Below are 56,880 nucleotides of genomic sequence, written 5' to 3'. Positions count from 1 at the left end.
TGCCGACGCCCTTGACGATCTTCACCACCCAGTCATTGTCGAGACCGAGATCGGTACCGATCTTCGTGTCTGCTTCCACACCGAGAAGACGCTTGATATCCGGATTGTCGGACTTCTTCATCTCTTCGACATTGGCCTGCGTAATGCCGTATTCCTCAGCGTTGAGCAGCGCATTATGGGTCCAGCGAACGACATCCGCCCACTTGGAATCGCCCTGACGAACGGTCAGACCGAATGGCTCCTTGGAGATGATTTCCGGCAAGATGACGTGATCATCCGGATTGGCAAGCGCCAGACGAACCCCGTAGAGGCTGGACTGGTCGGTCGTATAGGCGTCGCAACGACCGGAATCGTAAGCGGCGTTGGCTTCTTCGATCTTCTCGAAGACAACCGGGTTATATTCCATCTTGTTGGCGCGGAAATAGTCGGCCATGTTCAGCTCGGTCGTCGTACCGGCCTGAACGCAGATGGAAGCGCCGGAAAGCTGCAATGCGGAATTGATGCCCGACAGCTTCTTTGAATTGATCATGAAGCCCTGGCCGTCAAAGTAGTTGATGCCAGCAAAATCAAGGCCAAGCGCAGTGTCGCGGCTGATCGTCCAGGTCGTGTTACGGATCAGGACGTCCACTTCACCCGACTGCAGGGCTGTAAAACGCTCCTTGGCGTTCAGCGGCGTGAACTTCACCTTGGTTGGATCGCCGAAAATCGCAGAAGCCACAGCGCGGCAATAGTCTACGTCAAAGCCGGACCACTCACCCTTGTCGTTGGGCGAAGCAAAGCCAAGCAGACCCGTATTAACGCCGCACTGCAGAAAACCGTTCGCCTTCACATCGGAAAGCGTATCCGCGGATGCTCCCGAAGCTACGCTAAACAGCGCCGCCGCACCCAATACACCCGTCATAAGAGTTTTTTTCATCTGGCCTGCAACCTTTTGTTCCCTGGAGAGCGCTGAACCCTTGGCTCAAGCGTCTCTTGTTGCTTTATTTTTGCATAAACCCGTCGGAAAAGCCGTGTGACCTCCCAAGCCCATGCCATACAGCAGGCTGCCCCTCGCCCGAGACCGCTTTCCGGTCTTCGATTCTTGTTTTTGAGCGCAGTGACAAACCTGCCGCCTTCACGGGTCTTATCGAAGGCGAAAAATTGCCTTTGGTCAAGGCAATAACGCAGCCCGGCGAGCTGGCCTCCAAAAAAGATGAGGGGGAAATATTTGAAAATTTACACGATTTCCCGATTTCTGGGTAGAAACCTTCTCCAGAGAAGATCATGCCGCAACCAGTTGGAATACGGCATTATAACTCAATTAATTCAATTGGTTAAATTTGACTACCACCCTAGATGGGCAATGCCGAGAGCAACTCCTGATAGAAATCAGACGCGCGGCATCGCGCTTTCACCATCCAAAGAAAAAATAATATTTCGCGTCGCCATATAGCGGGCAACCCACCATGTCGCCACGAATCCGATCGTCAGACCGGCCACGATGTCGGTCGGATAGTGCGCGCCCGCGGCAAGCCTGCTGATCCCGAAGAGAAAACATGCCGGGGCTGTAAGGACGCGCCAGCGCGGCAGGAATATCCAAAGCGAGACCATCATGATGCCAGCCATCATGGAATGGCCTGACGGGAAGCTTTCATAAAGAAACTGGCCTTTGAACGGTGAGAAATAGGCTGCGCCCACGTCATCGAGCAGGAACGGGCGCGCCCGACCGATGGCGAGTTTACCGATTTCAGTCGGGATGCTCCCCACAACAATCGACGTCAGCACCAGCGTTGCCCAGCTATGGAGTTTCACGAACCATGGTCTGGCACTATCACGCAGTTTTGGCGAAAGCAGTATCGCTGTGACGAGCCAGACGACAATGCCGATTGCCAGCCAGACGATAGTGCGAATCGCATCCGTAACCGCACGCAGGAATTCCATGATAAAATTGGTGCTCTGCACCGTGACGCGAACGATGTCAGCATCCCACAGATGCAGCACGAGGATAATGAACGGCAGAAGCACCACAATTGCGGTCATCTCAAGCGTCCATGAGGATGGCGCCCCCTTGTAAGCCGGGCGCAGAAGAGCTCGAAGGAGTTCCAGCGCCGCGCGAAAGGGATATAGAAAAATGCTTCCCGTGCCTGACGCCATCATAATAGAAATACCCTTTCAAAAGCTTCTTACGCAATAAATTGCACGCGAGGTTGCATCCGGAACGCGCGCATCCTATCCAAGTATTCAAAGTTTCCGCCGCAAACGGAATCGCAGATCTTTTTGCCGCAGCCGACCTTGATGCGACCCGGCAGAATCCTCTTGTTCGAGAATCGGTGGGCGAGAATCAGTGGGATAGCATGCAACATGGTCTGGAGGCATTTTCGTGACTAAGCAGCAGGGCAAGACAGAGAAGCTGGGTATAAACACACGGCTGGCTCACGATGGTTATCAGCCGCGCGATTATCATGGCTTCGTCAATCCGCCCGTTGTCCGCGCCTCGACCGTGCTTTTCCCGGACGCAGAGACGATGGCAACCGGTGGCCAGAAATACACTTATGGCACGCGTGGCACACCGACCAGCGATGCGCTTTGCGCTGCCATTGATGCGCTGGAAGGTTCGGCAGGTACGGTCTGCGTCCCGTCCGGTCTTGCCGCTGTTACCGTTCCGCTTCTCGCCTTCCTCTCGCCCGGCGATCACGTGCTGTTTGTCGATTCGATCTACAATCCGACCCGGCATTTTGCCGATACGATCCTGAAGCGCATGGGCGTGGAAGTCGAATATTACGATCCGGAGATCGGTTCCGGCATTGCAAAGCTGATGCGCCCGAACACCAAGGTCGTGTTCACGGAATCACCCGCGTCGAACACGTTTGAAATGCAGGATATTCCGGCCATCGTTGAAGAAGCGCACAAGGGCGGCGCCATCGTCATGATGGACAATACCTGGGCCACCCCGCTTTACTTCAAGGCGCTCGATTTCGGCGTGGACATTACCATCCATGCCTCGACCAAATATCCGTCCGGCCACTCCGATATTCTGTTTGGCACGATTTCGGCCAATGAAAAATGCTGGCCGCAGCTTCTGGAAACGCACGGAACGCTTGGACTGTGCACATCAGCTGACGACACCTACCAGATCCTGCGCGGCATGCGCACGATGGGCGTGCGGCTGGAACATCACCGCAAGAGCGCACTGGACGTCGCCCGTTGGCTTGAAAGCCACCCGGCTGTCGACCGGGTTCTGCATCCGGCACTGGAAAGCCATCCGGGTCATGAAATCTGGAAGCGGGACTTCTCCGGTTCTGCCGGTATTTTCTCCATCGTGCTCGCCAGCGGCGGGCAGAAGGAAGCCCATGCTTTCCTCGATGCGCTGGAGATTTTCGGCCTCGGTTATTCCTGGGGCGGCTATGAAAGCCTCGCAGTTCATGTCCGCCTTGATGACCGGACCGTGGCCAAGGGCGACTATCCGGGCCCGGTGATCCGCCTGCAGATTGGTCTGGAAGACGTGCCGGACCTCATTGCAGACCTCGAAAAGGGGTTTGCGGCGATCTAAGCCGGTTTTGCAGCGGCCATCTTGCGTGACCGCGCGCGGACCGTTTTCTTTGCCGCCTTTAAGGGCTTCGGTTCGATTTCAGAGAGGCCTTCCACGACGGCCTCTATCATGGTGCAGGCGACGAAATCCGCCTGCATTTCTTCCCGCAACGCCTCCCGGTCAACGGATCGTGCTTCGATCGGATCGTGCCACAGCACCACGCCAATGCGCAGAGAGGGCCGCAGCCGTCGCAGACGACGTACGGCAAACCGGGCGTGACGCGCCGCCTGCTGATCCAGAAAGCAGATTATCAGCGTATCCCTGCCGGAAAGATCCAGCGCCCTGAGATTGGCGGGCTTGAGCGCATCATGCACGACGGCTTCTGCCGACGCGCCCTGCACGGCAAGCACCTGCGCCAGCATGATCGCAGCCGTGTCGTCGAGCCCCTTTCGTCCCCCGAATGTCAGCAGCGACCGGCCTTCGCCGGAAGGAAGTTCCAGATCGGATGCGCTACCATCGCCATCGGGATTCTCAATCGCGATCTCTTCGTCGTCACCCTCCTCCTCGCTCGCAATCTGTTCCAGATTGGCCACCAGCGTCTTCGTGCTTTCGTCAACGATCTGCAATTGCGGCTCGGTCAGAACACCGCGCAGACGGTCCCGCTCCGCCATCAGGAGTGCCGGGATCGCGACCGAACCGTAAAACTCGACCAGATATTTCCGTTCCAGCATTTCCTCGGCATTATCCGTGGCCTCATCCGGGTCTCCGGCCAGGAGGCGCTGATAGAGACGTTCCTTCGGATCGAGCACGGGCTCATTGCCGAACAGGATTTCCAGAAACTCGAATTGCGGCACATGACGCCCCAGCACCACGAGACAGACCGTCAGAGGCGTCGACAAGACCAGCCCGACCGGGCCCCAGAGCCAAGTCCAGAAAATGGCCGAAACGATGATTGCAAGCGGCGAAAGGCCGGTGCGCGAACCATAGAGCCAAGGTTCGATCACATTGTTTATAAGAAGCTCGATGATGACGAAGAGCCCGATTGTCCAGAGGAGCAGGCTCCAGCCGGGTGCAACGGCAAAGGCAAGGAACAGCGGCAGGATCGCCGCGATAACCGGGCCAATATAGGGAACGAACCGCAAAACGATTGCCAGCATTCCCCATAGAGCTGCATTCGGAATACCCAAAATCCAAAGTCCGAAAGCGAGTGGCACTCCATAGGTAATATTCACCACAAGCTGCGTCAGCAGATATTGTCCAACCCGCTTTCCCGCATCCTGCAACGCTTCGGTCGTGCGGTGAAGATCGCCATAGCCGACCAGCCTTATGAAGCGATCCCGCAGCTCCTCCCGTTCGAGCAGCATGAAAATCACCACAACCACGACGAGACCTGTCGTCGCCAGCGGACCGACGAGCGGTTCGATTATGCTCCGGAGCGTTTCAACCGGATGGCGCGGCGCGAATATCTGGACGAGTAACGGCTTTTCCTCCGGCTGATCCGAAGGCAGCGCCTGTGTTTTCTGTTCCGGCCTGTTGATTTCCGTGCCTATGCGCTCGGCAAAGCGGTTGAGCCTGTCAAAGAAACTGTTGTCTGAGCTCGCTTCCTTGAGTGTCCTGATCTTCTCGATGATGTTGTACTGATAGATTGAAATATTCTGCCCGACCTCAGAAACCTGAAAGGCAACGACCGCGCTGAAGACTGCGACGATCAGAAAGCCACCGGCCACACTTGTAATCACCGCGAACAGGCGTGGAAGCCCGGCCCTGCGCAGAAAGGCGACAATCGGCGCAAGCGCAAATGTCAGCAGCACCGCTATGGCAAGAGGCAGGAAAACATCTTTTGCAAAATAGAGAATGGCAACGGCGACAGCCATTGCCGCCAGGGTCGGCAGACGTGGCGGCGCCGACGTGATCGGACGCACCGCAGAATCCGGATTGTCGATAATCTCCATAAACCCCTCTTTAGCCGTGTTGTGACCTTCGGCTTGTTAGCCGCAATAACTGAACAGGAGGGCGTTCGGTTCCATATTCCACCGGACCAGAGAACAAATTAAATTAGTAAGTACTAATAATAATATTGCTCGGAATATAATGGTTTCTATTGAAGTAAATATTAATATAATTAAAATATCGATCTTATCCAGACTACCGCAAGTACTGGAAATTTTGGGGACGTGCCTTGTCGTTGACGCCAATGAATAGCTTCTTCAACCGCAGTTTATACAAATATCTTCTAATTCTACTCTTGGTGGCATTCTCGTCAGCGTCTTATGCGCAGCAAGCACCCAAGCCGGTACAGGTTGGCGTTTATGTGAGTGAGCCTTTCGTCAACAAGCAGGGCAATGCCTATTCCGGCATGGCTATCGATATATGGCAGGATATTGCCGCACGCATGAACCTTGCTTCGCAATATGTGGAGTATCCGAACTACACCGAACTCGTAAAAGCCGTGTCAGAAGGTAAAGTCGAAGCCGCCGTAACCAATCTGACAATCACGGAACAGCGTGCCGAGATCGTGGATTTCACCCATCCATGGTTCGATGCTGGCTTGCGCATCATGGTGCATACCCAAGCAGGAAGCGGCTGGGACGATCTCATCAGCCGCCTTGATGATGCGGGGCATCTGGCGACCTATGCCTGGATCCTCGGCATTCTCGTTGCGGCCACGGTATTGCTGACGATCTTCGACAGGCGTTTTGATGAAGGCTTTCCGAAACGCTGGCGCGAGGGACTGGCAGAGAGTTTCTATCACGTGGTTTCCATTGCGACGTCTGGCAAAACTTCACGCAAAAACCTGTTCGGTTGGATGGGACGCATCTGGCAGACATTCTGGATGGTGTTTGGCATAGCGATAATCGCCTACATGACCTCGTCGATTACGAGTGTCATGACCGTCGCCCATATCGACAATAATATTTCCAGCCTTTCTGATCTGCAGGGGAAATCCGTTGGTGTGCGAGCAGGCAGCGTCGCAGAACAGTTTCTGAGGTCGCGTTCTATCGCGACCGTTCCTTTCGATCACATGCCCGAAGCGGTAAACGCACTGGTCAGCGATGAAATTGCGGCAATCGTCGGTGACGGGCCGGTTCTGGAATATTACGCCCACCAGCACGCCGACCAGCCTGTCGATCTGGTAGGCACTGTATTCAGCCCGGACAAATATGGTTTTGCCTTTCCGCGCCATAGTGAACTCGTCAAACCCGCCAGCGTGGCAATCATCAGTGCTCACGAGAGTGAAGAGGTCGCCAAGCTGAAAGCCAAATATTTTGGCCCCGAGAACTGACATTGCAGACATGGAAAAGGCGGCCAATGGCCGCCTTTCTTGTGCAGATTATTTACCGGCCCGCCACGATGGACGAAATGATACCGGTTGCGATGCTGATCAACATATAATCGTTGTTGACCTTGACCCAGTGATAGCCGCGTGGCGGCTTGCGCAGCTTGTAGCCAGAATAGTTGTTCACGACGTGGCCGCGGTAGTTTGGCGGCAGACGGTTGCCCTTCTTCCAGCTCTGGTGACGGCGATTGTCATATTTGCGCGCATCATATTTCGGACCGCCTTTGTACGTCTGGCTATGAGACGGCTTCCCCTGTTGCGACGGATAAGGCTGAGCCATCGCAGCGGGAGCTGCAAGAAAGGAAAAGGCAGTAAGAGCAATAACGATCGGCTTCATATCGGCTTCCTTTGTTTATTCGATGTAAGGAAAATGCGCTCGCCAACGTGAACGCCAAGTGAATACTCCCATTAAATAAATTTAATGATTTCATACGATTAGTTTTTATCAAAGCGCACCATGTCCAATCGAAACAGGATCAGAAATCAGTCCAGCGAACTGATTTCCTTGTGTAGGCGCGTCGCACTTTTCGGGATGCGCTCCAGCTCAAAGCCATTATCTTGCGTTTCCCATCCAACTAAAATGCGCTAGGTAGAACCCAAATTCGTACGCACCTCTCAATGAGGTAAGTGTCAAAGGACTACATCATGATGAACTGGGTTTTCATTCTGCAAGGCGTTATCGCGTTCGGACTGGCTGGGTTGGCGATTGCGGTCATCCTTCGCCATCGTCGCCACTGACGCTGTTTCGATCTGCGATATTTTTCGGCCGGGCCTGCAGGTTCGAACGCAACCGATCATGAAATCAATCGTTTAAGCTTAGTCTGGTATTTCTCAGGAGGAGACAGTGATGCGGAAAGTGGCGCTTGGTTTGGTGGCCCTGCTCGCAATAACGGGCTGCACAACTACGGAAAAAGATATTTCCATCGGCACCGGCGCAGGTGCCATCATTGGCGGCATTGCTGGCGGCGGACGTGGCGCATTGATCGGTGCCGGCGCAGGCGCATTGGGCGGTCTTCTGGTGCGTGAACTGCGTAACGGCAACTGCCAATATCGCGACCGTCATGGCCGCATGTATGTGGCTCGCTGCAGACGATAGTTCCAGCAATCCGCAAAGATCCTCGAAAGCGCCGGTTTTCCGGCGCTTTTTGTTATTCTGCACGCCCGACCTGTCTGCCCTGATTGGAACCTTCGCCCATCGATGTCGTTTTATAGACAATAGAGACAGTTCAGGGAGAACTCCGATGAAGCTTGCTCTCAAAGCCGCCCTTGTTGCCTTGGGCGTATTTGCGGCGGGCGCAGCGCAGGCGGCGAACGCCATATCCACCACCAATCTCAATATTCGAACAGGCCCCGGCACGCGCTATGCGACGCTGGGTTCCATACCCAGTGGAGCGCCTTTGACCGTGCGTGGCTGCACATCCGGTTATGGCTGGTGTCAGGTCAGCTATGGCCCGACCTATGGCTGGGCATCATCGCGCTATCTGGCATTTCGCGAGGGAACATCAGGTGGTTACTCCGATGATTTCGGTCGAACAGCTGCGCTCATCGGCATTCCGCTTATCGCTGGTGTTGCCATAGGCTCTGCTCTCAATGACCGGGATGACTATTGGTATCGTGATCGTCGCTACTATCGCGACAGACATTGGGATCGCCGTGGATGGCGTGATCGTCCAGGCTGGCACGGGAATGACCGGCCACGTGTCTATATGAGGCACCGCGTTCCAGACGGTCCGCACGGACAATAACGGACATCCGAACAGAAATTGAAACGCCGCGAAGTGCTCGCGGCGTTCTGTCTTTGCTGGAAGCCTCGTACCGCGCCCTATTGTGTTTTCAGGTAAACTTCGTGCCAGAGAGTGACAAGGTCAGCTTCATCGAATTTCAAAAGCAGCATCGCTTCGAAGCGATCTATGGTTTCATCGAGACGCACGACTGTGGCAGCCATTGCCAGCACGGCTGAGTTTCCCTCCGCCACAACGTCTTGCATATCGTAGTCGATGGAATGGATGGTGCTGCGGAAACCATTCAAAAAGGCCAGATAATTGGCATGATTGGCAGGATGGACGCGTCCATTGGCCTTGACGACGAACTGGTCTGCGAATTTCTCCGCTATGATTACCTCGGTAAGCGCTCCGCCTTGAACCAGATGCTTTCGATTCCAATCCAAAAGGCCCAAGGCCAGTTGTGCAGTGGTTTGCTTGTGCAAGATGGCCTCCATGTCGGTTGCAATAACGCGCTCCTCTGTCAGGCCTTTGCACTATGCTCAAGACCGAGCCTGTGCTTTTGGCCTTCTTGCAGCTTAAATTGGCCCGATATCGATATTCATTGCCTTTGTCGCTTCGTGAAGATCGTCAGTGCCAGGCCGATTAAAACAAGTGTGACACCGGCAGCGAAATACCACCCCATCGTATCGCCAAACATGATCGACGAAGCCATGACCCCGAAGACAGGCTGCAGATACTGAACACTGGCAGCCGTTCTGGCCGGAACCGTCCGCAGGAGATGAAGCCAGAGGAAAAAACCAGCAACGCTCACAATGAAGCCGAGATAGATCGCTGAAACGATTGCAACATAATTGAGCTGAAAATCGACGGTCGAGATTTCCCATCCGGCAAACGGCAAGAGTGCCAGCAAGCCGAACAAAGTGCTCCATGCGACAACTGTGGCTGTCCCGTACTGAACCGTGAGCTGAACGCTCCACACATAATAGAAGGCGATAGCGACTGCCGACAGCAGCAGGAAGCTTGCACCGACGAGACTGTTTTGCGTTCCAACCGCAGACGGATCGCCCTTTTCCAGAGCGACCAGACCGATTCCCACAAAGGCGGCAAACAGTCCGAGCATCTGCACGCCTGAAACGGCCTGCTTCAGGCGAAGGGCTGCAAAAACGACGACAAACAGCGGAATGGTAGCGGAAATAATCGTTCCGACTGATGCCGATGTGCCGGCAACACCCAATGTCTGTGAAACCTGACCAATGCCGATGCCCAGAACACCCAACCCTGCCAGTCTGGGAAAAGCCTTGAGTGGAAGTCTTTGTTTGCCCAGAACGAAGAGCAGCAGAAGCGGAACAGCTATGCCAAACCGCAATGCGGTCAGCGTCAGCGGCGGCATTGTCTGGAGTCCGAGCTTGGTCACCGGAATGGACAAGCCCCACATCACCGCGAGGCCGAGCATGGCGGAAAGGCTTTTGAACGAGGAGGCAACACCCGGTTGCATTGTGGCTTCTGATTGCATCGCTGTTTCAGTCTAGACGAGGAAGGGAACCGTTGCGCCAATGGCAGATGAAGGACCTTTCGCAAATGGCATGGGGCATCCTGACCAGCCTTTCAGCACGCCATGCGTGATCTTTGCGACTCCATTCAGACCGAATACCAAAGGCATGTCGATTGATGTCTTAGGGAATAAGAACCACGTTTTGAGTCGCATTCCCCTGCTTTTCAATGTGCGCAGGCTTCAATTATCGGCTTTCATAATCTGACGACAATCGATTTGTTTTCACTCGATGCGTGATTTATCTTCACATATATGTTGCAGCAATTACCGCCTCTACAAACACTCAAAGCTTTTGAAGCCACAGCGCGCAGATTAAGCATGACGCTGGCTGCGGAAGAACTATGCCTCACTCACGGAGCCGTCAGCCGTCAGATCAAAACACTGGAAGACGATCTCGGCATCCGTCTGTTCCACCGGATGACCCGAAAGATCGAGCTGACCGAAGAGGGTTCCTTGTTCTTCAGCGCGGTAACCCGCCTGCTGGCTGAATTATCGAGAGAAGCCGAAACCCTGAGACAGAAATCCGACGACACACAGCTGGTGGTAAGCACGGGCGTATCATTTGCCAGCAAGTGGCTTACCCAGCGGCTTCATCGTCTGGTTGCGCGCTATCCGGAATTCGATATCCAGCTGGAGGTGACCGACGCCGACCTCGACTTCACGCGCGGGAAAGTTGATGCCGCCATACGCTACGGGACCGGGCATTATGCGGGCGCCTCCTCCGAACGGATCATGAATGAGACCGTATCGCCGGTATGCTCGCCCTTGTATCTGGAACGTGTCGCCGTCATATCCTCGCCTCGCGACCTGTTGCAGTGCCAGCTTCTTCACGAAAACGGTTTGAAAGCGAATTGGCAGAACTGGTTCGCTTTGGCGGGAATGCCTGCGATCCAGACACGAGGGCAAGGTTTCAGCCATGGGAGCATGGCCATTGATGCCGCCATCAGGGGAGAAGGCATAGCCCTTGGCCGGAGCGTCCTGATTTCCGAGGACCTCGCAGCGAGCCGCTTGGTTGAGCTCTTCCCGGAATACCAGCTCGACGTCGAGTATGGCTACGATCTCGTATTCGCCCCAAGCAAAGAAGCGCACCCCAAAGTGCAGGCAGTCCGCGCCTGGTTGGCGGATGAAATGCGTTGATACAGCTAGCGCCAGAACAGCAATCTGGCGAAATAATCGATAAGCGTGGGGGGGTGGCGATCCCGACAGGATTCGAACCTGTGACATTCAGCTTAGAAGGCTGACGCTCTATCCAACTGAGCTACGGGACCTCGCCTTTCGAAAAAGATCGAAGATATTTCAATGTGCACAGGGCTTTGCCAGCAAAGCCCTGCCGAATTATCGCATTGCCCGGCCTGAAACAAGTGTCAGGCTAAACAGGCAAGCAATGCGTCTCAATGCGTCCAGGGCATCGTCCGGTCGAAGCGGAAATTGTCCGAGTAGGAAACCTTGCGGCGCTTCGGCTCATTCGGTTCCGTAATGCGATAGGCGATGCCATTGCGCTTTGCATAATCGACTGCTTCTTCCTGCGTGGCGAAGAACAGACGAATCTGGCTCTTCATATCACCTGAAGAAGTGTAGCCCATCAAAGGCTCGACCATACGCGGGCTTTCCGGTTCATATTCCAGAAGCCATTGGTCTGTCTTAGCCTGACCGGACTGCATTGCAGTCTTAGCTGGACGGTAAATACGTGCAACCATTTGAAGAACCCTGAACTACTCTCTTGCCCCGCTGGGGGAGCTGAAAATCCACCAAGCCAATAGTTTACACGGGAATGCATGTCAACGCGATAAAGACGCACGCCACAGCCTGTGCCGGGGCGTTCATATATCGACCATTTCAAATCTTGGGGAAGATGGTCGGAGCGGCAGGATTCGAACCTGCGACCCCCTGATCCCAAATCATGGGTAAATATAATAATATCAATATGTTATAGCAACACCTGCTACCAATGTCGCACAACAGCGCACGATACGCAACTCAACGTCGGTTGCGCCAGATTTCGAGAATTTCCCGCGCTGCTTTCGTCGGGTCGCCCGTGGCGCGAACGAAATAGGCCGCCCAATTTCTGCCGGTCATGGCCAAGACAGCAGACAATGCGTCACTCCAACTGGCATCGAGAGATAGCAACAATCTGACTGGCTCCGCGAAAACGACAGCGGCCGCGATACCTATCGAAAAAGTAATCATTCTTCCCGTCCACGTCATATCACGTTGCATGATCGCACCCACTAGGCTGAACACCAGGATAATCGACCACTTGGCAATCGGCATCTTCGTCACCAGGTCGTGCAAATCGATCATTTCCCCCACCGTGCCTGAAAGAAGCTCTTTGCAGTGTTGCCGCCCATATGCAGGCCCATGTAGACCGTCGTGATCCATGCGAGATCAGAGAGCGGCACGAGCTCGACATTTGCATTCAGTGCACCGTTTACTGTCGGTGCCAGCACAATGCGCCAGAACCAGGCAAACAAGAGGAACCACTGCCATGCTGGCAACCATGCCCACGTCCAGGTTGGTTGCTTTGCTTCCAATGGCGCCAGCAGCAGGCGCGAGGTTTCGCGCTGGCTTTCCAGATTAATACGGAGAACATCGGCATTGTCCTGCTCGACTTCTTTGATCGCATTACCGAGCTCATCCGGATCCTGTTTGGGGAGATCATCGACATCAACGCCAAGCTTGCCAGCGATCATATCAATGACACTCCCCGCGACATCGCCAGCCGCGCCGCCAAGCTGGCGCTGCAGCACTTCTTTGACAAGCGGCGCTCCCACCTTGGCAGCAATACCGATCAGCATTCCCGTCAATGCGCTCACAGGGCCTGCGCCTCCCGCGCGTAGGCGCTAGCCCGTTGCTTGTTTATGATGGCTCGTACCAACAGGAAAGCGAGCAGTGCAAAGCCAGCCACAACAACACCGCCGAGGATCCAGTTTGCGATCTGGTCAGCCTGCTCTGGTGTCATTGCCGCGCCACTACCCGCAGCTGCGCCGCCGGTCGCGCCTCCCGCCTGCCGGTTTGATACTGCTTTTGCCTTGATGGCCTCGTCCGTGAGAACTTCTTTGACGGGCGTCGATGTATAGGTTTTCGCAGCGAGCGCCCAAGCCACGCCCTTGGCCTCGATCGCAGCAATGCGTCGCGTCCAGCCTTTGCCAAACTCTTTCCAGTGCTTGAAAAGCTGATAGCTCGACAACCGGCGCGCACAGAGCTTTTTGACGGTTTCATGATCAGGACCGCCTAAAACCTTCTCCAACGCTTTCCACGCCGTTCCTGGGCCGGAATTGACGGAATAGTCAAAGGTTGCGAGATCCACGCCGGGAGCGAGCGTATCACCTCTTACAGGGACCCAATAATCAGCCCGGTAGATATTCTGCAGCATTTCGTCTGAAATGGCTCGAAGGTCGGCTTTCGAGGCTTTAGGCTTCCAGCGCCGGAACGTCGCCAGCGTGATACCCTTCATGGTCGCGCCGCCCGGGTCCTTCGGATTGTCGGCCCATCCACCTTCATGACGCAGTGTCTCGTTCAAGCAATTGAGGAAATTGTTCTGCGCCATTGTCATCCATCCTGTTGAGATGAAACAGAGTATGACAGTCGAAGAACGGTTAATTGTGCAGAGCGCCGTTCGGCGATCAGGCGGGAAGTTGGCACTTGCCGATAGTTCGTACTGAATGGTAGTGCATGATCAGAAAATAGATCTGCGAGATAACAAGATTGAGAAATTGTTTGAAACATCGGGTTCTACGATTCGCAATCGTAGGAGTGGGAGCGACAATTGTTCATTTGGTGGCCGCATCAGCTCTTATCTACATCAATCCAAAGATATCAATATTCAATGCCAACGCTTTGGCATTTTCCATTGCTGTCGTTGTTTCATTCTTTGGACATTCTGCATATACGTTCCGCACTCAAGGAAACTTACTGAAGTTCTCTACTGTCGCGCTTATTGGATTGGCGAGCAATAACATTGTTGCATACACTATTCTCTGGGTCTCCGGGATAAAGCTTTTGTCAATTGCCATAGGAACGTTGATCGCCCCTGTGATTGTTTACCTGCTATCATCGCTCTGGGTATTTACACACAAGAAGACAGGTTCATGACCGACAACACCCGAATTACCATCATTGTTCCCGTTATGAATGAAGAAGAAAGTATTCTTCATTTCTTGTCTGAATTTTCCGCACGAACACGAAATGCTCACGCCGAGTTTGACTTTCTATTTGTCGACGATGGATCCACAGACAAGACAATAGAGATATTACAGAAATTACACCAAACCGATCCCCGCGTTCAGTACATAAAACTATCCCGAAATTTTGGGAAAGAGGCGGCTATGACAGCGGGCATCGATCATGTGAACAGCGGGGCCGCAATTATAATGGACGTTGATCTCCAGGATCCGCCGGAAATTATCGCGGAGATGGTGCGTCTATGGCAAACTGGATATGACACAGTTTACGGAATGCGCGTTTCGCGGCTGGAAGATACAAAAGCAAAGCGCATGACCGCTGGAATGTTCTACCAATTGTTCAACGCCTCTTCGCACGTTTCTATCCCGGCGGACGTTGGCGACTTTCGCCTAGTAAGCCGTCGAGTAATTGATGCCTTGAAACTTCTTCCTGAACGTAACCGCTTTATGAAAGGCCTCTTTGCGTGGCCGGGATTCTCATCTGTTGGCGTCCCATATGAGCGGCCATCTAGAGCTAAAGGTACAACCAAGTTTAACTTCTGGAAGCTTTGGAATTTTGCACTTGATGGAATAACAAGTTTTTCAACATGGCCGCTGCGTATCTGGACCTATATCGGCGTTGGCATAGCCGCCATTAGCTTACTTTATATGATTTTCATCATCGTGAAGACGATATTATTCGGTTCCGATTGGCCCGGCTACGCCTCGATAATGTCCGCTGTACTGTTTTTCGGATCGTTGCAGCTCATTTCGATGGGGGTTTTGGGCGAGTACATTGGACGAATGTATATGGAAACCAAGAACCGCCCAATCTATGTAATTGATGAAAATACCCAAGAAGCCGAATCATGAAATTTGACGCGCAAACTTTTAAATTCACCGCGATACTTTGCTCTCTTTATGCTGCACCGATCATTTTAAATGACCTTGTCTATTTGGATGACAACTTTCGAACCGTGGCCGGATATAAAAACTGGACACACGATGGTCGGGTTCTAGCTGATGTTTTCTATTATTTGTTTTCCTTTGGCGGTACATTGGTCGATGTATACCCACTTCCGCTAATATTATCACTCGCCGCATTTAGTAGTGTCGTAGCCCTGCTAAATGGGGTTCTGAAGGTTAACGCCGGGATTTTTTCACTGGCGTCCCTTTGTATACTAGCTAACCCACTAATGCTTTCGAACCTGTATTTTCGGTACGACAGTGCCTTTATGGTTCTTTCCATCAGCTTAGCTTTATTACCATACTGCGGCGTCCGCAGATCAATCTTCCTCTGGATTATTGGAACGTTCGCTATTCTCGCATCGGTTTCAATGTACCAAGCGTCTGCTGCAATCTTCATTGGGTTCGCGGGGATTGAGTTGTTGATTAAGGAGGGCCAGGCCAGAAATTGGAAGGATGGGGCAAAAAACCTTATTTACCGCATTGCGCAGTTGGTTTCTGCACTCGTGGTGTATAAAATTGCTGTGCTTCCAAACATTACGCTGAACAATTACACTGTTAAATACAGCCATACTTTACCTGTTAGCCCAAGTTCAGCACCGATCCTTTATGAAAATGCAAAAACCTCAATTCGCACGATCCTGAACGTTTTTTCTGGCCCGGGGATTTTGATCCTCTGTTGTGCGGTGATTATCGTCGCTCTGGCGCTTCATCATGCAATTAGGACCAAGCAATTTCTGCTTACATTGCCGCTGTCTTTTTCAGCATGTTTTTTGGCAGCTGTCGGACTGCACACGATGAGCGCGAACTATTTTTCTCTTCCGCGTATGTATGTGGGCGTGGGCCTACTTTTGATGTGGGTGGTTCTGCTGTCTACGACGATCAAGATCAGATCGATCAGGTATCTGCTGACTATTCCAATAGCATTCTCGCTCTTTTATATAAATTTTCTTGCATCGAATATGTTGCGTGACGATGACAGGAACGCCCGTGCATTCGCGGCACGCCTGATAACAAAACTTGATACGCTGAATATTGACCCACAAGGAAAGATTATGTTCGTGGGGCATTTGCAGCCTTCACCAAGTTCCGGCCGCGCATCCTACGTTTACCCACCGCTCAATGCCATTCGCCAAAATCTATTCAATAGCGGTTATGACGGGGGGCGTTTTTTGTTTATGCAATTGGGTATGCCAAAGTTAGAATACCCAAATGAAACAGACCGAGCAGACATAGCCGCGAAGCTGGACACCGCTAATCCGGTATCTCGAAATGAGATTTATGAATTGTATCTAGTCAACAACACCGTTGTGGTGAAGTTTCTTTAACTACCCACAACGGTGGTCGGCGATATTAACTAACGCACTCATAAGTGAAACTTGCATAAATCTTATCGCCTGATGCAAACGTAATCGGAGCCGCCGGACCAACCACCCCCCCTGCATCAGCTCTAAGGCTGACATAGTTATCTCCCGGCGCACAGACGGCCGTCATCTGCATAAACACAGCATCGGCGCTTGCATCATAACATCCGGCCTTTCCGATATGTGATACTCCCGCAGCAACATTGAACGGGAGACGGAAGCCATAACCAACAGCGCCATATGTTGACGTTGAGCCGGTCGTAAGGGTGACCACACATGTCACCGTGTTGCCAGATCGCTTGTATTTGAAAACAAGCGATCCATTCCCAACTGATGGCTGGGTGCCACTGCTAATCCAAGTGGATGCGAACGTTAGCCAAACACTTTCGTTCTCGTATTGCTTTCGTGGCGTGCCAGAGCCAAAAACGAAAGAGCCATTAATAAAGGTGTTTACTCCGATGCTATAGCTTCCAGTTGCATCCTCAATGTAACATGATGAGTTGAACTGGAATGAATTGCCAGAAACGGTAAGCCCGCGAGCATTAATGAAATTGCAGCCACCTTCAAACACCGAATTGCCCACAAAGGAAATACTTTGGACGAGGTTGTTCGCTCCGCCATTCACGGTAATGTTCGATTCAGTGTTGAACTCGAAATAGCAAGTGTCCACCGTCAGCCCACGAGCAGCGTTTACAAAGATGCCGAGAGTGTTGTACTCGAAGGAGCAATTATCAATGCGCATACCGTAATGGGAATCGGTGCCGGAGCCAGCAATTGTTAGGCCTGTTTTGTTAGCACCCTTAAAGCCATTAACCCGCACATGGCTCATTAAGCCCTGATTGCCACTAGCTCGTGTCAAGCGGATACCGCCAGCCGCTACGCCATCGGAATTTCCTACGGCCTGACCACCAACCATCGAGAAGCAATAGCAGTCAGCCACATCAACGCACCAACCAACAAAATTAAACATGAAGACGTCGTAGAGCTTCAAGTTTGACAGATACTGGCCTGTAATGCAGTTTCTACCCGTTGCTCCGTTGCCCCAAATCACCACGCCCCGAAGGATGTTAATGCTCTGGCTGTATACGCCGCTACCCATCTTGATAAAGTCTGATGCTACGTCCGGGGCGGGAGGCTGAAAACGCACACGAGGCATGCCGATGCCGTACAGTTCAATGACGCAATCAAGCGGGAATGTCAGCGTCTTTTTGACGATATAATCTCGGCCATTATTCGGAACACCAAGACCGCCACCAAGCCCGTCGCCCTGTAACTTGATGAAGTTCAACGCTTCCTGCCAGCGGTCAGAAACGTCCGTCGTACCGTCAGCAATTGCACCGAACATCGTAATGAGTGGATTAGATTCCGCCAACTCCCACCAAGCGCCATCTGACGATTGGATTTTCCCGGCATGATTTGGCTGCGTTGCGACCCGTTTATATATTGCCCCGCCGCCGGTACCTGCCGCATAATATCCGGCTGTCCTGAGAAACAGAACCCCCTCTCCAATCGATGCCGCTTGAACATCAGCAACGCTTCCGTAGGTGTTCACGTTAGAAAGATCACCAAGCTGCGATTTGGGAATCATCCCATTTTCATCAAGTGTAGCAACGCCGCCCGCTACACCGCGCTCGCTTTCCATGAGCGTCCTGTAACCACCTGGTTTTACCCCATCATGGACCCGGAGATTATTTGCGGTCGTTTCATGCGTAATTTCGCTCATCGCGCCGATGAAGGCGTTATGCTCTACTTTGGTGCCTCGACGCCAACGTACCTCAGTTGCCATTTGGGCGCTCCATTAGTTGATCACCGGATCGGCGATGCTGCCGAAATCCCGGTCGAAATAGGTCAAAGTCTGGGTGATAAATCCGAAGTCGTAGCCGAGGCCGTCTTCAAAGCCGACAAAACCAGCTGTTGCCTCTTGGACTAGTTCATGGGCTTCCTGCGCAGAATTTTCGGCACTTGTTGCAGCGGCTTCGGCGCGTGCCACCTTGCTGTCGAACTGGTCGAGTTCGGTATTGATGTTGTCGATCTGCACTTGCAAACGTTGATCGTCAGCGATCCGTGCGGAACGTTCCTGACTATCAGCGGTAATACGAGCGGCAGCTTCAGCCTCATCGCCCTCGATGCGTTCGACACGCTCTTTCGCATCAGCTGCGATACGCTCAGCTTTCTCGACAAGGATCGACGCGCTGCTTTCGGATACGTCGCGACGAACTTCCTGCAGAACCACGCCGCCCTTTGAAGTCTCTTTCTCAACCTCTAGACTTTTGAGCGTGCCGCCCCGAAACAGATCAGACGTGCGTTCATGAAGTCGTACGCCCCGAACCTGATATTCCCAGTCACTGTTGATCGGAAACGGAAATGTGACGGTGAAAGTATCGAATGGAGCACCAGAGGTTTTTGTGACGGTTACGGTAGCGATCTCGAAAATATCGTCACCAACCCCACGCAGACGCACCTGCACATCTTCAAGGTCAAAGATCTTGAAATCAAATGTGCCATAGGTCGAACGTCCGTCGCCTCTCAACCATTCGGTTTCTCGAATAGATCTGGGAAGTGGATAAGGTGTCGTCATGAGAGCAGCCCAACAATCGTCTGCTCATGATCGCCCGTATTTTTGAGAGTTAATTGCCGAACGTTGCTAGCGACCGAACGCCTGATCCGGGAAAACTCTCTGCTGGCCGTAATCTTCCATTCGCCGTTTTGTCTGACGCTTGAGATAACCAGGCGACAGAGATTCCCGGATTGAATTGAGGAAAAGATAGTCCAGGGCCGGCCGAACATAAAAGAGGTTCGCCATCGGCGTGTTGTTCACCGCCTGGCTAAACATCTGTGCCCATGGTGCTTTCGCCTCGCTTCCTGTTAGTTTTCCGGCAGCAGCATCACGTAAGCTCAGCAGGTTCTCTGTCAGCTGCGCCGCCTCCCCGATCGTCGGCCCGGCAATCGATTCAAGCACACCGCCGCCAAACCGGTTTTTCTGAGCGAAAAGGAAATCACCGTACAGGCCGGCCGCGCCGCCCTGCGCCAGCGCTGCAAGAATTGTCTTGTAATCGAACGGATCGCGCGGCGGCCAATATCCGCGCGCCGCGTCCTTCATCGCAATGACCATATAACCGGCCATGGTCATGCCGGCGAGCAGTGAGCCGATATGAGCGCCCTTTTCCAGAAACGAGGCATCCTTGCGCTGTCCATAGAGCGCACGACCGATAATGCGTTGCGTGAAGGAAACCGGGAAGCCCTTGAACTGGCCGATAAAGCGCATTGCTTCGCCGCCGAACGTTCCAGGCCGATAGCCTTGTGTCATCGTGCGGCGAGTGCGGGGATCGACTTCGACGACACTGTAGCTGGTCTCATCAGCGACGAAGCGCAGAACCGACAGCTCAAGATCCCGGCGGGCATCTGAAATGATATCCGCGCGCCGCTCGTCGAACTCCGCCTGGCGTTGTTTCCTGGTCGAATCTGTTTTTGCTTCGTCCAACTTCGAAGCAAGACGCGCGGCCGCAATGCGATCGGCCGCGAGGGGTTCGATGGCAGCGTCATCAAGCAGACGAATACGATCAGGCGTTACATATACGCTGCCGTTGCTCTCCCGGAAATTCGCCTGGCGAATGGCGTCCCATTTCGCCTGGTCGATCCCGTGAAGACCAAGAACGTGGCGATATCGATCCGGAAGATCTGCGAAAGCGCTTTTTGCACGCATACCCATCTCGGCCGCGATAACACGGCCGGCGGTTGCGCGGTTCACGTCTGTCCACCAGGACAGGCCATTCCACCGGAAATATTTCTCCTGCAGAGCGGACAGCTTGCCAACTGGACTATCGTTTGCGGCTGCCGGCGAAACGATATGGCCGATCATACCGTCGAAGCCCTCGCCAAGCAGATAAGAGATCTCTGCCTGCTCGCCCTTCGGCCGACCTTTGAGGATACCGTCTACCTGCCGAAAGAGCCCCTGCCAGAAACCAGAACCGCGAAACATCGATGAGACGGCCGACACCGGAAGATCCGACAGTGACGAGATTGTCGCGCCGCCAAGCTTTGCCATGGAAAGGCCCGCGCGAATGTCGGCGCTGATTTTCGCGGCCGTCACATTGACCGGACGAGACGCAAGCCCGGTTGATATCTCGATCGCCTGGCGAAGCGGGCCAGCCTCGGCATTGAGGCTGTTGATCTGCTTTACCTTGTCAGCATCGGAAATCTTCGGATCGTCTTTAATTTTCCGCTTCATGCCGTCTGCAAGGCTCGCGAACATTACTTCCGGGTTTGGCCCCAAAGCATCCATGTTTGCCGCTGTACGGGCCGCGCTGCGCAAATGAGCGAACATTCCGGAGACAGTGTTCCCCATGCCGAATTCGTCACGATACGCCAATGCAGCGTCAGCATCACGAAAATGCAGCACGCGAGACTTGCCGAGAGACTTGGCAAGGTTCGCCGGATTGACGCGCTGACCCTTTTCAGCTGCAGTCGTCTTATTTGAAAATCCGGTAATAATGGTGTCGTAAATGTCACCGAGCGCATCGATGACTTCTATTTCGCTGGCAGCATCCGGGAACGTGCGATCGAGATCGAGCTTGCCACGAACCGAAGAAACCCAAGCATCCTTGCCGGCGGCGATCATCTTCACATCATCATGCGTTTGAGCACCGGCCCAACCTTCCAGTTTGCCGATCGATGCACCAAGCTTGTTCAGATCCGTACGCGCCATTTCGGCATAGGATGCAAAGATCTTTGCAGCATATTGCGCATCTTTATTTCCGGTTATGCCCGGCTTTCCATTTTGCTTGAGCTCAGACATTTCCCGCATGATGTCAGCGTCAAAACGCGGATCCGACAGCATGTGTATGAGCTCTGGCTTGTTCGCCTGCAGCTCGGCAAACATAGCGCCAAGATAGCGCGCCTCATATGCCTGATTGAGAGCGGCCACCGAAACGCGGCCACCTTCTACGCCAGCCTGCGTTCCCTCGATGACGGAAAGTAGCGCCTGCCGTGGCGACAGCCCTTGCGCCGTCAGACTGTCAATCGATTCTTCGAGCTTGTCGCGCGCGATAATGTTCAGCGCTGTATGCCTTCGCTGCATCGCTGCAGCCACCCGCGTGCGCTCGGCTTCGCGTTCGGCAAAGCTGCGGAGCTTGTCGGCCATGCCGTCGGTGTTACCTTCCGTGCGAAGGCGATCGCGATAATCAGCGACACGCTGGAAGGCATCATTGATCTCGTCTTTTGTCAGGCGCTCGCCAGACGCCTTGTTGGCCGCATTGAAGCATCCAGCGTCCGGAGTGTATTTTTTTGCCATGGGGAAACCTCAGATCAAACAGGCAACGGCGGCCTTGAGCGCTTCGCCATAAGCGGCCCCGTCATCAAAGGTTGATTGTGCTGCAGCGATTGCGGCCTTGTCGGCCTCGGTCAAACGCCCCTCAAATTCGAGCTGGGTGATATCGGCTTCCTCGACGAACGATCCCGTCGCAGGATCAACGCGGTATTGCTCGGCGAGCGCACGATAATCGTCCGGTCGGCCGACAGAATTTTCCGCCTGAACTCGCCCCTCGGGAATCGGTTCCAGACGCGGCCGAGTGGCATCAACCGTCTGAGTTGGATTTAAGCCTTGCGCTTGTCTTTGAGCGCCGCCAGCATTTTGAAGTTGCTGGCGATCCGGCGATGATGTTCCGCTGTCTCCGGATCCGCTGTCTGTGCCCGCCGCTCGTGCATCGCCGCCAGGCTCCGATCTTGATCGGAGGTCCTCAAAGAATGGGATGTCGAATTCTGGCTCATTGGTCAGACCTTCTCCGCGCTCCTCGAGCGCCTGTGCAAAAGCACGATAATCTTCTTCCATGGCGCGTTCAAGGGCTGTTACCGGATCAACATCTTCACGTGCGGAAATCTCAGACGCGCGCGTGAGAATAGTATCGTCGATCTCATGCTCAAGGTTCAGTTCGTTGCGTGCCGTATCGATTTCTTCGACAAGCCGACGATATGCATCGCGAGCCGCGTTACCCGCTTCATGAGCTTCAACTGCAGACAACCGATCAGCATCTTGAAGCACGGAATAAACCGGTTGCCCTCTGGCTTCCTGATCCAACAATTTCAACAGATCGTCGGGCGTTGACATCGATGATGCACGTTCAGAATCGCCGTAAATGTGATTGAAATATCCAGCTTCTGCCGCCGCTTCTCGCGCATAATCGAGGCTCTTGCCAGACTTGCGAAGAAGCGCCCCACGGCCTGGAACAAACTTGTGCGAAAGCCCTAAACTGGCGAGCTCGCCCGCCTCGTCCGCTATACCGCCGTTCGCAGCAATGAAGTCAAACAGGCTTTGTGGCCTACGCGGAGCTCGTTCAGATGGATACTGCGATTGAACAATGCGTTCAATTTGTTGATATCTTCCTTGAATATCGGTCGACACCCGCTGCAACGGCTCTAGGGCGTTAGGAGATAGTTTTACCTCCCCTTCCGTCACCAGACCGTCGATCGCCTCATTGAGCGCAACACGCGCCTCTTGCACATTCCGCAGGGTCGAAAGCTGCTCTTGCGTCGCAGCTTCCAACCTTGCATCAGCTCGGCGACCGAGAACACCGCCGATGGCACCAAAGGCACCGCCAATAAGAGCTGCCATAGCGATGTCAGTTGTCATCGCCTGCCACGATACGTCATCGCCCAGATCCGCGCGCGCATCAGCTGTCGCCAGGCCAAACACGGCGGTGTTAGTCGCAGCGTCAAGCGAACCGGCAAGCGCAGCACCGCCGACGCGACCAAACTTTGCAGCTGCAGCCCCCTTCACCAATGGACCGGCAACAGGAATATAGTTGATAGGGTCGAGTGCCTGGCCTGCCAGATTGCCAAAGAAAGACGTGATCGGGCGTTTTTCAGCATAGAACTGGCGGACTTTCTTTGCATCATCCCACGCGGCGAGTGTCGCAGCGCGATCGCGCGTCATGCCAGTATCGTAAGGAATGTTGTTACGATAGTAGGGCGAAGCGATATATTCGTCCTGTGTCATCGCCCCCGCCGTTTTGCGCCGGGCGGAAAATTCTTCATCGGTCTCCCAACGTTGTTCTTGCAACCCGCCAACTGTTCGACCCGTATAAACTGACTGCTTTTCGAGCGGCGCCGTCATTGGAAGCGAACTGCCCCGCAAGAACGTGCCGAGGCCGTAGCTTTCGAGTGCCCCGCCGCCGAGTTGATCCAGAAAGGTGCTGCCAATGCCCATTGGCTGCGCATAGGCATCCTGGACCATCTGACCAGGAGAAAGCGTATTGAAGGACGGAGTTGCACGAAATCCCATCATTGTCCGGCCCGCCATTCATTCAAATCGCTGATCGGATCGGATGATTTGCGCGCATCGAGCGCCGCGCGTCCGGATGAAGTGACATCCTCGAGCGAAAACAGGAGTGGCTTGCCGTCCTTTCCGGGAACAGCCAGGCCGCTATAACTATCGATGAAAACGAAACTATCGCCAGCGCTGCGAAAAACACCCTCATCCAATATGCTGGCAATGTGATTTTTCGTAACCGCGTCGTGGATGGCGCGGCCGCCGTCCGAAACCTTGATGCCTGCAGGCGTCGACACGGCAGCCTCGAGGGCGCTGCGCACACGCGATTTCATTTCATTCAGGCCAGCCATGACATCAGCCGGATCACGATCGCGCGGCAAAAGGATCTCGGCATTGACGGATCCGTTGCGCTGGATCGGAACGACGTCGCCGTAAAGATCACGTGCTACACCGGCAACGGCGGCATTTACATCCTGCCCGGCACGCAAACGCATCTGTACAGAGCGCTTCATCAGTTTTGCGTCACGCTCTGCAAGCAAATAATTCTGCGCCGTCCCGCCCGACAGGCCATAATATATATCGCCAATCTTGCCATCGGCCATGATGTTGGCCTGTATCTCGTCGTCGATCTCAGATGGCTTGACGGAGAGTGTGCCAGGCTGTTTATCCGGATCCAGCATCGCAGCCTGGAAGAGCCGACGAGCGGCCTCCGGATCTCCTCGATCGAGCGCGTTGAAAGCACCTTCTGTAAATCCGTCCAGGCCGGCGCCGACCATCTGATCGAAAATTGCGCGACGTTGTGCACGATCCTCAGTCGCAAACATCAAATTGGTAACGCCCGCGATGCGATCATTATCCTCGAGCTTCGCATTATTGAACTGAGATACCGCCGCCTGCGCTACGGATTTCGGCAAAATCTTCGGAGAAACGACGCCGAGCCTTTCTTGTGCGGCAACGGTGGCAGAAACAGCCTTTTCGAAACTCGCCGGATTTTCTGCTGAAACCTCGTTCCAGGCCGCCCGGACGGTTGGATCGGCATTCTGGACATATGCGACGGGATCATCGGCCAGAAGCTTTGCCTTGGCTTCGACGAAATCACTGGCGTAACCATAAGTGCGCAGTTGGGCGTCAGTCGGGTTCGAGCCGAGATCACGGCGCAATTGCATGACCTTCGCCTGGGCATCCTTGATCGGCAAGCCGCCGAGTTTTTGGGCAAGGTCAATCTTCGCAACGGTCTCATCTACAATGGCCTGCCCGCCGGTAGCCGTAGAAGCATCAAGCTTGAATTTCGCAAAAGCCGCTTCGTCGACCTCAAACCCGGCCGCCAATCGTTCGACGAATTCATTTCCCCGCTTGGTAAGTGCGGTTTTGGCCTGATTATCCTCGACACGCTTTGAACGCTCAAGAGCATCCAGCTTGGCATCGAGAATTTCCCAGCCGTCTCCATCGAGGCCGTCCAGTCCGCCCGCCGCGAAATCCGTCTGCATGGTTTTGCGCAGAGCGGCAACCTTTTCCGATGGAAGATTTTCAGCCTGGCGCAGATAGAAACCGACGGCCGTTGCGCGTCGGCTGGTGATCTTCGCCTTGGCTGCATCGTCGGCCGTCATCACACCGTGCGAAACTGCGGCATCGAAATGATCGTCAATCGCCGCCTGCGCTGATTGAACAGCATCAACCGCACCAGGATTGTCGGCAGAGACAGAAGCGATACGACGCTGTACATCTGTTTCGAGATCAGAAGTGCGAGAAAGAAATTCAGCGCGGTTCTGCTGATCCCGCCGTGTATCCTGATCCCGGATCGCTTGCTCGATATACGGTTGCGTCATACGTGCAAAAGCGTTCTCGTATTCCGGCCGGATTTCCTCATAGACATGATCTTCAAGCTGCAGCCTTTTCAGATCGTTCAATTTGCTCTGCAGCGCGACCGGATCATCCTTGGTCGCCATATAGACGTTGAAGATATCTGACCGCATAGCAGTGTCGAGTTGCTGCAGATATGTTTTTGTCCCGGCAGCATCATAAGCCCGATCATATATCGAGCTACCGTTCGTCGGCTGGAAGCCACCAGCTTTGCCTCGATCAATTGTGACGGGAGCAGGCACAACACCAGGCGCGGCCACAGAACGGGCCGACGATGGCGATACACCGCGCGGCGGCGTCGCGCCGGTCTGGATCGGGTCAACTGCGGCCCGCCTGCCTATTCCATCCCAATTTCCAATTCCGACAGCTTTTGCACCATACCATTGCCCCCAGCCTTTCTTGCTGGCCTCGTCGAGCGCATAGTCGATGGTCTTGAACATATTGGCCGGATCGCTTGCTCGCAGACCGGTTTCCGCCTCAAAGCGATTTCCAAGTCCTTCCGGGAAGCCCGAATTGCCGCCCCCCACCAGAAGCTGAAACGGGCCAAATGACGGCTCCCGACGACCGTTTTTCGTAACGCCACTTTGAACAAAGCCTTTCAACCCACCTTCAGATTTTGCGACACGTACGGCATGATCTGGATTTATGCCGCGTTTCGCAGCCGCTGACCGAATGTAGGCCTCAATCTCTCCAGGCGCAAAATTCGTACCGGCGGAATTTTCTGAAAGCTCAAAGCTGCCGCCGACGGGACCGCCGACACCTGCCGGATCCACACGACCAGAAACCGTCGCATTACCAGGACCGCCAGCCAAAGCTGCGGCGCGGCCCGCACGCGCGCCGTCGGCTTCAGCGTATTCATTGGCGATCTGGCCTGCTACGCCTGCAAGACGGAAAAATCCCTCGGCGACTTTACGCTCGAGATCTCCGCCTTCTCTCGCAACACCAAGAAGGCCATCCGATAGAATGGCCCGCCCGGTCAGTTTCTGATAATTGACAGCTTCGCGACGTTGGTTAGCCATTAGTACCGCCTTGCAATATCGGCAGCACCGCCAATGCCTGCCGTCAATCCTTGCACAATCCCAGCGCGACGAGCGCGCTTAGCTGAGTTTCGATAATTGGCCGCGCGCTCCATAAGACGAGCGCTATTCGTCAATTCCGTTCCAGTTGATGTAGTGGTCATCAAATCGGCTTCACGGTAAGCTTGTCGTCTCGCCTCAGCTGCAGTTCCGAACGACAGATCCACACCCGACGATGCATAGGCGGTATCAATCGCACCCTGCGCGTCACGCATTGCAGCTTTGATTGATCCACGCCGCTCGATTCCCTGCAGGTTCTGGATGGCCTGTTCACGCTCAGCGTCGATAGCTTGAGCCTTCAAAGCATCTTCCTCGGCAGCGCCAGCTGAAAAAGCAGATGCAACCCCTAAAACTGTCGCCGTTCCCTGGAGAATGGTTGAGATCAAGCCGCCCGCGCTAATTCCAGCGGACGCGCCGGCCGCTGCCCCTGCAGCTGCCCCCGTACCAGCTGCCGCGCCACCGCCAAACAAAGATCCCAAACCAGCGAAGATCATAGCCATTACAGCTTTTCTCCTGTCGAATAGTCGCGCACCTGGAGATAACCGGGATGCAACTGCGTAATCACCAGTGTCGTATCAACGGAGTGACCTTTGATACCTGCTACTCTCAGCTTCTTGGTTTTCTTCGGCATTGGCACATCTGCTGGATCACTTGTTTCCAGCAATGCTACGTCCCTTGCAGGACGGTTATTTGCACCAATTGCAATCGACGTAGTGTCGATGACGCTAATGTCCGCCGAGTGGATTCGACCAGGACGACGCAGAATGCGATCATCATCCAGAACAAGCACATGCGGCATTGATTCATAGACCGGAGCAATCCAACGACCGACAGTGACCTGAGAATATGCATCCTGCAGATCAATAATGCCGCCTTGGCAGACATATGGCCCCAGCAGAAATCCATCCGCTTCGCACCACAAAGTGGTACCATTTGGATACGGAAGTGCTGAAATGCGCCCGGAAAGGTCTGTTGAAGTACGCACCGATTGCTGGAACAGCAGGTTCTCTTCCATGAATTCGTGTCGAAGATCCGTACCGCGTTCCGTGCAAATCCAGGGATCGTTGTAACCGTCAATCGCAATTTCCCGGACCTTGCCAGCATCAGCGCATAACCATTCACATATCCCGAGGATTTCCTGATTTCTTATGACGTTAGCCGAAAGCAACCTGCCATCGCCACGCAGGAGCCACATGCGATTTGTATCCGTCGCAGTAGATCCTACCTGACGAGCATTACGCAAAATTCCATCGATCAGGTGAGATGACAACAACGTTTCTGGATTGGCATTGAAACTCGTCGACACGTCGTCATAAACCATCGAGAGGATCATCTTTCCGTTGTTCGAAACGTAATAGAGTAACCCTTCTAGATCTATCGGGTCCGTGTTGGGACGGATGCCAATTTCGGAAGCCAGCACATAATTTAACGGTTCGTTACGGCTGATCGTCCGATTGGTTGCGAAATAGACGCCGAGATTCGTGAATGCGAGGAAATACTTACTCTCCTTGATGCGCAAAATTATCTCTGATGTCTGCGACCTCAGACGATCCAATCGTGCCGCGCCATCGCCGGAGGCTTTAATATTCAACATGAAATATTCACCGGTCGCGCTCAGCATCTGCGCACCAGATTGCCCCCTCAACCGCGCATATCCGAGCCGATCCTGAAGCAGTCCGGCCGTTCCGGGCCAGCCACGCGAGGAGCTGATTATGGCCTCTCCGGAAGTGCTGCCGATCTGAGTATGTGACGGCAGAGCTGAAACTTCGGATGTGTTAGCTACTAACGCTCCGACTTCATATTCCTCGCCGCTGGATGCACCCCCGAAAGTAATTATGATCCTGCCCGACCGATCGACGGTTGCGGTATATTGGACTGTGACCCCGCCCTCCATCGAGGGCAGATCGTTTATTGCGGCGGCGATACGCGTGCAAAAATATTCCCAATTTGCATTGGTGTTGCCGCCATTAAACGAAACTGGTTCGTTTGTATTCACATCCAAAAACGCTACTGCAGGTGCCGTTTCCCCATTCACGGTGACACTGAGATAACAATATGCTGACGTACTGTCAGACCATCGTATGAAAATTTCCCAGATGTCGTTTTTTTTGGGATACACGCCACCGTAATCAATTTCGGGAATGCCAGCATAAGGCCAGAGATCGACGGTCCATTCATAGTCTGATCCGGCGCGTCTGATACGAATTGTCTGCAAGCTGTCGTGAAAAACCCCGACCGTCGATGCCTCAGCGTAAAAATCGATGTCTGGCAACATTGCAGCCGAAAGCGCGGGCAGGTACACACAAGCTACCCAGCTTTTGTCTTTCCAGATGTCGCAAAACCCTGCACCAAAGGCGAAAAGAAAACCGCTATCCTGCTCTTGTCGAAGCGACTTGTATCGAGGCGATGCAACAGGCCCACTTTCAATGAATGCGGCAACACTGTTGATCGCAAAAGTGGCGGAACCGCTCGGCGAAGCCAAAATTCGAAGAGCGGTAGCAGACCGACCAAGACCAGGAGGGAAAGCGACAAGTCGGCTGACAGGAGAGCTGCCACCACCAAGTGGGGCGGAGATCTGTTGCCATGATCCATTTACCAGAAGGTCTACGGTAAAATTGAAGCTTGCGGTTGCGGAAATGCCGTTGACATACACACCCGTAACTTCTGTCAGCGAAAAACTCTGCTGATAGATGGTTTGTGGCGTGTTGTGCGGCCCGAAATTTGTTGAGCTCCCAGTCGAGCTAACTGAAACCAATCCTCGTCGCACAGGACCAGCATCTAATGAACCAGGCATCAACCGGAAGCCGGATTGTGGAACAGGCTCAATTCCCTTGAATTTCAGCCCCCCAGAATAGTACTGCTTGATGTCCGGACGCCCCGAGATGAGCTTGTCCATTTCGCCAGCGTTACAGGATGATTTTCTCGGACCGGCACGGGAAACCATTTTGCTAACTCCAACGTGCAGAAGTCAGGGGATCATCCGCCCAAGGCGAACTACCAACGGGTGCGGCAGCGCGATCTTGCGCGATCAGTCGACCAAATGCTCCGCCCGTCCCTTCCTGGCTTGGCGTGCCAAAAGCCTTGATGCGCAAGGTCTCCTCAAGTTGTTCGTCTTCAATGACAGGCTTCGCGAGTGCGGAACCCAGGGCCATCAAGAAGGCTACGCGCCAATCAACAGGCCAGTATTCGGGATCAACGAGAACCTTACAGCGACCCCATACATCAGGTTCGTTCGCGTAAACGTTGCCAGCTTCCAGAATATAATTTCGCAGGGGTGTTTCCGGATGGATGGATCGAAGCAGTTTTTGGGGTGGACCGATTCGGTCACCCGGCAATTGAAAACCATACTCCCAGCCATTCTCCGGACGGTTTGCCAACCGGTTGAGCTTTTGAGTGCGGCGAGCAAACGACCAGTCATGAAGACCGAAACAATGGGAAATCGCCTCATCCCAAGCAGCATCGCAGGATCCACTGAGATCATCTTCGGCATCTATCGAATAGACAGGCGCTTCGCCCAGGTGCAACACCAGAGCGCGATTGATAAGGGTCGGTTTGTCGACGAGCTGGTTGTCCATGATGCACCTGGCAAAAGAGAAACGCCGGCGACAGAGCCGCCGGCGTGGGAATTATGCGCCGGCCGTGTCGGCTACGGTGACGTTGCCGGATCCGGGAACCGCGGTAACAATCAGGCGAGCATATGCGCCGGCACCATTGTGGACCGCGACAACATCGATGATGTCATTTACTTTCAACGTGCTGCGCGCATCGTTGAAATAGCCGGCGGTCAGAACCGTCGCCTTTGCATCGTCGGTTGCGTAGGAGTAGAAATTGCAATTACGGCCGGTATCGACCGGAACTGTGTTGTAGCGCGTAAGAGCGCGGATCTTCAGAGCCATGACGAAGCCTCATAGGGTTGTGAGAAATCGCCGGGCGGAAGCCGCCCGACGCTGAAACCGGCCGATCAGGCCGCGATCGTCTTGATTGCCGGACGTTCCGGCGTGGTGATTTTCTTGAAGCGGAGACGCTTCACACCCTTGCGCTGGATACCAATGGCCGCACCGCCCATACCGACCTTACCGAGCAAAGGCGTACCCTCGCGGTCAGGATGCTCAGTGAAGCTAGGCTGTTCTTTGTTCCACGGCGTTTCCGCACCCATCGCCGATTTCGCCCACATCCAAGTGTCCAGGGAGTCTGCATCAACACCACTGAAATATTCATCGGGCATGGTGAAGTAGTGGACGTCACGAACGGTACGAGCCTTCTGACGCATGGATTTCGAGAACGGTGCGTTCTCGGGACCAACATACTTTGCGTCAGAAAATTCCTTGTAGAACAGGAGCTGAGACATCCACATTTCAGGAAGAGGGCAAAAATACTGATCTTCCTCGATCTCACCCTGAGCCGCGATTTCGGAGCGCCCCTGTTCGAGAAAGGTGATGTCAATGAGCTCTGCACCGGTGCCAATGTCTGGCGTGCCCGGCGTAAAGGCGTCGAGGGCACCGAGCTTGATCTTATCAGCCCGGCGCTTGATTGCCATGGTCAGCAGTCGGGCAACAGCGTCCTGTTCATTCGGTCCCATTTTGTATTTATCCTGGGAACGAATCCACGCAGCTGCCTCGAAATCTTTCATCGTGACCTGCACAGTTGTCATATCGGCATTACCTGCCTCGACGAACTGGATCGATCCGGTAATTTCCTTCGCCTCCAAACGACCAACGATAGGGAACTTGACCGTATTTGCCTGCGTATCACCCGACAGCATCGTGCCATCGAGATATCCGCCCATAGCCTGGTATAGAATCGTGATTTTGTCCTTGATGACTTCACGGAACCATGCGGGAGCCTGTTGCATGGGAAAACCTCTTAAAAGTTGAAACTTTGTGGAGTGCTCCGGTTCCGATAAAGCCAGCCGGCCAAGGGTCCAGTTATGGATAGCCTTGGCCGGTGCCGGGTCGTTCCCGTTGCATGCGCGGTCGATTGTGCGCGAGCACGGGAGGCGTTAAGTGCTAGTCGCCGTAGTGTTTCTGGTATTCAGACATCAACCGATCATATTCAGCGCGGCTCCAATCCGCCGTGCCGCGCTTGCTCTCAAGTGTTGCGAGTTCCGCTTTCAGGATTTTTCCTCGATCGTCGCCGCCATTTCCGCCACCCGCTGCAGGTTGAGGAGAATCGCCCGTCGTGACTGATCGGAAGAGCTCGAGGAAACGATTGCCGGCAGCCGTATCCATAAGCATACCAAGCACATGATCGCTATCGGACTGAGAAATCTTTCCGTTCGTCACCTGCAGCTTGACGAAATCCTCATTTGCCTGCAGTCGGGCATTGATGGCGCGATCCTGTTCTGCTTTCGGAGCCGACGAATACCCATCTGGCAAGAGCTGTTGCCGTTCGGCAGCAACATCAACCGGAGGCTCAAGCATACCGCTTTCAGCTGCAGCGCTATAAACGGCAGTGGTAATGGCCTGCATGGCCTGCCGGCCAACGCCATGTTTGAGCGCTTCCTTGCCGGCCGCGTCAAAAATCGGATCATTCGACAGACTTTCGATGTGCGGGCGCAGGTTTTCCGGCAGTTCGACACCGGTGAAATCCCGATAACCTTCGAAGTTCTCAGGCACTTGCCGGGATGCGTCGCGATCGCGATACCCCTTCACTGCCTGGTTGAGCTTGTCGATCGTCTCGCGGTCATCCTTGCCGTGATAATTTTCGGCCAGCCCATCAGGACGATATGGATCAGGCGTTACCGGCGGCGGCGTCACGGGTTGACCAGGTGCGGGCGACGCACCCCCGGGATCCGCCGCCGGCGCTGGAGGTTCACCGCTAACGGCCGGAGCTCCGCCTGCAGGTTCACCACCACCTGGAGCGCCGCCATCATTCGGCGCACGCAATGGCTTGAGGTATCGTTCGAGCAGTTTATGCATAGTGGTCAACTCCTGTTTTGTGCTTGCTCAAGAAGACGTTTGCCCTGGGCGACCGCCTCAAGGATGACTTCGCCAACGCCGCAGCGTGACTGATGCTTGGCTGCCGCGATTGCGGCTTGCTCAAAATTCGATCCATTGACGTGCGGATAGGGAGCGCGGACGGTAAGATCCATCAACCATTCGAAGATCTGCTTGCCTTCGACTGTCCCGAAAAACAGATACATGACCTTCATCAAGTCGTCGGTCGGCCGGAAATTCTGTCCCGCTTGCGCCGGCGCAAGTTTCTCGATCATCTTGTCGACATCGAGCATGTCATCCGTACCGGCCAATAACTGTTCGAGCGGCATCGCCGCCCGACGTGGCATCATGGGATCGCTCATGCCGCTTCACCCGTCAGAGACTGGACAATCTGGGGAGCGGCGCGTTCGCCCATCGTGGCAAGCGCGGCGCCTATTTGCTCCTGGTTGGCCTGTTCTTCCGCCGCCTGAATTTCAGCGTCGGTTGGCAGGATGATGGGATCGACGATCAGAGCTTCGCGTGTTTGCTCGAGATAGCGATCGAGGTTCACATACCGACCGGTTTGCGGGCCCGCCAATGTGGAAACAATCTGATAGTACTGAGACGAAGCCATCATCTTGTCGGCCTTCATGGCCTGTGCCATAGGCGAGACCACGTTCAAAGAATAGAGCAGTGGATTGAGTGGAATCGGCATCTGGATCAGACCCCACTCATTCAGGATTTCAATCGTGCGCGGCACGATGACCGGCATGATTTCCTCAATCAGACGGCCATAGGCACCGATGTGAACGCGGGCATTTTGCTGCAGCTTCGCCGCAACTTCCGTTGCTGATGGTGGCGTGCCAGCATCATTGCTGAGACGCGTATCGAGAAGTGCGTCGCGGATCTGATCTTGACCGTTGCCAATGACCATGCGCGCGACATCGAGGCGACCAGTAGCAGGATCGATGCGCGATACATCAGGGCCTAGAATGCCACCTGTCGATTGCATCGGCCAGAATTCACCAGGTGCAACGCGAACAGCGTCCGGATTGAACGTTCCACCCGAGCGATAACCCCATATGCCCAGCATCTGGATGGCGGCGGATTTCAGGGCGAGCTCTTGAGCCTTATTGACGGTTTTAATCGTGGGAAGCGCCATCAGCAGCGGACCACGGCCATAGGGCTCATTCGGCGCACGATAGAAACGAGCGACAGCAATCGGCCGAGCTCGCGTCACGTTTTTAACGATGAACATCGGATTGTTGTCGCAGTAGGCGACGAAACGCCAGCGGCCATCCGGAAGCCGCATGAAATCCTGATAAAGCTCTACATCAGTGTAAGGCTTGTCTTTCGCGGCCTGCTTGAACTCAGAGCTATAATTCCCCTTCGGCCAGGTGCGAATGATCTCTTCTGCAGCAAAGGTCATCTTCCAGCTGATAAAATGCTGGCGACCGTGCATATCCGTCGCAGTGGCGATATTGTCGAAAGGAATGTTCACGAAGATAACGGGTTCCTCGATCGACGGCCCTTTCATGGGCATGATCGCACCGGTACCGACGAAAAGATCTATGGCCGTCTCATGAATGGCAGTATCGAATCCACCAGTCTGAAAAAACGGATAGACATTGCGCTGCATCATGGCAAATTCCCGCCGCAGCACCTTCAGCTGATTGGCAGGCAAGCGAGCCTCAAGAAGTGGCCCCGGTTCCATGATGAACGGCGTCGAGCCGAAAAGCTGTCGAACAAGCTGGCCAGCACCGTGCATGATCGACGTGGTAGCCGTCATGTCGTAGATTTTCATCGCCAGGCGCTTTGACTTGCCGCGCCCGCCCGGTTTGCGTTGCGGGATCGCATAATCCCACGCCTCGCGGTAAATTTCGTCCCAGCCTGATCGCTCTGTCCAAACACGGTCAGCACGCGCCTTTTGGGACGAGACATCGTTTTGCACGTCACTCGCCATGCTGGTCCCCGATCAGGAAAGGTTGCTCTTGCCGCCCGTGTCGTCTGCGAACAGCTTCCGACCGCGCACGGCCTTACGCGTGGTTGTCGTGTCCTGGTCCTGCACCTGCAGCGCCGCCAGCTGTCGATCGTTGGCGATCTGCTGTAACTGGCGGGATTTCTCCGCCTCCTTCTGCGCTGCGTTGTTCTTGCCGCCGAAAATCGCGCCCATGCTGGTCTCCATCGAAAATCCAGACTGATGTGTCTTTCAGCCTGGCAGGACGAAAACCAACCAGGCGCGCCATCCGCTGCCCGGCCTTGTTGAAAGGATTGATGCGGCAAAAGACGACGAGCCCAGCATCAAGCATCTGCGACAGCGTTAAGTGTGCGATCCGGATCAATGTCCGCATGTGAGGGAGCGCCGCCCGATCCAGCGCCAGGGCAAATTCAATTCGACGGCTGCGCCTGGCTAACAACATCGCGACGGCGAGCAGCTGATCGTCGCGATCGAAATAGGCCACCGTGTCGGACATGCGTTTTTGCATCACCAAAGCGCGGCGAAGGAAGGGACGGTTCTTGCCGGCCTCGATGATCGCATGCCAGGGCGCAGGTGAAACGATTCTGATGTCAGACACTGAAGACATCGAAATCCGTCTTTCCTCGACGAGACTGGATATTCACGACCTTGTTGCCGCGCCCCATGTTCGCCGCCCCGTCGATGACACCCAGCCGTCCCCGGTGACCAAGGCAGATATACTGTTCAGCATCGTGAACGTGCGAATACTCGTTTTTTGCGACTGCAAGCTTGTCGGTTGCGCCAGCTGACGCCTGTTTCGTCAGCTTGTAATGCGCCATGAAACCACCGATCAGGCGAGTACACCGCTTGTCGACGAGATAACGCGGCGTGTTTGCATCGATCATTCCGGACAAATACCAACGTACCGCGTCGTGTCGGAGCGCCGGTTCATTCGATGGTGCCGGCATGATGCTGACGTTGAGCGCCCGAGCAACGATCTCGACCCAGGCGAGCTCGCCCGCCATTTTGTCGGCGCCGTAGAATGACGACGGATCCGAATAGGCTTCGTTGATCGGAAAGCCGCGAAAGTCAGTAAGAAGAATTTCAAGTATCATCTGGGAGAAGCGCGACGGACCGGTGCCAGGATCTGCGCAGATCTCGCGCAGAACGCGTCGCTGACCGTTCGGCAAATACTGGCCGATCGTCCCGGCCGGCGAGCCGCCGGCGTCGAGGCCGATATTGATCGGTATACCTGGAACAGGATCGAGCCCTTCGGCAACATGGATGTCTAGCGAAAACTGATCTTCATAGACCGGTGTTCCATCCTGCGCATAGCCTGGCAGCCCATGCACAAAACGGCGCACGTCCTGTTTGTTTGTGAAGGTCCGTGCTTCCATTTCATAGGATGAACGCGGCTTCCCCTTCCTATTTTCTGCATCTTTCGACAGTCCGCTAGGCTGTCGATAGAGGTTGTACATCTCGTTTTTGTCTTTTGGATCGCCGAGCCCGCCGACCTTGCAAACGTAATTCGAAATATCAGGCGGGTTACAATCGCCCCAGGCAATACGTGGCAACAGCAATTCATCGTCGTCGATCGGGACACCCATCGCCTGCATGCGCTTGCGGTAGGGGCCAACGACACGCTGCAGTTCGCTTTCCGCAATATCCGTCACTTTCGGATATCGTCCGGTACGTGACCACATGAGACCGGGAACGCGCTCATGTAACATGTCGCATTCGTTCATCCAGTTCATTGATATCTCGTAGCCCTTGGCAAAGCCTTCAATATTGGCATCACCTATTGCACCAAATTCGGCCGTAAACTCGACCTTGCAAACCCGCCCATCCCGGATCGCGCCAAACTCCAGTTTATGGACTACAGGCCGATCCTGGCCGCCAGCATGGAACGTTGTGAACGGATGATTTTCCGGAAACATTTCGTACCAGGACGCAAGGCAGGTACGCGCCAGATCGCGATAGGTGTCGCGGATCGTGGCAAGCTTCACGCGGATGACACCATCCTTGCAAACTGGAAACCAGTTGCCGGCCAGATATGGACCCTTGAATGAACTGGCGACCGTTTTACCAGAGCCAGCCGGCCCCATGATAAGGTCGATCGGTCCAAGGCTCTGGATAAAATTAGCGCCCACCGGCCCCGGCGGCTCGTACTGCTGTAGCTCGAATTTTCCTTGACCCTGCATCCCTGCCGAAATCCCGTTAACCCGGCGACCCGGCTTCCCCGGCCCGCGCGATCACCGCTGAGGTTAACGGCCCGGCTCCGGCGTCAATTGAGGCAGGCAATTCATGAAAGAGGCGTGTGTGTGACAAACGACCCCCGTGGGGGAGTGGTAGGCCGCGCGTTTTTGAAATTCAGAAATCGCTCATATATGGTGGGATCGGTCGAGGGGGGTATGTGAAGCGGCCCGACGCGGTGCGCTCCCATGATTTACGATCAGGGGAATAAGGCACCTAATCGATTGTTTTTGTTTGCTTATCCGTTATCGTGCGACTTGCTCTTATCATGTCGCACAGTGTCCGGTTCGCTAAGTGGTTGATTATCAACGATATTCCCACCGAACATATTCAGCGTGTTGCCGGTCTCTGATGATGGTGCAACTGCTCCAAGATTTCCGGCCATGAATATGTGCAGATTGCGCTTGTCGACCTCGACCGCAAGCGGTTTCTTCGCATACTTGAACGGCATGAGATCAGCAGCCGCTTTCGCCTGCACCTTCAACACGTCGATAGGTTCGCAGCCGAGTAGATGTGCCAGCGCCGTGGTACTGGCGGTCTGGATCATCGACAAGGTAACAGCAGGGTCACGATGGCCGAGCGCTTCCAGGTATTCGAACACTTGCGTATTGCGCTTGTTAGCCGATCCTTTCGGCCTCCCCCGTTCCCTGCGCGGGCGAGCGATTGAATTCGCCGCAGCGGATAGAGCGTCGATGGCGTCGAGATCGGGCGAGCCTTCGATCAGATCGAGTTGATCCGCGTCGTCGCTATCGATCTCATTCCGCAACGCGGCCACCGCCTGGGCGATGTCGTCGCGCGATGGCAATTCGCCGGATTTCTGGCGCTGATCGGGCGGTGTGTGTGGGGTCAAACGCCCCTTTTCCGGCTGTTCTGCATCATCCATGGCGCATAAACCTATTATTTTATTCCGGTAACACGTCGAGTGCTTTGGTAACCGATTTGTAACCGCTTTTCCTTCAACAAATTCAGATACATATGCCCGTAGGTTACAAGTTACAGGGTTACAGTTTCGCGCACACATATGCGCGCGCGCGTGTAAAACTGTTCTATATCTCGGTAACCGGTAACCGCATGGCTTAACTCTCTGTTTTTGTTGATGATTGTCGGTTACAAGATTGGTAACCAACTTGTAACCCGGTAACCGTCCCAGACCCACCGGGCGGTCAATCAACATTCGCACGGTGGCCCTATGGTTAAGTGCTTGCGTCCAGACCGCAGACAAAAGCCAGAAAAGCGCAGCGCGCGCGGACACAGGTACCCTGATATGGGACAGGGTAAGGGGTTAATTGCAGGCGGAAAACTACCGGGAAACCGGGTTTGATGATGATGCGACGGGGAACGGGGCGCGGGCGACCGATGCACAGATAATATTATTTATGCGGCCGGGGCTGGAATAAGAGAAAGCGGAGCCGTGCTGTAGCACGGCAAGAGAGGCATTGGTCGCGCTGACTGGATGACGCCTGCTGTTCGGGTTCTCGCTGCCGCTGGCAGCGATTACCCGGCAGGCTATGCCGGCGGCTGATACAGCGAAGCCCGCACAAGGCGGGCTTCGGGCAGAGGTCGAGAAGGTGTTAAGCTGTCAGACGGCTCGGAAAGAAAAAAGGGCGCGGATGCGCCGGATCGTCTAGAAGACGATGCATCACTCTTTTTCCCTTTCCAGTGAGTTGACGTAATCCTCAAAAGCAGCGAGATCGACAAGCAGGCAGTGCTTGAGTTCGCCGTTGATCTTGACCTTCTGTTTATTGCCGGCGTTCGTGATGACCACATGGGCCGGGGCTTGCTTGAGCGCGTCCCACCAGACAGATTCATGCCAGTCCGTGCCGGCGAATATCCTTTTGAGCATCGGGCCGTCTTTCGGAACGGCCAGGCAGAAGCCACGGCCGGGATCGCCGATCTTGCGGACACCGAGATTTGCAGCGAAAAGCCGATCGCGGCCAGAATCAATATCTATAGGCTGTTGACCGATGCTCATGTCCTCGAGGACACTACCGACCGTGAGCTTTTCGCCGCCCTTCCATGCGTCGATCGTCGATTGCAGCAGATGCGACAGGCACTGGTGCCAGTTATCGATGCGCTCTGCGCGCTCGAGAGAAGTAGCTTCGCCGATGATCGCACCCAGTTCGCCCGGATCTGCGACCGGCAGGCCAGCATCTTCCATGGCCTGTTTTCCCAAGACGAGCTCTGCAGCTGACAGCAATGTACCGAAAGTATCGATAGCGCGGCTATCAAGCCCCTGCTCTCGCAGAATGCCCCAATAATACGGCATCAGCTCATCATTGAAGGATTTCCAGCCATCCATGATCTGGCGGAGGAACATGCGGCCGTCTGTCTCCGGATTGACGGAAACATTGCGCCGGATCCCATCGGTCTTATCCAAGGCGGCTAGGTTCAGCACCGCCATACGGGTCTTATCCTGCGTTTTCATGGGCGGCGGGTTGATAGCGCTGAAAAAGAAGCTGGCGCGCATGGTGAACAGCGTGCCCTCATGATCCTGCCCGCCGCGAGCGATATCGCCACCGGAATAGGCAACACGGGCAAGCTCGATGACGCTTTGCGCCTTCATGCTGTTCGCCTTGCTTTCCAGCTCGTCGACCATCACCGGCAAGCTGTCCTGTTTCACCTGCTGATAAATGCCCGCCGCCGTCGTATCGACGGATGAGAACACGCAGTTATTCAGGACATGCTTGATGAGCTCGTGCAGTGTGGACTTGCCGACGCCAGCACCGCCAGTGGTGAAGATGATCGGCCGAGCCTTGAGCGCACCGCCCATGAGCGCGGTAACGATCCAACCCAGGGCGAGAAACGGATCGAGATAAGGTCGCGCCCATTTCCATGTGCGCAGATCCTGCAGGATGCGTTGGGCCGGGCTTTCCTCCGGCAGTACTTTTTCCTGCCACGGCTCGATCGACGGCTTTTGCCTGGTATAGAGAAAGCCGTCATACATCGTCGGCGCCGACCGCGTGATCTTGCCGTTTTCAGACTTGAACAGCCAAATGCCGGAATGCCAGACAAACTCACCGCCCTTATTCGTCCAGCCGCCCCGGCCGCGATGATGATCGTGCGGATTGAAATCCGGCAGGCGCGCAGCTTCATTGATAATGGCGCGCGCGGCCGTCTTGGTTTCGAGGCGCACAACGCGCGGCGGGATAACCTTGGTTTCCCCCGTTTCTTCATCGACTTCCTTGCGTTCCTTTGACCAGGCCGGCCACGCCCACATGGCATCGTTCGTCATGGGAGCGGAGAGATCTGCCAAGGTGATGTCGTCGAATCTGGTAAGCGGGCGCAAATGGCCGGTAAATGTGGTGCAATAAACCGTACCATCGGTATCACGTCCAACGACGGTAAAAGGACAATGAGGCGGCATGGCATTATCTGGATAACCGTCCCACTTGCCGGGGCGAATAAAGCGTTCCGGATCGTCCGGATCAACGCGAGGCTCATTCGGATCAGGCGCATTGGTCAAGCGCTTGCTGTCCTCGAGCTTGCTCATCGCATCGACAAAGTGCGCGCGAATAGCTCGACGGCCGGTTTGCGTTCCTGCCTTGCGTGGTTTCTTTGGAGTGTTTTCGCTTGTGTCAGTCATGCCGGCCCTGATGAAAAAAGCCGCCGGGTGAAATGGGGAAAACCCGGCGGCAAGTGGGCTGGGGCGCGGACGCCCCGGCCGGGAGGAGCTTTAGGAACGTGCTGCAGCCTGGCCGAGCTCAGACAAAGGATTGTCATCCTCGGGCATCATGGCGAGATCCGCGCGATCGACGGCCATCCAGCCCAAAGCGGTCTGGCGAACCTTAGCGGCCTCCCATTCCGTTTCGTGGACTTTCACCGCCTCGATGGACAGCCGCACGACGGAATGGAAAACAGCCAGGCCAAGACGAACCCAGTTCGGACGTTGATGGAAACGCTCGTAAGGAAGCTTGACCGACGAGGCGAGATGCACATACAGCGCCTCAATCGGGGCATCGGGCCATTGCTTGATGAAATCGACGGCTACCGGCGATAATAGCTCCAGGACGCGCTCATCGTCTTCCGTGAGGGTGCCGGCAAACCCAGCCTGATAAGCAACCGCAACTGCCGCATCCGTTGCAGCGCGCGCGATATCCACGTCTGACATCAATGGACGGTAAGTAAGCTCGCTAGCACGCGCAGCCGGTTCGGATCCGGCCACACCTTCGGAAGCTTCACCGCCGCCGGCAACAATGCTTCCTTCGGCAGCGCCTTCGGTTTCCTCCGAGCCTTCATCGCTCGGCTGCGAACCTTCTCCATTTCCTTCCGCTGCAACGCCATCGGTTGAAATATTCGCTTGTATCGCATGGTCGCCTACCAATTCGGCCGGTGGAACAGATTGGTTCGATGTCACTTGGGATCCCGAAGCCGTATTTTGCTCATTTGCGCCAGGCTCAATGATTTGCGGAGTTGATGTACCGGCCTGTGCCGTACTGATTGTTCCACCATCGACTGTCCCGGCATTGGCCAATTCATCGGCTCCAGCGGTTGCGGTATTCGGTTCCAGATGCACAGTTCCCACGGACGGGTTACCCGGCTGGTTGGCATCTGCGGATTGCGTTTCGGTTTCGAGCTCGTTTTCCGTCGCTGCAGCATCGGCCTTATCTTTCGCTTTCTTCGACATTGTTAATCCTCCCGTGCCTTTCAGCGCGTGATGTGCTTGACCGCCCACATGACGGCCTCTTCGATTTTTGTCTGGGCGATGCTCAATTCACGGCTTTTCATCCGTGCATGGGGAATACCGGCCGTGCCTCCCACCTCATGAAGGACATCGACAAAATGAGCGCCAAGGTCCTTCAAATGAGACATTTGAGACTTTTCTTCATCGGTCAGAACGCGATATGAGTGGCGCATCGTGTTGTTGATGGTGCGTTCGTCCGACGCGCTATCAACCATCTGTTTTTCATCAGGCATCGTCATTCACCTTTCATCAGGTCGTTGAAATCATCGCCCAGGTGCGAGTTGATGACCGTGAGCGGCTTGCCCCAGCTTTCGAGCTTGTCGATCGTCTGCTGGATCTGCTTTTGCGCCATGGGATTGCCGTGATTGTTGTCGCGGGCGAGGATGATCGCCCCGACACAATCCAGCCAGACAGGCGCATTTCCCATGTTCGTAATCGAGCCACCGGCCCATACGCGAGCTTCGGGCGCGGCGATCGCGAGGCTCAAGGCCGTTTCGACGCCTTCGCAAATGATGACAGTGCCGGCTTGTTGCGAGAGCCAGAAAGGCTCGCAAAACTGACCATATGAAACCTCGACGACAGCGCCGCTGGCTTCACCGAAAATCAGCTTTGGAGGCTCGACCGGAGCTTTGACCGGCTCGAGCGGATCGAGGAACGTGCAATGACACGCTGTGACGATCCCGTGCTGCGATCGCATGGCCGAGTGAACGGCTGGAAACATCGGACCACGCGAAACCTTGAAGCGCCGTGCGCCTTCCGTCTGGAACTTCGCGCCGCTCCACCATTCGGTTTGTGGGCTGAAACGGAAGGTCTCGACAGGAAGATGTGTAACTTCCTCGAGCGGAATATCGCGGCCACGGAAATATGACAGCGCGTGGCGCAACGCCGGCAGATCGAGCCGATCCGGATGCATCTGCATAGTCAGCAGCGAAAACAGCTCATCTGCTTTCTTGATCCGCCAGAGACGCCGATCATGATCCTCTTTCTGGCGTTTCTTCGCCTTGGCAGAAGCCACCATCTGCATGGCTTCACGTTCCTGCCGGCTCATCGATCGCAGGCCAAGGAAATCACGCGCCCAGGCAAGCGCACCTTTGGTATCGGTGCGCAGCACATATTCGACCAGGCCGAGAATGTCCTTGCGCGCGCCTTCGGCACCGCCCCGGAATTGCTCCCAGCCGCCGATATTGCCGCGCAGACGAACTTTCAGAGCAGGCTTATGATCGTAATCGCCCTGGACAGGATCATGGCTGACATAGAGATTGCCATCGCGACGGCCGTTCGGCAGAAGCTTTTCGCAAACCTCTTGCGCCCGATCCTTGAGCATTTCCTTGATTTCCTGCAGATCGCCGCGGTTGTTCATGCCGCCATCCTTTCCGGACGCCATGCCTTGTGCTTTTTCGGGATATCGACGCAGCCACCGAACCGCAGCACATCGTCCGGCCGCGTGAGCTTCTGCCGGCATGGCGGGATCCAGATGAAGCCCTGCCCAAAATGCGCAGCAGCACGCGATCGCGCATGTTCACGATGGCGAAGCCAGACCAGCCAGCAATATGAAGTGGCAGTTTTGCCGTTCACGACCCACCGGCCGCGATGCATCGGCACGCGCTCGACGAACTGCGCAATCAGATCTGCAGGCCGCCGTTGAAAAAGAGAGCGATATCGATCGACAGTTTCTAGGAACTGCGTCCGGACAAGCATCGCCACACCGACGCCGGCGAGATCGAGCGCGCGCTCGACGAACTGCGCACCGCTCTTGAATGGCGGATTGGTGATGATCCAGTCCACGGTTAGCGGAGCGACAGACCGATCGAGGAAATCGAACGTCGAAACGCCCTGCCCGTAATCGAAAATGTCCGACGCATAAACGCTACGCTCGAAATACTCTTCCAGCACGCGCGACATATGCAGCATTCCGCATGCCGGATCCCAGGCCGTCGCCTTGAAGCGGTCAGCATAGGGAGAAACAACCGGCATCACATGCTCGCAAAATGCACGCGTGGCCCACGGAGCCGTCGGAAAGAAATCGAGACTGGTTGCAGGCTCGAAACGTCGCGCTTTGACAGCCGTAGAGGTAAGCCGACGGTTCATTACCAACCACCTCCGGTTAGAGCTCGCTCGAGCCGTTCCATTTCACGGTCAAAATCCTTGTCGTCGCGGGCATCTTCAACAGCGCGCAGCGCGAGACTGATTGCAGCTTTCGAGACGCCGGCCGCGCGTGCCAGGTCGGAACCAGAAATCCCGAATGCGTTGCTGACTAAAGCCCAGGCATCACGACGGACGCGCGCAGCCTCGAGCCATTCCGGCGATTGCGTGGCGCGTTTTGAAGCGATGGAGTTCTGGATTTTCTCGGCATCGAGGCCGCGAGCCTCGCACAGCAGCGCAATAGCTGCGCGGATCGACATGTTGCAGAAGGCAGATTGCGGACTTGTGTCAGCTTCTGGCGTGACGATCAGTCGGCGGAGAGCGAGGCGTAGCGCATTAAGCGTCCCCATGCGTGGTCGTTTTGCGCCAGTTATCAACAAGCTGTAATAGCCGTTGCATAACATTGCCGCGCGCTCGACATGATATTGCGCAATCCCGTTCTCGCGCCGTATTTCCTCGATTTTTTGAAGCTCAATAGCAAGATCATGGCTCATCTGATTGAGCCTCCGGATCTTCATCGATCTTCTGCAGCGCGCCAGCAGCAAAACCAATCTTTGCGAGCGCAACAACTGCGCCGGCCAGAATGCGAGCAAGACCAGGGCGAGTTGCGACACGCATGTCGCCTGCAATAATCCGCTCTGCGATCCAGACACTTTCAGCCAGGTGAAACGTCACTTCGGCAGTGGCCAAGTTGCTCTGCGCCGCCATTGTTGCGACCGATATCCGCGAATTATCTTCGTGTTGGAGGACAACCCGAACGTTCTCCGGGCTTTTCGGCGCTTCCGTGCGTTTTTCAGAATGGAGGATCGTGAGGCGTTCCGTCATCGGCATCACCATCTGAACGCAATGAACAGAGTTTCGACGGCGAAAACGAGTGCGGCATAAAGGAAGCAGCCAATGCCAATCCATGGCTTTCGATCGGCTATCCACCCGCAACCAAGCACGACCATCGCCAGGCCAGAAATCACCACGACGAGATCAAGCATGGGCGTCGCCCCGCTCGGAAATGAGCGTATCGATCGCTTCAGAAAGATCCTGAAGGGTCTTCACGTTCGGGCTGGTCTTACTCTGCGCTGTTCGGCGCCACGTTTCCTTATGGATACCAGCCCGCTCATACAGCTGCTTCCGCGTAATCTTGTAATGTTTTCTTAACTGTTCGATCTGATCGAAGGTTCGCATTCTTGACTACCGAATCACTTGCTGCTTCTAATGCGCATTAGTTCCGCAATAATGCGGATCGTCAAGGTTAGTATGTTTTCGAGTTGCGTATCTCCTGCGCATAACTTTATGCGCATGGAACAGGGTAAAAAAGAACAACAGGATTGGGTGAAGGCGGTCTTATCTCATCTCGGGATTACCGCCACTGAATTGGCGCGCCGAACGGGCGTGGCACCTTCGACGATTCACAAACCGCTGAACGATCCGGAATTTCCGGGGATGATCTCATCCAGGACAATTCATAAGATAGCGGAAGCTGCCGGATTACGGCCTATGGAATTTCCGGGCCGTGCACGCGCCTTCAACGACAAGGAAACTGAGCCTTACGTCTTTGACGAGCCCGAAGCGAACCCAAGCTTTGAACGCGCAATCAGAGACTTGATCGCTCAACGCAACGGTCGGAGCGCCTGGCGAATTCGGAGCTACGCTCTTGAAATTTCCGGCATTCTTCCCGGAGACGTTTTGATCGTGGATCAATCACCACAACCAAAGCCCAACGATATCGTAGCGGTAGAGCTTAAAGACTGGTCAAGCGGTCGCACTGAAAATGTGTTCAGGCTTTACCTTCCTCCTTACGTCATCACCAACTCGTTGCGCGAAGGCGCACAGAAGCCGCTTCCGGTTGACGGTTCTGACGTATCCATTAAGGGCGTGGTTGACGTTGTTATGAGGCAACCGCGCGTCGCGCACTAGGGATTGAACAAAGTCATACGACTTTAAATTCCCCTTCCAAGGCAAATCAATTAAACAAAGTCATATGACTTACTTGGCGCATCCCATGAGGACGCGCTGAACAAAGTCATATGACTTTTTTCTTATGCGTTTCAACGCCATGCGCATCAAATGCGTATTTATGCGTAACGTCGTATTGCCAATTCCGCATTTATGCGGATACTGAATGTCGAATCACAAACGGAGTGATCGACATGCTTTCTATCGAGACAGCAAGCATTGAAGAGGTTGCAGGTGCGATCGGCCGATCCGAGAGATGGCTGAAACGCAACTGGAACAAGTTCAACGCAGAACATGGATTTCCCCGGCCGATCCCAGGATCGGACTGGAAGTGGCCGCGCCGTGCGGTCGAGCTTTGGTTGATCGCGGGTGGCGTAATTATCCGAGCAGCCAACAGCAACGAAGCCGGCGCGGATCTCATCAGCCTGCAGCGCCAGGCGCACCACGAGCGCTATGGGGTCGTGTCATGACCTTCAAAGGCTCGATCTCAATCGATCATCTGGAAATCGACGCGCATTTCGTGATGTCCGACTATGAGCCGTACCACGACTACGAGCCGGACGACGATTTCAGCGATGAACTGGACACCGGCGACGGTTGCGGGCGTTGGAATGATGGGAAGCTGGGTGAGCAATGCTACTTCGCCAATAAAGCTTTCTGCATCTGGCTTTGCCCTCATAACGGGAGTGCAACCGATGAATAGCACGTCTCAGCCAGCCCTTATAGATCCGCGCGAATTGACGCCCACAGAGCGCAAGCTGCTGCGGGAGGTCGCAACGTACAAATTTTATCGTCGACGCAATGGCTGGGCCATTCCGGGGCAAGGAAACAAGGTTTCTCTCAGGTCCGTCGACAACCTGTCCCGCAAGCATCTGATCAGCGATCGCTCTGATTGTCTCCGCCTTACTGGCGTCGGCCAGATGGTGCTTGCAGTCATGCAAGAGCGCGAGCGCGCAAAAACCGAAAGAAAGGCCGCACAGTGAGCGACGACATTACATCAGAAGCCCAAACCATTGCCGTCGGCCAGCTGCGCGCCTTCATCGAGCGTATCGAGCGCCTTGAGGAAGAAAAGAAAACGATCGGCGACGATATCAAGGAAGTTTACGCGGAGCTCAAGGGTTCCGGTTTCGATAGCAAAGTCGTTCGCACGATCATTCGTCTGCGAAAGAAAGAGGACCATGAGCGCACGGAAGAGGAAGCAATGCTTCAACTCTACATGGACGCCCTTGGCATGAGCTGATGGCCCAGGCGCTAACGATCCTCGCAGCATTATCCGTTTTCCTGCTGATTGCCGCGCTTTGGCTGATGGCACTCATGCCGACGAAAACCCGACAACGGATCTGGTTTGACAACTGAGATCCACCGATAGGCCGCCAATCCCCCCGCCGGCGGCCTGATAGCCCGGCGGAATGCCCGCCCCTCTGTGTTCCGCCGGGCTTTTCCTTTTCGCTCGCAATGTTTGGAGTAACGAGCATGGCCAAGAAGGCAAACCCCCATCCACACGTATCATGGCGCGACGGTCGCCCCCGCTTCCAGCCTGGCAAAGAGCTGCGAGCCATAGGCTATTCCGGCAAGGATTTGAGACATAAAGATGGCCGATGGTTCACGCGCGGAGAGGCGGTAGATTGGTCTGCCACGTTTCAGCTCGAAGTCGCAGAGAAAAGAACTCGCTTGGAACTTGCTGGGAAAAAGGCTCCTGGCCCACGAAGTGCACCGCACAAATATAACGGCTATACCGTAGAAAATCTGATTGAGGACTGGACTAACCCGAGGCGCAACCCGAAATTCAAGCCGGGCGGCACGCGCTCTTACAGCCCCACGACTATGAATGACTACAGGGACAAGATGAATGTCCTTATGCAGCATGACGGCGAACTATGGGTTTCCGATGTACGCTCGCTCGATCGGCCGACATGCCGAAATCTGTTTGATAGCCTTTGGGATCAACGCGGCTTGGCGACGGCGAAAGGTGTTCTGCTTACACTTTCTTCCGCCATCAGCTGGGGAATGCTGCGCGGCCGTGTGAAGCTACTCGACAATCCAGCAACGAAACTGCAAATGGAATCGCCTGCCCCGCGCGTCAGATTTGGCACGCGACCGGAGATTCTTGCATTGATAGCTGCAGCTGATCGGATCGGTCGGCCAGAGATAGGCGATATGATAGTGCTGGCAGTTTGGAGCGGCCAGCGCCAGGGCGACCGCCGCGAACTGGTCGACAAGGGTCTAATGAACAATCGCCGCGTATTTAAGCAATCGAAGACTGGTGAAATCGTTGCCGTTATGCAAGCTCCAGAGCTGGAGCGTCGCCTCGAGGCATCGAAGAAGCGCCGCGAAGCTGCGAAGATTAAGGATCCGCGCGTCATTCTGGACGAGAAGCTCTGGAAGTCATTCAGCAAGCGTCACTATCATGATATTTTCTCAAAGGTGCGCGACGCTGCGATCATCGGCGTTGTGGACGTTTCTGCGACACAGAAGAACTTTCCGTCTGTGAAGGCCATGAATGTGGCGCTCAAGCGCGTGCATGACAAACACCGCAAAGGCGAGGCCGTCTATGATGTGCGCATCGTCTACGAGATCTCGCCGCTGATTTCGCTGCATGATCTGCAGGATCTCGATTTCCGCGATACATCTGTTACCTGGATGGCGCTTGCCGGCGCAACGATCCCCGAGATCATCTCAGTCACCGGTCACACGGCCGAAAGCGCCACGCGGATCTTGCGGCACTATCTTGCCCGCCATCCGGAAATGGCTGACAGCGCAATCCGGAAAATGGTTTCCTGGTACGAAGCCGACGGCGAAACGGAAATCGGTTACTAGCCTTAATAATCGGTTCAGGGAATCGCCACGCGATTCACGCCGCCCCTCATTTCCAGCCGCGTCAGGATGAGCCTGGCGCGGCTTTCTATTTGACGAGCGGGCGGGAGGCATATTTTGAAACAGCATTGCGTTATTGAAACTGAAAACATCGGCCAGGGAAAAGTAAGGCTGCATTTTCACATCGATGTTCAGATTGATCAGCTGCAGCCATTGCCCAGGGAGATCATCGAAGATGCGTTTACCTGCCTTCGCCATCTACTCATGTTTAAGCCGGACGGAGAAACGCCGGTAAGGCGCATGATTGAATCGGCCTTGAACGACAACGAAGATTCGAGGTTGCTTTTAAGGTTGGCCGGGATCCGGATTGTGAGCGACTTTGCGACAAACGAAGGCTTTGTCGTCGCGTCGGCCGGCGTAGGTGTCAACCGGCTGTTTGATGGCAGCGCCTGGGGAGAAGGCTTGCACCGACATGCCTTGTCATCGCTGCCAGGAGCTCGGCCGACCGGCCCACTCAATTTTGCAGAAGGCAAGGCGTTCAGAGGCACTTTTCTGCCGGCGCGCCTGATCTACGACGCGATGCATTACTGACCGCAAAACCGCCCGTGCGACTTAGCAAGTCGCACGACCGTCGCACGAAGTCGCACGGGACATTCGGCCAAAATCGCTAAAGTGTTGGGAGGACTATGGTTCTTGATGGTCGGAGCGGCAGGATTCGAACCTGCGACCCCCTGATCCCAAATCAGGTGCGCTACCAGACTGCGCTACGCTCCGTCGCTTTCAAGCGGTGCGGCTTCACTAGATAATCCAAAGAGATAAAGCAAGAGGCAAATTTGCCAGTTTGTGTTTTTTCCATTCAATAAAAACAGGATGGCGCATTTTTGTGGTCATCATGTTCTGCGGAACCAAATCACGCGCGCGAACGTTCCCACTTCACCATCAACCAGCTGGAGACTGAATGTGAATAGAAACGGGCTTTATCTGATTATTGGCGCGCTGATTGTCGTGGCTGCAGGTCTTGCGGTTTATGTCTATCGCGAAGAGACCAAACCCGCCGGGATTGAGATGAAAATCGGAGAAGGTGGTGTTTCCATTCAGGAAAACTGAAATCGGCAAGACGTTATAAACATATAAACCGATTAAGATTTCAAACGCTTACGCTTTGTGATGCAACGTTTCGGACTTCGCCATGTTATTTGGGGCACCAGATAAAACGGAGGACCGAAATGGGTATCCAGACTGTTTCCGACGAGCTTTATCGTCGTCATGAACGCGAATGGGCAGAGTTGCGCAACGCAGTTGAAGCAAGCGAAGCCAACCAACGGCAGCAGGAGAAGGCTTCAGGCCAGACCTCTTGCGATGACAAGACGTCTGGGCACCAGTAAGTCTTCACCAATCCACCTTGAAACGCCGCGAAAGCGGCGTTTTTTGTTTCCGATTCGTCGTTCCAGCCGTTCGCGCCCGATGCTGCGGTAACCAAATGCGAAGGAACAATTGGTAGCGTCTCCCCATCGCGATTCGAACAGGAGACAGACGATGGCTGCACGGAAACGCACCACCCGCACGCCCAAGCGCTCCACAAAGCGCTCGGCCAGGTCGTCGGGCAAGTCGTCCGGCTCGTCCACTCCCATGCTCGCGCTTGCCGCAATCCTCGGCCTTGGTGCTTTCAGCCTGTGGGCAACCTCGCAGCACAAGAGCCCGCAAGCCGCGATCACAGCCCTGTTCCAGCGCCCCGCTTCCAAGCCGAACACACAGTCATCTGCGAGAACCGAGCCAAAGGCGACCGTCACCAGCAAAGCACCCGAAAGCAAGGCCCCCGAGAACAAGGCGTGGTCGAAGGATTATGGCGCTGCCGTCGGCCCTGTGCCGCGTCCATCGGCGCCCGTTATGGCACCCGCACCGCAAAAGCCGGTACAGCAGGCAGCAATCCAGACCGCCACCCCACCCCGCCCCACAAATCAGGTTGTCGTATCCCCACCCGCCGCTGCACTGCGCTCCATGCCGCCGCGTGGCGTCAACACTCCCGCAAGCTCGCCTTCGGTGATTTATGCCAAGGCGCGACTCACCATCCATAAGAATGCGTGGGACAAGTCGCCATCCATCGGCGTCGTGGAAAAAGGCCGTGAGATGCGCTCCTATGGAAAGACCGGACGCTGGCATCGCGTGATCGTTCCGAAGACGAACATGATCGGCTGGGTGCATGAAGATCAGCTTATCGGTGGACGCAACAAGCCTGACAGCGCAAGCCTGATCACCGGCTCGGTTACCAGGAAGACGCAAACTGCAACGGCAGCCGCACCGAAACAGGCTCCAAATCCAGCGCATTCACGCATGGAGCCGCCCAAAGCTGTCGGCCAGAAAAACTAGAGCGGTTCCGGTTGAAACGGAGTCGCTGGAACCGCTCTATCTCTTTGTTTTTACGCATTTCTTTATCCCAAAACCGGTTCCCACTTTTGGGAGACATGCTCTAATCCAGACCACGCGCCATTGCTTCGAGTTGCCGGTCACCGGGCAAATAGTCGAATCCTGCTTCAATCAGCGACGAACTGTCCGCGACCAGATCGCCATAAAGCTGGTCGTAGAGACCGCTTTTGCCCACTGCTGATAGCAGGAGCCGCATGAAGACCGGCGGAACAGGTGCAAGACGCACAGGTTTTCCCAAGGCAGCGCGCAGCTTCGTCACGAACTCTTTTGTGGAGCGGGGTTGCGGCTCCGCAAGATGAAACACCCGCCCTGCAACTTTTTCTGCAGGCGCAACGCTTAAGAATGTCAGCGCATGTGCGACGTTTTCAAGCGAGACGAAACTGCGCCTGTTGTCCGCCAGACCGAACGGCAGCGGCAACCCGCTATCGCAGAGCTTTATCAAGGCTTTCAGGTTCGCCCGCGCTCCGGGACCATAAACGAGAACCGGGCGTGCAATGACGACCTCGATACCGTTGAGTTCACGCAGATCGGCTTCCGCCTTTGCCTTGGCACGACCGTAATCATCACGCGGCCTCAGCGGCATGTCTGGCGTCAGCGGCGATGGGTTTCCCGCAATCGTATAGATCGTAGATACAAACACGAAGCGTCTTACACCGGCGGCTTTTGCCTTGGCAGCAAGTTCCACGGCCAGTCGATGATTGACCGCATCGAATGTATCTGCATCCGGTCGTTCCGCGCCGGTGCGGTGAGCAAGTGCTGCACAATGAACAACCGTTTCCACACCTGAAAAATCCGGATCAGACAGTTCATTCCGGGACAGAGGCAGGACATCATGCCCTTCCCCGGTTAGCACTTGAGTGAGTGCGCTTCCGATAAAACCACCCGCTCCGGTGACCGCTATCTTCATCCTCAGCGTTCCGGCTGTTCGCTGCCCGCCAGAACCTGAGCGGCAAGCGTGCGCGTGATACGGCTTTTCTGCTCAAGTGCCGCCCGGTCAAGCTTGTCGACGATCTGGATCGCAGACAGAAGCGAGCGCTCGATCCGGCTCACCAGATAGGCGACGACATGCGGCTCGACGCTTACCTGCCGGTCCGCGAAGAGTTTGTGAATGACGCCGGAAAGCAGCAGATCGTCCGGTTCTGAAATTTCCACGACGGTTGCAGCCTTGAGACGCGAGGCAAGATCAGGGAGCTTGACGTTCCAGTTGGCTGGCCACAGACGGGAGGTCATCAGCAGGGAAGGCCCAAGACCCTGAGCCGCATTCTGCCGGACGCTGTTGATGAGATGGAAAAGTCCGGTTTCATCGAAAGGAGCAGCACCAATATCATCGATCAGCACCGGATATTCGGCAGCGCCGTTTACAGCTTCCTCGGTAATGTTCGTGGGGTCTACCAGAAGCGCACCTGTTCCGGCGCGCCAGATTTCCGCCAGATGCGTCTTGCCTGACCCCGTCGGCCCGGCAAGGATCGTGACAGGCGACAGCCAGTTCGGCCAGCGATCGATAAGATCGACAGCGGCACGGTTGGAGCCCGTGACGATCATGTCTTCCCGATGATAACCGGGCTGATGCTCAAGATTCAACGGAATCTGGCGCGGTGCCTCACGCATCGCGGCCTCCTGCAAATCCCGTTTCAAACCTTGCCCGGTTACGACCCAATCTCATTTCTCTTTGCCTGCATTCTCGCCTGCCTCGATCAGCGGCCCGGCGTCGGGGTTCGGCTGATGGTAGGCAGGATCATACATCGGTGAGTGGAGATAGCTATTCAATGCGAACCGCACAAGCACCCCGACCGCAGCCGCTGCGGGCACTGCCACCAGCATTCCGGTGAAGCCGAACAGCGAACCGAAGGCAAAAAGAGCGAACATAAGCCAGACCGGATGAAGCCCCACGGACGAGCCGACGAGCTTCGGCTGGAGGATGTTTCCTTCCACAAACTGGCCAAGGAAAAACACACCGGCGACGGCACAGATCATGATCCAGTCAGGCCAGAACTGGACCAGCGCCACACCGATGGCAAGCGCCAGACCAACAAAGGAACCGATATAGGGAATAAAGCTGATGAGACCGGCAAAAAAGCCGATCAGCAGGCCGAAATTAAGCCCGGTCAGCGTGAGACCGATGGCGTAATAGGTTCCCAGAATGAGACAGAGCGTTCCCTGCCCGCGAATGAAACCGGCGACGGCGGCATTCATCTCGCGGGCGATGCGGCGCACGGTATGAAGCTGGCGGCGCGGCACCCATGAATCGATGCTGCTGACCATGCGGTCCCAATCCAGAAGCATGTAGAATGCAACCACCGGAGTGACGACGAAAAGCCCCGCAATATCGATCAGCGATTTCCCCGAATTCCACAGGGATTGAAGCAAGGTCGACATGAACCCGGCGCCCTGCTGGAGCAGAGAACTCAGATTCTGCTGAATGACCGAACTGTCAATACCGATATATTTCTTCAGCCATTGCGAATCTTCGTTTGCCAGAAGCGACTGAAGTTGTGTGATGTAGTCTGGAATTTTAGAAATGAAGTCGGCTAGCTGGGTTGCCAAGATCGGCACAATAATCATCAGGCCGACTACCAGCGCCATCAGGAAGATGAGCAGGATGACGATTGTGGCCGTAAGCCGGGACAAGCCGAAACGTTCCAGCCTGTCTGCGACAGGGTCGAGGAAATAGGCCAGCGCCATGCCCGCAACAAAAGGCAACAGCACTGAACTGAATACGATCAGGAACAGGATGAAGACCGCGACGGTCCCCACCCAGAACATCGCCTGACGGCGCACCGAAGAGCCGGTCAGCGCGCCGACTTCCACATTGACGTGAATGTCGCCATCACGAACTGTCGCTTCCGACTGACGGATCGTTCGGCTGGCGCTCGTGCGCGTGGGTGTCGGTTTCTTGACCATGTGCATCTATTTCCAGGAAACGTATTGGATAGAGCCAGTCCTGATAGCAGAATGGCGTTACGGATATCTTAGTGCGAACGGGAACAAGTTAGAACGGTTGGTCAGGATTGCAATGTCTGTGCGAAAAGCCTGACGAAACACAACCTTCTATCGAGTTATGGACGGTGCTTTACGATTTCAGGCAGAATCCTGCGCTGTTTCGCTCTTTTCGAGCTTTGTGGCCTTGCAGGCAGCGCCGTCTCGTGCCATTGCGCGCACATTCTCTGTTTATCGCATTTTTCTTGAGCAAAACCGTTACACGCTTTTGCCGAAAATGCATTAAACAGCTGCGTGGATAAGCACCCAATTTCAGGAGCAGGCCATGACCATGGAAAATAAGCCCGCCGATAAGCCTGTTGGCCAGAACGGCCTGACCTATGCGCAGGCTGGTGTCGACATCGATGCTGGTAACCTGATGGTCGAGAAGATCAAGCCGCTCGTGCGCTCCACGCGCCGCCCCGGTGCGGATGGCGAGATCGGCGGCTTTGGCGGCCTGTTCGACCTCAAGGCTGCTGGCTTCAAGGATCCGGTACTCGTTGCCGCCAATGACGGTGTCGGCACCAAGCTGAAGATCGCCATTGATGCCGACAAGCACGACACGGTGGGCATTGATCTTGTTGCCATGTGCGTCAACGATCTCGTCGTTCAGGGTGCTGAACCGCTTTTCTTCCTCGACTATTTTGCGACGGGCAAGCTTTCGCCGGATCAGGGTGTCGATATCGTTGCGGGTATCGCAGAAGGATGCCGACAAGCCGGTAGCGCACTGATCGGCGGTGAAACCGCTGAAATGCCCGGCATGTACGCGCAAGGCGATTATGATCTTGCCGGTTTCGCGGTTGGTGCGGCTGAACGCGACCGTCTGCTGCCGCGTGGCGACATTGCCGAAGGTGATGTCATACTCGGCCTTGCTTCGTCCGGTGTGCATTCCAACGGATTTTCTCTGGTGCGCCGCATCGTCGAACTCTCCGGCCTTGGCTGGAAGTCCGATGCCCCGTTCCAGCCGGGCGCGACGCTCGGCGAAGCGCTGCTGACCCCGACACGCATTTATGTGAAGCCTCTTCTTGCCGCGATCCGCGCTTCGGACGGCATCAAGGCGCTGGCACACATCACCGGCGGCGGTTTTCCCGACAATATTCCGCGTGTTCTGCCGGAAGGCCTCGCTGCCGAAATCGACCTTACGTCCATTTCTGTTCCACCGGTCTTCTCCTGGCTTGCCAAGACGGGCGGCGTCGAGCCGACCGAAATGCTGCGCACATTCAATTGCGGCATCGGCATGATCGCCGTCGTGAAACCTGAGAAGGTCGAGGAAGTCGTGGCTGCCCTTGCCGCTGAAGGCGAAGAGGTTGTCACGCTCGGCCAGATGGTGAAGCGTGAAAAGGACGGCGTCGTCTACAAGGGCCAGCTTTCGCTATGATCCGCAAGCGGGTCGTCATCTTCATTTCGGGCGGCGGCTCCAACATGGAGGCGCTGATCCGCGCTGCACAAGCCGCCGATTTTCCGGCGGAGGTGGTGGCGGTCTTTTCCGACAAGGCAGAAGCTGGTGGCCTTGCCAAGGCGCAGGCTGCCGGTATTGCCACGCAGGTTTTCAAGCGCAAGGATTATGCCTCGAAGGATGAGCATGAAGATGCCATTCTGGACGCGCTCGCCGCGTTGAAGCCGGATATCATCTGCCTTGCCGGCTACATGCGTCTTCTGTCAGGACGCTTCATTGCTCCCTATGACGGCCGCATTCTCAATATTCACCCTTCCCTGCTCCCGCTTTTCCCAGGACTGCATACGCATCAGCGGGCGCTGGATGCGGGCATGAAAGTCGCAGGCTGTACCGTTCATCTGGTAACGGAAGGGATGGACGAAGGCCCAATTCTCGCACAGGCGGCCGTGCCTGTGCTTGCTGGCGACGATGCCGATGCACTTGCAGCCCGCGTTCTCAAAGCCGAACATAAACTTTATGCGTTGGCCCTTCGCAAATTTGCCGGTGAACAAAACAGCCAGCCATATCTGGCCGATGCGATGGTTTTGAGCGCCTGATGGCGCTCTTTCCATGTTCAACCGCGGCAAATTAATCACAGACGAAGTTTTTTGTTAATAAAACTTTAATTTCCCGCAAAAAGCTCTAATTCCCCTTCGTAACGGAACTTGCTTCGGCAAATCTCGTTAAGGGACGTGTAAGCGTCTCTTTCAATGTGTGTTTTAGAAGAGGACAAGGACATGTCTCTCCGTTTTTCGACTTCCTTCCTTTCGGCAATGGCCGTCATTTCAGGCATTGCGGTCACGGCTCCAGCCATTGCTGCCGACTACGTAGCTCCTCCCGCTTCGGGTCGCACCCAGCCGCGCTCGGAAGTCGGCACGCTGTCCTGCGATATCTCCCCTGCCATCGGCGTCATCATCGGCAGCCAGCAGGATGTGGACTGCGTATTCAGCCCAGCCCGTGGACGTGGTCCAGCTGAACGTTATACAGGGACGATTACCAAGCTCGGCATCGATGTCGGCTTCATCAATGGCGGTCGTGTCGCCTGGGCCGTCTGGGCTCCGACCGTTCGTCCCGAGGGCGCTCTTCAGGGCCGTTATGTCGGCGCATCTGCCAATGCAGCAATTGGCGTCGGCTTCGGCACCAACATCCTGACCGGCGGTTCGTGGAAGACGATTTCGCTTCAGCCGATCTCGCTTCAGGGCCAGCGCGGCCTGAATGCAGCTGTGGGTGTTTCCAAGCTGAAACTGCGTTACGCTGGCTAACGAGCAGCGCGAATAAACAACAACGCCGGGGCGCATATATAGTTTATATATGCGCCCCGGCGTTGTTGGATAAATATTTATGAGTTTATTTTTCGAATCCAGATCTTGGTATCGTGCACCGCCAGCCCGCCATAGGGTGCGGCAGGTTCAGCGCCGATCAATATATTGATCCCCTCGCCGCGCTCGAATGTCGAGTTCGGGAAAATGCCCTCCGACACCACAACACCACGCTTTTGCCCGGCACGCAGCACGGCATGAAG

At 55.1% G+C, this 56,880-nt stretch carries 59 protein-coding genes and 2 tRNA genes (2 of these 61 running past the window's edge); 21 read left to right on the top strand and 40 right to left on the bottom strand.

The features are described from left to right. Both OHI65_RS13600 and lpxE read right to left on the bottom strand, forming a co-directional pair. Positions 1-916, bottom strand: partial view of an amino acid ABC transporter substrate-binding protein gene (locus OHI65_RS13600; RefSeq protein ID WP_264359034.1) — the 5' portion only. 116 nt of this gene lie to the left of the window's left edge; only the first 916 of its 1,032 coding nucleotides appear in the window; it begins with the start codon at positions 914-916; its stop codon lies beyond the left edge, outside the window. 452 nt (positions 917-1,368) lie between these two features. Beyond that, positions 1,369-2,136, bottom strand: coding sequence for a lipid A 1-phosphatase LpxE (gene lpxE, locus OHI65_RS13595; RefSeq protein ID WP_012092360.1), 768 nt, complete (start codon positions 2,134-2,136; stop codon positions 1,369-1,371). A gap of 223 nt (positions 2,137-2,359) precedes the next feature. Between lpxE and OHI65_RS13590 the strand changes: the two genes are divergently transcribed. Next, positions 2,360-3,529, top strand: coding sequence for a cystathionine beta-lyase (locus tag OHI65_RS13590; protein WP_012092361.1), 1,170 nt, complete (start codon positions 2,360-2,362; stop codon positions 3,527-3,529). Here the strand turns inward: OHI65_RS13590 and OHI65_RS13585 are convergent. Next, positions 3,526-5,460 (bottom strand): AI-2E family transporter, encoded by a 1,935-nt coding sequence (locus OHI65_RS13585; protein WP_264359033.1) that lies wholly within the window; start codon positions 5,458-5,460, stop codon positions 3,526-3,528. The two genes, OHI65_RS13590 and OHI65_RS13585, sit on opposite strands and share 4 nt — an antisense overlap. Before the next feature lie 227 nt (positions 5,461-5,687). Between OHI65_RS13585 and OHI65_RS13580 the strand changes: the two genes are divergently transcribed. Next, complete coding sequence (locus OHI65_RS13580) at positions 5,688-6,791, top strand: transporter substrate-binding domain-containing protein (protein ID WP_264359032.1); 1,104 nt, start codon at positions 5,688-5,690, stop codon at positions 6,789-6,791. A 52-nt stretch (positions 6,792-6,843) separates the two neighbouring features. On the opposite strand, the gene OHI65_RS13575 is transcribed toward OHI65_RS13580, so the two are convergent. After that, positions 6,844-7,182 (bottom strand): RcnB family protein, encoded by a 339-nt coding sequence (locus tag OHI65_RS13575; protein ID WP_151662804.1) that lies wholly within the window; start codon positions 7,180-7,182, stop codon positions 6,844-6,846. 510 nt (positions 7,183-7,692) lie between these two features. On the opposite strand from OHI65_RS13575, the gene OHI65_RS13570 reads away from it, so the two are divergent. Both OHI65_RS13570 and OHI65_RS13565 read left to right on the top strand, forming a co-directional pair. After that, positions 7,693-7,941 (top strand): YMGG-like glycine zipper-containing protein, encoded by a 249-nt coding sequence (locus OHI65_RS13570; RefSeq protein ID WP_012092366.1) that lies wholly within the window; start codon positions 7,693-7,695, stop codon positions 7,939-7,941. Positions 7,942-8,086: 145 nt separating this feature from the next. Then, the gene (locus OHI65_RS13565) at positions 8,087-8,590 is read left to right on the top strand and encodes an SH3 domain-containing protein (RefSeq protein WP_012092367.1); all 504 of its coding nucleotides are present in this window, start codon (positions 8,087-8,089) and stop codon (positions 8,588-8,590) included. A 77-nt stretch (positions 8,591-8,667) separates the two neighbouring features. On the opposite strand, the gene OHI65_RS13560 is transcribed toward OHI65_RS13565, so the two are convergent. Next, the gene (locus OHI65_RS13560; protein WP_264359031.1) at positions 8,668-9,063 is read right to left on the bottom strand and encodes a hypothetical protein; all 396 of its coding nucleotides are present in this window, start codon (positions 9,061-9,063) and stop codon (positions 8,668-8,670) included. A gap of 104 nt (positions 9,064-9,167) precedes the next feature. Beyond that, entirely contained in the window at positions 9,168-10,064 is an 897-nt protein-coding gene (locus OHI65_RS13555; protein ID WP_235824323.1) for a DMT family transporter, read from the bottom strand. A gap of 309 nt (positions 10,065-10,373) precedes the next feature. Here OHI65_RS13555 and gcvA point away from each other — a divergent pair, with 309 nt between their 5' ends. After that, positions 10,374-11,258: a transcriptional regulator GcvA gene (gcvA, locus tag OHI65_RS13550; protein ID WP_012092370.1), complete on the top strand. Its 885-nt coding sequence runs from the start codon at positions 10,374-10,376 to the stop codon at positions 11,256-11,258. A gap of 54 nt (positions 11,259-11,312) precedes the next feature. Here gcvA and OHI65_RS13545 read toward each other — a convergent pair. The 5 genes from OHI65_RS13545 to OHI65_RS13525 all read right to left on the bottom strand — a co-directional run bounded on the left by OHI65_RS13545 (position 11,313) and on the right by OHI65_RS13525 (position 13,668). Continuing rightward, positions 11,313-11,389, bottom strand: a tRNA-Arg gene (locus OHI65_RS13545). A gap of 123 nt (positions 11,390-11,512) precedes the next feature. Then, complete coding sequence (locus tag OHI65_RS13540; RefSeq protein ID WP_010661699.1) at positions 11,513-11,818, bottom strand: ETC complex I subunit; 306 nt, start codon at positions 11,816-11,818, stop codon at positions 11,513-11,515. A gap of 280 nt (positions 11,819-12,098) precedes the next feature. After that, complete coding sequence (locus tag OHI65_RS13535; RefSeq protein WP_264359030.1) at positions 12,099-12,422, bottom strand: hypothetical protein; 324 nt, start codon at positions 12,420-12,422, stop codon at positions 12,099-12,101. Continuing rightward, a complete protein-coding gene (locus OHI65_RS13530; protein WP_264359029.1) occupies positions 12,419-12,934 on the bottom strand; it encodes a hypothetical protein in 516 nt (171 codons plus the stop codon). The genes OHI65_RS13535 and OHI65_RS13530 overlap by 4 nt, the downstream gene beginning before the upstream one ends. Further along, a complete protein-coding gene (locus OHI65_RS13525) occupies positions 12,931-13,668 on the bottom strand; it encodes a glycoside hydrolase family 108 protein (RefSeq protein WP_264359028.1) in 738 nt (245 codons plus the stop codon). The genes OHI65_RS13530 and OHI65_RS13525 overlap by 4 nt, the downstream gene beginning before the upstream one ends. A gap of 206 nt (positions 13,669-13,874) precedes the next feature. Between OHI65_RS13525 and OHI65_RS23065 the strand changes: the two genes are divergently transcribed. The 3 genes from OHI65_RS23065 to OHI65_RS13515 are packed head-to-tail and all read left to right on the top strand — an operon-like array spanning position 13,875 to position 16,575. Further along, on the top strand, positions 13,875-14,213 hold the full coding sequence (locus tag OHI65_RS23065; protein WP_413541928.1) for a GtrA family protein: 339 nt from the start codon (positions 13,875-13,877) through the stop codon (positions 14,211-14,213). Then, positions 14,210-15,154 (top strand): glycosyltransferase family 2 protein, encoded by a 945-nt coding sequence (locus tag OHI65_RS13520; protein WP_264359027.1) that lies wholly within the window; start codon positions 14,210-14,212, stop codon positions 15,152-15,154. The genes OHI65_RS23065 and OHI65_RS13520 overlap by 4 nt, the downstream gene beginning before the upstream one ends. Then, positions 15,151-16,575, top strand: coding sequence for a glucosyltransferase domain-containing protein (locus tag OHI65_RS13515; protein ID WP_264359026.1), 1,425 nt, complete (start codon positions 15,151-15,153; stop codon positions 16,573-16,575). The genes OHI65_RS13520 and OHI65_RS13515 overlap by 4 nt, the downstream gene beginning before the upstream one ends. 25 nt (positions 16,576-16,600) lie before the next feature. On the opposite strand, the gene OHI65_RS13510 is transcribed toward OHI65_RS13515, so the two are convergent. The 24 genes from OHI65_RS13510 to OHI65_RS23060 form a co-directional block, all read right to left on the bottom strand. Next, entirely contained in the window at positions 16,601-18,397 is a 1,797-nt protein-coding gene (locus OHI65_RS13510) for a hypothetical protein (RefSeq protein WP_264359025.1), read from the bottom strand. Positions 18,398-18,409: 12 nt separating this feature from the next. Continuing rightward, on the bottom strand, positions 18,410-19,189 hold the full coding sequence (locus OHI65_RS13505) for a hypothetical protein (RefSeq protein ID WP_264359024.1): 780 nt from the start codon (positions 19,187-19,189) through the stop codon (positions 18,410-18,412). Positions 19,190-19,255: 66 nt separating this feature from the next. Continuing rightward, positions 19,256-21,901: a hypothetical protein gene (locus tag OHI65_RS13500; protein WP_264359023.1), complete on the bottom strand. Its 2,646-nt coding sequence runs from the start codon at positions 21,899-21,901 to the stop codon at positions 19,256-19,258. A gap of 9 nt (positions 21,902-21,910) precedes the next feature. Then, on the bottom strand, positions 21,911-23,890 hold the full coding sequence (locus OHI65_RS13495) for a hypothetical protein (protein ID WP_264359022.1): 1,980 nt from the start codon (positions 23,888-23,890) through the stop codon (positions 21,911-21,913). Continuing rightward, positions 23,887-26,754 carry a hypothetical protein gene (locus OHI65_RS13490; protein WP_264359021.1) on the bottom strand — a complete coding sequence of 956 codons (2,868 nt, stop codon included), beginning with the start codon at positions 26,752-26,754 and terminating at the stop codon, positions 23,887-23,889. Before OHI65_RS13490 ends, OHI65_RS13495 begins: the two co-directional genes overlap by 4 nt. Continuing rightward, on the bottom strand, positions 26,754-27,311 hold the full coding sequence (locus OHI65_RS13485; RefSeq protein WP_264359020.1) for a hypothetical protein: 558 nt from the start codon (positions 27,309-27,311) through the stop codon (positions 26,754-26,756). Before OHI65_RS13485 ends, OHI65_RS13490 begins: the two co-directional genes overlap by 1 nt. After that, positions 27,311-29,755 carry a hypothetical protein gene (locus OHI65_RS13480; protein WP_264359019.1) on the bottom strand — a complete coding sequence of 815 codons (2,445 nt, stop codon included), beginning with the start codon at positions 29,753-29,755 and terminating at the stop codon, positions 27,311-27,313. Before OHI65_RS13480 ends, OHI65_RS13485 begins: the two co-directional genes overlap by 1 nt. 4 nt (positions 29,756-29,759) lie before the next feature. After that, entirely contained in the window at positions 29,760-30,386 is a 627-nt protein-coding gene (locus tag OHI65_RS13475; protein WP_264359018.1) for a hypothetical protein, read from the bottom strand. A 51-nt stretch (positions 30,387-30,437) separates the two neighbouring features. Further along, positions 30,438-30,707 carry a hypothetical protein gene (locus tag OHI65_RS13470; RefSeq protein WP_264359017.1) on the bottom strand — a complete coding sequence of 90 codons (270 nt, stop codon included), beginning with the start codon at positions 30,705-30,707 and terminating at the stop codon, positions 30,438-30,440. Positions 30,708-30,772: 65 nt separating this feature from the next. Then, complete coding sequence (locus tag OHI65_RS13465; RefSeq protein ID WP_264359016.1) at positions 30,773-31,663, bottom strand: phage capsid protein; 891 nt, start codon at positions 31,661-31,663, stop codon at positions 30,773-30,775. Positions 31,664-31,817: 154 nt separating this feature from the next. Then, a complete protein-coding gene (locus OHI65_RS13460; protein ID WP_264359015.1) occupies positions 31,818-32,729 on the bottom strand; it encodes a hypothetical protein in 912 nt (303 codons plus the stop codon). 5 nt (positions 32,730-32,734) lie between these two features. Next, positions 32,735-33,109 (bottom strand): hypothetical protein, encoded by a 375-nt coding sequence (locus OHI65_RS13455; RefSeq protein WP_264359014.1) that lies wholly within the window; start codon positions 33,107-33,109, stop codon positions 32,735-32,737. Beyond that, entirely contained in the window at positions 33,106-34,689 is a 1,584-nt protein-coding gene (locus OHI65_RS13450; protein WP_264359013.1) for a portal protein, read from the bottom strand. Before OHI65_RS13450 ends, OHI65_RS13455 begins: the two co-directional genes overlap by 4 nt. 73 nt (positions 34,690-34,762) lie before the next feature. Next, entirely contained in the window at positions 34,763-35,311 is a 549-nt protein-coding gene (locus OHI65_RS13445; protein ID WP_264359012.1) for a hypothetical protein, read from the bottom strand. After that, a complete protein-coding gene (locus OHI65_RS13440) occupies positions 35,295-36,884 on the bottom strand; it encodes a hypothetical protein (RefSeq protein ID WP_264359011.1) in 1,590 nt (529 codons plus the stop codon). The genes OHI65_RS13445 and OHI65_RS13440 overlap by 17 nt, the downstream gene beginning before the upstream one ends. A gap of 290 nt (positions 36,885-37,174) precedes the next feature. Then, positions 37,175-37,819 carry a hypothetical protein gene (locus tag OHI65_RS13435; RefSeq protein ID WP_264359010.1) on the bottom strand — a complete coding sequence of 215 codons (645 nt, stop codon included), beginning with the start codon at positions 37,817-37,819 and terminating at the stop codon, positions 37,175-37,177. 756 nt (positions 37,820-38,575) lie between these two features. Continuing rightward, complete coding sequence (locus tag OHI65_RS13430) at positions 38,576-40,519, bottom strand: hypothetical protein (protein WP_264359009.1); 1,944 nt, start codon at positions 40,517-40,519, stop codon at positions 38,576-38,578. A gap of 90 nt (positions 40,520-40,609) precedes the next feature. Beyond that, positions 40,610-41,560: a hypothetical protein gene (locus OHI65_RS13425; protein ID WP_264359008.1), complete on the bottom strand. Its 951-nt coding sequence runs from the start codon at positions 41,558-41,560 to the stop codon at positions 40,610-40,612. A gap of 20 nt (positions 41,561-41,580) precedes the next feature. Then, on the bottom strand, positions 41,581-41,850 hold the full coding sequence (locus tag OHI65_RS13420) for a hypothetical protein (RefSeq protein ID WP_264359007.1): 270 nt from the start codon (positions 41,848-41,850) through the stop codon (positions 41,581-41,583). Between the two features lie 2 nt (positions 41,851-41,852). Beyond that, entirely contained in the window at positions 41,853-42,977 is a 1,125-nt protein-coding gene (locus OHI65_RS13415) for a toprim domain-containing protein (RefSeq protein ID WP_264359006.1), read from the bottom strand. After that, positions 42,974-43,705 (bottom strand): hypothetical protein, encoded by a 732-nt coding sequence (locus OHI65_RS13410; RefSeq protein WP_264359005.1) that lies wholly within the window; start codon positions 43,703-43,705, stop codon positions 42,974-42,976. The genes OHI65_RS13415 and OHI65_RS13410 overlap by 4 nt, the downstream gene beginning before the upstream one ends. Beyond that, on the bottom strand, positions 43,705-44,373 hold the full coding sequence (locus OHI65_RS13405; RefSeq protein WP_264359004.1) for a hypothetical protein: 669 nt from the start codon (positions 44,371-44,373) through the stop codon (positions 43,705-43,707). Before OHI65_RS13405 ends, OHI65_RS13410 begins: the two co-directional genes overlap by 1 nt. A 216-nt stretch (positions 44,374-44,589) precedes the next feature. After that, entirely contained in the window at positions 44,590-44,745 is a 156-nt protein-coding gene (locus tag OHI65_RS13400) for a hypothetical protein (RefSeq protein ID WP_264359003.1), read from the bottom strand. Then, the gene (locus OHI65_RS23060; protein ID WP_076770649.1) at positions 44,738-44,938 is read right to left on the bottom strand and encodes a helix-turn-helix domain-containing protein; all 201 of its coding nucleotides are present in this window, start codon (positions 44,936-44,938) and stop codon (positions 44,738-44,740) included. Before OHI65_RS23060 ends, OHI65_RS13400 begins: the two co-directional genes overlap by 8 nt. 108 nt (positions 44,939-45,046) lie before the next feature. Between OHI65_RS23060 and OHI65_RS13395 the strand changes: the two genes are divergently transcribed. The 7 genes from OHI65_RS13395 (at position 45,047) to OHI65_RS13365 (ending at position 49,114) form a co-directional block, all read left to right on the top strand. Next, a complete protein-coding gene (locus OHI65_RS13395) occupies positions 45,047-45,670 on the top strand; it encodes a LexA family protein (RefSeq protein WP_264359002.1) in 624 nt (207 codons plus the stop codon). A gap of 233 nt (positions 45,671-45,903) precedes the next feature. After that, the gene (locus tag OHI65_RS13390; protein ID WP_264359001.1) at positions 45,904-46,179 is read left to right on the top strand and encodes a hypothetical protein; all 276 of its coding nucleotides are present in this window, start codon (positions 45,904-45,906) and stop codon (positions 46,177-46,179) included. Continuing rightward, positions 46,176-46,412: a hypothetical protein gene (locus OHI65_RS13385; RefSeq protein WP_264359000.1), complete on the top strand. Its 237-nt coding sequence runs from the start codon at positions 46,176-46,178 to the stop codon at positions 46,410-46,412. The genes OHI65_RS13390 and OHI65_RS13385 overlap by 4 nt, the downstream gene beginning before the upstream one ends. Then, the gene (locus OHI65_RS13380; RefSeq protein WP_264358999.1) at positions 46,405-46,692 is read left to right on the top strand and encodes a hypothetical protein; all 288 of its coding nucleotides are present in this window, start codon (positions 46,405-46,407) and stop codon (positions 46,690-46,692) included. Before OHI65_RS13385 ends, OHI65_RS13380 begins: the two co-directional genes overlap by 8 nt. After that, a complete protein-coding gene (locus OHI65_RS13375; protein ID WP_113474533.1) occupies positions 46,689-46,949 on the top strand; it encodes a DUF2312 domain-containing protein in 261 nt (86 codons plus the stop codon). The genes OHI65_RS13380 and OHI65_RS13375 overlap by 4 nt, the downstream gene beginning before the upstream one ends. Before the next feature lie 605 nt (positions 46,950-47,554). Then, on the top strand, positions 47,555-48,526 hold the full coding sequence (locus OHI65_RS13370; protein WP_264358998.1) for a hypothetical protein: 972 nt from the start codon (positions 47,555-47,557) through the stop codon (positions 48,524-48,526). 114 nt (positions 48,527-48,640) lie between these two features. Continuing rightward, complete coding sequence (locus tag OHI65_RS13365; RefSeq protein WP_113474531.1) at positions 48,641-49,114, top strand: hypothetical protein; 474 nt, start codon at positions 48,641-48,643, stop codon at positions 49,112-49,114. Positions 49,115-49,220: 106 nt separating this feature from the next. Here OHI65_RS13365 and OHI65_RS13360 read toward each other — a convergent pair. Continuing rightward, positions 49,221-49,297, bottom strand: a tRNA-Pro gene (locus tag OHI65_RS13360). A 186-nt stretch (positions 49,298-49,483) separates the two neighbouring features. Between OHI65_RS13360 and OHI65_RS13355 the strand changes: the two genes are divergently transcribed. From OHI65_RS13355 to OHI65_RS13345, 3 genes are all read left to right on the top strand, one after another. Next, positions 49,484-49,630 (top strand): hypothetical protein, encoded by a 147-nt coding sequence (locus OHI65_RS13355; protein ID WP_010661698.1) that lies wholly within the window; start codon positions 49,484-49,486, stop codon positions 49,628-49,630. Between the two features lie 119 nt (positions 49,631-49,749). Further along, complete coding sequence (locus tag OHI65_RS13350; protein WP_010661697.1) at positions 49,750-49,908, top strand: hypothetical protein; 159 nt, start codon at positions 49,750-49,752, stop codon at positions 49,906-49,908. A gap of 151 nt (positions 49,909-50,059) precedes the next feature. Further along, positions 50,060-50,890: a hypothetical protein gene (locus OHI65_RS13345; RefSeq protein WP_264358997.1), complete on the top strand. Its 831-nt coding sequence runs from the start codon at positions 50,060-50,062 to the stop codon at positions 50,888-50,890. 100 nt (positions 50,891-50,990) lie between these two features. Here OHI65_RS13345 and OHI65_RS13340 read toward each other — a convergent pair whose 3' ends face one another. The 3 genes from OHI65_RS13340 to OHI65_RS13330 are packed head-to-tail and all read right to left on the bottom strand — an operon-like array spanning position 50,991 to position 53,848. Next, a complete protein-coding gene (locus OHI65_RS13340; protein WP_264358996.1) occupies positions 50,991-51,854 on the bottom strand; it encodes an NAD-dependent epimerase/dehydratase family protein in 864 nt (287 codons plus the stop codon). A gap of 2 nt (positions 51,855-51,856) precedes the next feature. Further along, the gene (hdaA, locus tag OHI65_RS13335; RefSeq protein WP_012092374.1) at positions 51,857-52,555 is read right to left on the bottom strand and encodes a DnaA regulatory inactivator HdaA; all 699 of its coding nucleotides are present in this window, start codon (positions 52,553-52,555) and stop codon (positions 51,857-51,859) included. Between the two features lie 51 nt (positions 52,556-52,606). Beyond that, entirely contained in the window at positions 52,607-53,848 is a 1,242-nt protein-coding gene (locus OHI65_RS13330; protein WP_264358995.1) for an AI-2E family transporter, read from the bottom strand. A gap of 361 nt (positions 53,849-54,209) precedes the next feature. Here OHI65_RS13330 and purM point away from each other — a divergent pair, with 361 nt between their 5' ends. The 3 genes from purM to OHI65_RS13315 all read left to right on the top strand — a co-directional run bounded on the left by purM (position 54,210) and on the right by OHI65_RS13315 (position 56,620). Further along, the gene (gene purM, locus OHI65_RS13325; RefSeq protein WP_264358994.1) at positions 54,210-55,301 is read left to right on the top strand and encodes a phosphoribosylformylglycinamidine cyclo-ligase; all 1,092 of its coding nucleotides are present in this window, start codon (positions 54,210-54,212) and stop codon (positions 55,299-55,301) included. Continuing rightward, positions 55,298-55,915, top strand: coding sequence for a phosphoribosylglycinamide formyltransferase (purN, locus tag OHI65_RS13320; RefSeq protein ID WP_264358993.1), 618 nt, complete (start codon positions 55,298-55,300; stop codon positions 55,913-55,915). Before purM ends, purN begins: the two co-directional genes overlap by 4 nt. A 180-nt stretch (positions 55,916-56,095) precedes the next feature. Then, positions 56,096-56,620, top strand: a complete 525-nt coding sequence (locus OHI65_RS13315) for a DUF992 domain-containing protein (RefSeq protein ID WP_010661690.1) — start codon at positions 56,096-56,098, stop codon at positions 56,618-56,620. Positions 56,621-56,697: 77 nt separating this feature from the next. Here OHI65_RS13315 and OHI65_RS13310 read toward each other — a convergent pair whose 3' ends face one another. Continuing rightward, positions 56,698-56,880, bottom strand: partial view of a molybdopterin oxidoreductase family protein gene (locus tag OHI65_RS13310; RefSeq protein WP_264358992.1) — the final stretch only. 1,938 nt of this gene lie beyond the right edge of the window; only the last 183 of its 2,121 coding nucleotides appear in the window; its start codon lies off the right edge, out of view; the stop codon is at positions 56,698-56,700.

The sequence above is a fragment of the Brucella sp. MAB-22 genome (assembly GCF_025908475.1).
GTDB classification, from domain to species: Bacteria; Pseudomonadota; Alphaproteobacteria; order Rhizobiales; family Rhizobiaceae; genus Brucella; species Brucella anthropi.
The sequence above is the reverse complement of the archived record's forward strand: the minus strand, read 5'-3'. Positions and strand labels throughout refer to the sequence as shown.

Coding starts and splice junctions, on each gene's coding strand:
- lpxE (WP_012092360.1), bottom strand. CDS start 2,136: ATGATGGCGTCAGGCACGGGAAGCATTTTTCTATATCCCTTTCGCGCG.
- OHI65_RS13585 (WP_264359033.1), bottom strand. CDS start 5,460: ATGGAGATTATCGACAATCCGGATTCTGCGGTGCGTCCGATCACGTCG.
- OHI65_RS13575 (WP_151662804.1), bottom strand. CDS start 7,182: ATGAAGCCGATCGTTATTGCTCTTACTGCCTTTTCCTTTCTTGCAGCT.
- OHI65_RS13570 (WP_012092366.1), top strand. CDS start 7,693: ATGCGGAAAGTGGCGCTTGGTTTGGTGGCCCTGCTCGCAATAACGGGC.
- OHI65_RS13565 (WP_012092367.1), top strand. CDS start 8,087: ATGAAGCTTGCTCTCAAAGCCGCCCTTGTTGCCTTGGGCGTATTTGCG.
- OHI65_RS13560 (WP_264359031.1), bottom strand. CDS start 9,063: ATGGAGGCCATCTTGCACAAGCAAACCACTGCACAACTGGCCTTGGGC.
- OHI65_RS13555 (WP_235824323.1), bottom strand. CDS start 10,064: ATGCAACCGGGTGTTGCCTCCTCGTTCAAAAGCCTTTCCGCCATGCTC.
- gcvA (WP_012092370.1), top strand. CDS start 10,374: ATGTTGCAGCAATTACCGCCTCTACAAACACTCAAAGCTTTTGAAGCC.
- OHI65_RS13540 (WP_010661699.1), bottom strand. CDS start 11,818: ATGGTTGCACGTATTTACCGTCCAGCTAAGACTGCAATGCAGTCCGGT.
- OHI65_RS13535 (WP_264359030.1), bottom strand. CDS start 12,422: ATGATCGATTTGCACGACCTGGTGACGAAGATGCCGATTGCCAAGTGG.
- OHI65_RS13525 (WP_264359028.1), bottom strand. CDS start 13,668: ATGGCGCAGAACAATTTCCTCAATTGCTTGAACGAGACACTGCGTCAT.
- OHI65_RS13520 (WP_264359027.1), top strand. CDS start 14,210: ATGACCGACAACACCCGAATTACCATCATTGTTCCCGTTATGAATGAA.
- OHI65_RS13515 (WP_264359026.1), top strand. CDS start 15,151: ATGAAATTTGACGCGCAAACTTTTAAATTCACCGCGATACTTTGCTCT.
- OHI65_RS13510 (WP_264359025.1), bottom strand. CDS start 18,397: ATGGCAACTGAGGTACGTTGGCGTCGAGGCACCAAAGTAGAGCATAAC.
- OHI65_RS13505 (WP_264359024.1), bottom strand. CDS start 19,189: ATGACGACACCTTATCCACTTCCCAGATCTATTCGAGAAACCGAATGG.
- OHI65_RS13500 (WP_264359023.1), bottom strand. CDS start 21,901: ATGGCAAAAAAATACACTCCGGACGCTGGATGCTTCAATGCGGCCAAC.
- OHI65_RS13495 (WP_264359022.1), bottom strand. CDS start 23,890: ATGATGGGATTTCGTGCAACTCCGTCCTTCAATACGCTTTCTCCTGGT.
- OHI65_RS13490 (WP_264359021.1), bottom strand. CDS start 26,754: ATGGCTAACCAACGTCGCGAAGCTGTCAATTATCAGAAACTGACCGGG.
- OHI65_RS13485 (WP_264359020.1), bottom strand. CDS start 27,311: ATGGCTATGATCTTCGCTGGTTTGGGATCTTTGTTTGGCGGTGGCGCG.
- OHI65_RS13480 (WP_264359019.1), bottom strand. CDS start 29,755: ATGGTTTCCCGTGCCGGTCCGAGAAAATCATCCTGTAACGCTGGCGAA.
- OHI65_RS13475 (WP_264359018.1), bottom strand. CDS start 30,386: ATGGACAACCAGCTCGTCGACAAACCGACCCTTATCAATCGCGCTCTG.
- OHI65_RS13470 (WP_264359017.1), bottom strand. CDS start 30,707: ATGGCTCTGAAGATCCGCGCTCTTACGCGCTACAACACAGTTCCGGTC.
- OHI65_RS13465 (WP_264359016.1), bottom strand. CDS start 31,663: ATGCAACAGGCTCCCGCATGGTTCCGTGAAGTCATCAAGGACAAAATC.
- OHI65_RS13460 (WP_264359015.1), bottom strand. CDS start 32,729: ATGCATAAACTGCTCGAACGATACCTCAAGCCATTGCGTGCGCCGAAT.
- OHI65_RS13455 (WP_264359014.1), bottom strand. CDS start 33,109: ATGAGCGATCCCATGATGCCACGTCGGGCGGCGATGCCGCTCGAACAG.
- OHI65_RS13450 (WP_264359013.1), bottom strand. CDS start 34,689: ATGGCGAGTGACGTGCAAAACGATGTCTCGTCCCAAAAGGCGCGTGCT.
- OHI65_RS13445 (WP_264359012.1), bottom strand. CDS start 35,311: ATGTCTTCAGTGTCTGACATCAGAATCGTTTCACCTGCGCCCTGGCAT.
- OHI65_RS13440 (WP_264359011.1), bottom strand. CDS start 36,884: ATGCAGGGTCAAGGAAAATTCGAGCTACAGCAGTACGAGCCGCCGGGG.
- OHI65_RS13435 (WP_264359010.1), bottom strand. CDS start 37,819: ATGGATGATGCAGAACAGCCGGAAAAGGGGCGTTTGACCCCACACACA.
- OHI65_RS13430 (WP_264359009.1), bottom strand. CDS start 40,519: ATGACTGACACAAGCGAAAACACTCCAAAGAAACCACGCAAGGCAGGA.
- OHI65_RS13425 (WP_264359008.1), bottom strand. CDS start 41,560: ATGTCGAAGAAAGCGAAAGATAAGGCCGATGCTGCAGCGACGGAAAAC.
- OHI65_RS13420 (WP_264359007.1), bottom strand. CDS start 41,850: ATGCCTGATGAAAAACAGATGGTTGATAGCGCGTCGGACGAACGCACC.
- OHI65_RS13415 (WP_264359006.1), bottom strand. CDS start 42,977: ATGAACAACCGCGGCGATCTGCAGGAAATCAAGGAAATGCTCAAGGAT.
- OHI65_RS13410 (WP_264359005.1), bottom strand. CDS start 43,705: ATGAACCGTCGGCTTACCTCTACGGCTGTCAAAGCGCGACGTTTCGAG.
- OHI65_RS13400 (WP_264359003.1), bottom strand. CDS start 44,745: ATGCTTGATCTCGTCGTGGTGATTTCTGGCCTGGCGATGGTCGTGCTT.
- OHI65_RS23060 (WP_076770649.1), bottom strand. CDS start 44,938: ATGCGAACCTTCGATCAGATCGAACAGTTAAGAAAACATTACAAGATT.
- OHI65_RS13395 (WP_264359002.1), top strand. CDS start 45,047: ATGCGCATGGAACAGGGTAAAAAAGAACAACAGGATTGGGTGAAGGCG.
- OHI65_RS13390 (WP_264359001.1), top strand. CDS start 45,904: ATGCTTTCTATCGAGACAGCAAGCATTGAAGAGGTTGCAGGTGCGATC.
- OHI65_RS13385 (WP_264359000.1), top strand. CDS start 46,176: ATGACCTTCAAAGGCTCGATCTCAATCGATCATCTGGAAATCGACGCG.
- OHI65_RS13380 (WP_264358999.1), top strand. CDS start 46,405: ATGAATAGCACGTCTCAGCCAGCCCTTATAGATCCGCGCGAATTGACG.
- OHI65_RS13370 (WP_264358998.1), top strand. CDS start 47,555: ATGAATGTCCTTATGCAGCATGACGGCGAACTATGGGTTTCCGATGTA.
- OHI65_RS13350 (WP_010661697.1), top strand. CDS start 49,750: ATGGGTATCCAGACTGTTTCCGACGAGCTTTATCGTCGTCATGAACGC.
- OHI65_RS13345 (WP_264358997.1), top strand. CDS start 50,060: ATGGCTGCACGGAAACGCACCACCCGCACGCCCAAGCGCTCCACAAAG.
- OHI65_RS13340 (WP_264358996.1), bottom strand. CDS start 51,854: ATGAAGATAGCGGTCACCGGAGCGGGTGGTTTTATCGGAAGCGCACTC.
- hdaA (WP_012092374.1), bottom strand. CDS start 52,555: ATGCGTGAGGCACCGCGCCAGATTCCGTTGAATCTTGAGCATCAGCCC.
- OHI65_RS13330 (WP_264358995.1), bottom strand. CDS start 53,848: ATGGTCAAGAAACCGACACCCACGCGCACGAGCGCCAGCCGAACGATC.
- purM (WP_264358994.1), top strand. CDS start 54,210: ATGACCATGGAAAATAAGCCCGCCGATAAGCCTGTTGGCCAGAACGGC.
- purN (WP_264358993.1), top strand. CDS start 55,298: ATGATCCGCAAGCGGGTCGTCATCTTCATTTCGGGCGGCGGCTCCAAC.
- OHI65_RS13315 (WP_010661690.1), top strand. CDS start 56,096: ATGTCTCTCCGTTTTTCGACTTCCTTCCTTTCGGCAATGGCCGTCATT.